This window comes from Xanthomonas sp. BRIP62411 (assembly GCF_003993525.1).
Classification (GTDB): domain Bacteria; phylum Pseudomonadota; class Gammaproteobacteria; order Xanthomonadales; family Xanthomonadaceae; genus Xanthomonas; species Xanthomonas euroxanthea.
This window is the reverse complement of the sequence record NZ_QEZI01000013.1, coordinates 1-57,671: the sequence shown is the minus strand read 5'-3', so window position 1 is coordinate 57,671 and position 57,671 is coordinate 1. Positions and strand designations below refer to the sequence as shown.

The 57,671-nt window shown below is 68.2% G+C and carries 42 protein-coding genes (1 of these 42 running past the window's edge); 16 read left to right on the top strand and 26 right to left on the bottom strand.

Going from position 1 to position 57,671, the window contains the following annotated elements:
• From EO139_RS11510 to EO139_RS11495, 3 genes are all read right to left on the bottom strand, one after another.
• Window positions 1-613, bottom strand: partial view of a ribonucleoside-diphosphate reductase subunit alpha gene (locus EO139_RS11510; protein WP_119129836.1) — the 5' end (the start) only. It extends 1,886 nt beyond the left edge of the window; 613 of the gene's 2,499 nt are visible here — the first part of the coding sequence; the start codon lies at window positions 611-613; its stop codon lies beyond the left edge, outside the window.
• Window positions 614-1,964: 1,351 nt separating this feature from the next.
• Window positions 1,965-3,005: a DUF475 domain-containing protein gene (locus tag EO139_RS11500; RefSeq protein WP_126970708.1), complete on the bottom strand. Its 1,041-nt coding sequence runs from the start codon at window positions 3,003-3,005 to the stop codon at window positions 1,965-1,967.
• A gap of 106 nt (window positions 3,006-3,111) precedes the next feature.
• Window positions 3,112-5,820, bottom strand: a complete 2,709-nt coding sequence (locus EO139_RS11495) for a bifunctional acetate--CoA ligase family protein/GNAT family N-acetyltransferase (protein WP_104584156.1) — start codon at window positions 5,818-5,820, stop codon at window positions 3,112-3,114.
• 198 nt (window positions 5,821-6,018) lie between these two features.
• Between EO139_RS11495 and EO139_RS11490 the strand changes: the two genes are divergently transcribed.
• From EO139_RS11490 to EO139_RS11480, 3 genes are all read left to right on the top strand, one after another.
• Window positions 6,019-6,804 (top strand): DUF4198 domain-containing protein, encoded by a 786-nt coding sequence (locus EO139_RS11490; protein WP_126970706.1) that lies wholly within the window; start codon window positions 6,019-6,021, stop codon window positions 6,802-6,804.
• A gap of 140 nt (window positions 6,805-6,944) precedes the next feature.
• Complete coding sequence (locus tag EO139_RS11485) at window positions 6,945-7,844, top strand: EF-hand domain-containing protein (RefSeq protein ID WP_126970704.1); 900 nt, start codon at window positions 6,945-6,947, stop codon at window positions 7,842-7,844.
• Between the two features lie 142 nt (window positions 7,845-7,986).
• Complete coding sequence (locus EO139_RS11480; RefSeq protein ID WP_126970702.1) at window positions 7,987-10,320, top strand: TonB-dependent hemoglobin/transferrin/lactoferrin family receptor; 2,334 nt, start codon at window positions 7,987-7,989, stop codon at window positions 10,318-10,320.
• Between the two features lie 234 nt (window positions 10,321-10,554).
• Here the strand turns inward: EO139_RS11480 and mgtE are convergent, their stop codons facing one another.
• Complete coding sequence (gene mgtE, locus EO139_RS11475) at window positions 10,555-11,922, bottom strand: magnesium transporter (RefSeq protein ID WP_119129840.1); 1,368 nt, start codon at window positions 11,920-11,922, stop codon at window positions 10,555-10,557.
• Between the two features lie 499 nt (window positions 11,923-12,421).
• Between mgtE and EO139_RS11465 the strand changes: the two genes are divergently transcribed.
• Entirely contained in the window at window positions 12,422-14,233 is a 1,812-nt protein-coding gene (locus EO139_RS11465; RefSeq protein ID WP_126970698.1) for a monovalent cation:proton antiporter-2 (CPA2) family protein, read from the top strand.
• Between the two features lie 322 nt (window positions 14,234-14,555).
• Here the strand turns inward: EO139_RS11465 and zwf are convergent, their stop codons facing one another.
• From zwf to EO139_RS11440, 5 genes are all read right to left on the bottom strand, one after another.
• On the bottom strand, window positions 14,556-16,418 hold the full coding sequence (gene zwf / locus EO139_RS11460) for a glucose-6-phosphate dehydrogenase (RefSeq protein ID WP_164739819.1): 1,863 nt from the start codon (window positions 16,416-16,418) through the stop codon (window positions 14,556-14,558).
• Window positions 16,415-18,214 (bottom strand): glycoside hydrolase family 15 protein, encoded by a 1,800-nt coding sequence (locus EO139_RS11455; RefSeq protein ID WP_126970694.1) that lies wholly within the window; start codon window positions 18,212-18,214, stop codon window positions 16,415-16,417. The genes zwf and EO139_RS11455 overlap by 4 nt, the downstream gene beginning before the upstream one ends.
• Before the next feature lie 63 nt (window positions 18,215-18,277).
• Window positions 18,278-18,607 carry a phosphotyrosine protein phosphatase gene (locus EO139_RS11450; RefSeq protein ID WP_119131577.1) on the bottom strand — a complete coding sequence of 110 codons (330 nt, stop codon included), beginning with the start codon at window positions 18,605-18,607 and terminating at the stop codon, window positions 18,278-18,280.
• Between the two features lie 26 nt (window positions 18,608-18,633).
• Window positions 18,634-21,954, bottom strand: a complete 3,321-nt coding sequence (locus EO139_RS11445) for an ankyrin repeat domain-containing protein (protein WP_126970692.1) — start codon at window positions 21,952-21,954, stop codon at window positions 18,634-18,636.
• Entirely contained in the window at window positions 21,947-22,207 is a 261-nt protein-coding gene (locus EO139_RS11440; protein WP_104585241.1) for a YcgL domain-containing protein, read from the bottom strand. The genes EO139_RS11445 and EO139_RS11440 overlap by 8 nt, the downstream gene beginning before the upstream one ends.
• Window positions 22,208-22,424: 217 nt before the next feature.
• Here EO139_RS11440 and EO139_RS11435 point away from each other — a divergent pair, with 217 nt between their 5' ends.
• The 4 genes from EO139_RS11435 to EO139_RS11420 are packed head-to-tail and all read left to right on the top strand — an operon-like array spanning window position 22,425 to window position 26,831.
• Window positions 22,425-23,621: a beta-ketoacyl-[acyl-carrier-protein] synthase family protein gene (locus EO139_RS11435; RefSeq protein WP_126970808.1), complete on the top strand. Its 1,197-nt coding sequence runs from the start codon at window positions 22,425-22,427 to the stop codon at window positions 23,619-23,621.
• The gene (locus EO139_RS11430; protein ID WP_119129846.1) at window positions 23,621-24,394 is read left to right on the top strand and encodes a beta-ketoacyl synthase chain length factor; all 774 of its coding nucleotides are present in this window, start codon (window positions 23,621-23,623) and stop codon (window positions 24,392-24,394) included. Before EO139_RS11435 ends, EO139_RS11430 begins: the two co-directional genes overlap by 1 nt.
• Window positions 24,391-25,212 carry a glycosyltransferase family 2 protein gene (locus EO139_RS11425; protein ID WP_104585211.1) on the top strand — a complete coding sequence of 274 codons (822 nt, stop codon included), beginning with the start codon at window positions 24,391-24,393 and terminating at the stop codon, window positions 25,210-25,212. The genes EO139_RS11430 and EO139_RS11425 overlap by 4 nt, the downstream gene beginning before the upstream one ends.
• Window positions 25,209-26,831 carry an NAD(P)/FAD-dependent oxidoreductase gene (locus EO139_RS11420; RefSeq protein ID WP_126970690.1) on the top strand — a complete coding sequence of 541 codons (1,623 nt, stop codon included), beginning with the start codon at window positions 25,209-25,211 and terminating at the stop codon, window positions 26,829-26,831. Before EO139_RS11425 ends, EO139_RS11420 begins: the two co-directional genes overlap by 4 nt.
• Window positions 26,832-27,205: 374 nt before the next feature.
• Here EO139_RS11420 and fabG read toward each other — a convergent pair whose 3' ends face one another.
• The 9 genes from fabG to xanC all read right to left on the bottom strand — a co-directional run bounded on the left by fabG (window position 27,206) and on the right by xanC (window position 34,632).
• Complete coding sequence (gene fabG, locus EO139_RS11410; protein ID WP_126970686.1) at window positions 27,206-27,943, bottom strand: 3-oxoacyl-ACP reductase FabG; 738 nt, start codon at window positions 27,941-27,943, stop codon at window positions 27,206-27,208.
• 168 nt (window positions 27,944-28,111) lie between these two features.
• The gene (locus EO139_RS11405; RefSeq protein WP_104585239.1) at window positions 28,112-28,552 is read right to left on the bottom strand and encodes a phosphotransferase; all 441 of its coding nucleotides are present in this window, start codon (window positions 28,550-28,552) and stop codon (window positions 28,112-28,114) included.
• On the bottom strand, window positions 28,539-30,905 hold the full coding sequence (locus tag EO139_RS11400; RefSeq protein WP_126970684.1) for an MMPL family transporter: 2,367 nt from the start codon (window positions 30,903-30,905) through the stop codon (window positions 28,539-28,541). The genes EO139_RS11405 and EO139_RS11400 overlap by 14 nt, the downstream gene beginning before the upstream one ends.
• A 93-nt stretch (window positions 30,906-30,998) precedes the next feature.
• Entirely contained in the window at window positions 30,999-31,646 is a 648-nt protein-coding gene (locus EO139_RS11395) for a LolA-related protein (protein WP_104585237.1), read from the bottom strand.
• On the bottom strand, window positions 31,570-32,544 hold the full coding sequence (locus tag EO139_RS11390) for an acyltransferase (protein ID WP_104585201.1): 975 nt from the start codon (window positions 32,542-32,544) through the stop codon (window positions 31,570-31,572). Before EO139_RS11390 ends, EO139_RS11395 begins: the two co-directional genes overlap by 77 nt.
• Window positions 32,541-32,768, bottom strand: a complete 228-nt coding sequence (locus EO139_RS11385; RefSeq protein WP_241235951.1) for a hypothetical protein — start codon at window positions 32,766-32,768, stop codon at window positions 32,541-32,543. The genes EO139_RS11390 and EO139_RS11385 overlap by 4 nt, the downstream gene beginning before the upstream one ends.
• Window positions 32,769-32,839: 71 nt before the next feature.
• Entirely contained in the window at window positions 32,840-33,589 is a 750-nt protein-coding gene (locus tag EO139_RS11380) for a lysophospholipid acyltransferase family protein (protein WP_104585197.1), read from the bottom strand.
• A gap of 52 nt (window positions 33,590-33,641) precedes the next feature.
• A complete protein-coding gene (locus tag EO139_RS11375) occupies window positions 33,642-34,325 on the bottom strand; it encodes a ketosynthase (RefSeq protein WP_164739828.1) in 684 nt (227 codons plus the stop codon).
• Window positions 34,326-34,362: 37 nt separating this feature from the next.
• Window positions 34,363-34,632, bottom strand: coding sequence for a xanthomonadin biosynthesis acyl carrier protein XanC (xanC, locus tag EO139_RS11370; RefSeq protein WP_005914783.1), 270 nt, complete (start codon window positions 34,630-34,632; stop codon window positions 34,363-34,365).
• A 323-nt stretch (window positions 34,633-34,955) separates the two neighbouring features.
• On the opposite strand from xanC, the gene EO139_RS11365 reads away from it, so the two are divergent.
• Window positions 34,956-36,302, top strand: coding sequence for an NAD(P)/FAD-dependent oxidoreductase (locus EO139_RS11365; protein ID WP_119129851.1), 1,347 nt, complete (start codon window positions 34,956-34,958; stop codon window positions 36,300-36,302).
• The gene (locus EO139_RS11360) at window positions 36,299-37,306 is read left to right on the top strand and encodes a pteridine-dependent deoxygenase (RefSeq protein ID WP_164739818.1); all 1,008 of its coding nucleotides are present in this window, start codon (window positions 36,299-36,301) and stop codon (window positions 37,304-37,306) included. Before EO139_RS11365 ends, EO139_RS11360 begins: the two co-directional genes overlap by 4 nt.
• A gap of 1 nt (window position 37,307) precedes the next feature.
• On the opposite strand, the gene EO139_RS11355 is transcribed toward EO139_RS11360, so the two are convergent.
• Complete coding sequence (locus tag EO139_RS11355; protein WP_126970680.1) at window positions 37,308-38,315, bottom strand: hypothetical protein; 1,008 nt, start codon at window positions 38,313-38,315, stop codon at window positions 37,308-37,310.
• Window positions 38,316-38,350: 35 nt separating this feature from the next.
• Complete coding sequence (locus EO139_RS11350; RefSeq protein ID WP_206515143.1) at window positions 38,351-39,694, bottom strand: AMP-binding protein; 1,344 nt, start codon at window positions 39,692-39,694, stop codon at window positions 38,351-38,353.
• A 357-nt stretch (window positions 39,695-40,051) separates the two neighbouring features.
• Between EO139_RS11350 and EO139_RS11340 the strand changes: the two genes are divergently transcribed.
• The 4 genes from EO139_RS11340 (at window position 40,052) to hemF (ending at window position 45,485) form a co-directional block, all read left to right on the top strand.
• Window positions 40,052-42,412: a S9 family peptidase gene (locus tag EO139_RS11340; protein ID WP_164739827.1), complete on the top strand. Its 2,361-nt coding sequence runs from the start codon at window positions 40,052-40,054 to the stop codon at window positions 42,410-42,412.
• Between the two features lie 307 nt (window positions 42,413-42,719).
• Window positions 42,720-43,436, top strand: a complete 717-nt coding sequence (locus EO139_RS11335; RefSeq protein ID WP_126970802.1) for a hypothetical protein — start codon at window positions 42,720-42,722, stop codon at window positions 43,434-43,436.
• Window positions 43,433-44,005 (top strand): hypothetical protein, encoded by a 573-nt coding sequence (locus EO139_RS11330; RefSeq protein ID WP_126942930.1) that lies wholly within the window; start codon window positions 43,433-43,435, stop codon window positions 44,003-44,005. The genes EO139_RS11335 and EO139_RS11330 overlap by 4 nt, the downstream gene beginning before the upstream one ends.
• A 580-nt stretch (window positions 44,006-44,585) precedes the next feature.
• Window positions 44,586-45,485: an oxygen-dependent coproporphyrinogen oxidase gene (hemF, locus tag EO139_RS11320; protein ID WP_126970672.1), complete on the top strand. Its 900-nt coding sequence runs from the start codon at window positions 44,586-44,588 to the stop codon at window positions 45,483-45,485.
• Between the two features lie 424 nt (window positions 45,486-45,909).
• Here the strand turns inward: hemF and polA are convergent, their stop codons facing one another.
• Window positions 45,910-48,711, bottom strand: a complete 2,802-nt coding sequence (gene polA / locus EO139_RS11315; RefSeq protein WP_126970670.1) for a DNA polymerase I — start codon at window positions 48,709-48,711, stop codon at window positions 45,910-45,912.
• Window positions 48,712-48,788: 77 nt separating this feature from the next.
• On the opposite strand from polA, the gene EO139_RS11310 reads away from it, so the two are divergent.
• Window positions 48,789-49,070, top strand: coding sequence for a DUF2782 domain-containing protein (locus EO139_RS11310; RefSeq protein ID WP_104585172.1), 282 nt, complete (start codon window positions 48,789-48,791; stop codon window positions 49,068-49,070).
• Window positions 49,071-49,689: 619 nt separating this feature from the next.
• Here the strand turns inward: EO139_RS11310 and EO139_RS11305 are convergent.
• Both EO139_RS11305 and ecfK read right to left on the bottom strand, forming a co-directional pair.
• Window positions 49,690-52,218 (bottom strand): serine/threonine-protein kinase, encoded by a 2,529-nt coding sequence (locus tag EO139_RS11305; protein WP_126970668.1) that lies wholly within the window; start codon window positions 52,216-52,218, stop codon window positions 49,690-49,692.
• Window positions 52,197-52,736: an ECF-type sigma factor EcfK gene (ecfK, locus tag EO139_RS11300; RefSeq protein ID WP_104650338.1), complete on the bottom strand. Its 540-nt coding sequence runs from the start codon at window positions 52,734-52,736 to the stop codon at window positions 52,197-52,199. The genes EO139_RS11305 and ecfK overlap by 22 nt, the downstream gene beginning before the upstream one ends.
• A 352-nt stretch (window positions 52,737-53,088) precedes the next feature.
• Here ecfK and tagK point away from each other — a divergent pair, with 352 nt between their 5' ends.
• Window positions 53,089-53,763, top strand: a complete 675-nt coding sequence (gene tagK / locus EO139_RS11295; protein ID WP_126970666.1) for a transcriptional regulator TagK — start codon at window positions 53,089-53,091, stop codon at window positions 53,761-53,763.
• Between the two features lie 161 nt (window positions 53,764-53,924).
• On the opposite strand, the gene EO139_RS11290 is transcribed toward tagK, so the two are convergent.
• From EO139_RS11290 to uvrD, 3 genes are all read right to left on the bottom strand, one after another.
• Window positions 53,925-54,371 (bottom strand): universal stress protein, encoded by a 447-nt coding sequence (locus EO139_RS11290; protein ID WP_104585166.1) that lies wholly within the window; start codon window positions 54,369-54,371, stop codon window positions 53,925-53,927.
• A gap of 109 nt (window positions 54,372-54,480) precedes the next feature.
• On the bottom strand, window positions 54,481-55,062 hold the full coding sequence (locus EO139_RS11285) for a sugar O-acetyltransferase (protein ID WP_126970664.1): 582 nt from the start codon (window positions 55,060-55,062) through the stop codon (window positions 54,481-54,483).
• A 177-nt stretch (window positions 55,063-55,239) separates the two neighbouring features.
• A complete protein-coding gene (gene uvrD / locus EO139_RS11280; protein ID WP_126970662.1) occupies window positions 55,240-57,426 on the bottom strand; it encodes a DNA helicase II in 2,187 nt (728 codons plus the stop codon).
• Window positions 57,427-57,671 lie beyond the last annotated feature (245 nt).

Sequence of the window (57,671 nt, the reverse complement as noted above, 5' to 3'; positions counted from 1 at the left end):
GCTCGGGCTCGATCATCTTGCCGGCTTCGATCAGTTCGTCCTTGGAGTAGCGGCGCAGGATGTCGTTGGAATAGACATTGCGGTCGGCCAGGCTCTCCTGCAGGCCGACGAACGAGCCGTACTTCTGGCTGGCATCGTAGAAGCGGTTGCGGCTGGCGCGCTTGTATAGGCGGCGCAGGTACAGACGCGCGGCAAAGTGCTCCCACTCCGGGGTGGTCAGATCGACGCGGGCCTCGGCCTCGCGGATCAGATGGTCGACCAGGTCGTCGGCGTTGACGCTGTCCTTGCGATCGACGAAGCCGAACACCGAGCGCTTGTAGTCGGACACGTCCAGCTGCGGGAATTCGGCATGGATCTGGTCGATGGCGCGCTCCAGGCGCTCCGGCTCGAACGGGATCCGGCGGTTGCCGGCTTCCTTGGTGATCCAGGTGGCGACGGCTTGTTCTTCGATGGTCTGTGCGTGCATTGCAATGGCTTGGCGGGGAGGCGGCACGATGTCCGACGGGTCGGTCAATTCCGGCGCGCCGCAACCGGGCGCGCTGACACCGGCGGGAACGCTGGTGGGTGTTGCGGTACCGGCGGCGATCGCGGCAAGGGTGTCGTTGGTGGTCATGCGTCCTCCATGCGTAGGCACACGAACCCGGCTGGGGGACGGGCTGCGGCCGGATCCGGACTCCCTGGACAGCGATGGCGGTGCGCAACGACCAGCACGCAGGACACGGGGTCCGCGGCGGCATCGCCTCACCAGCCATCTCCTTACCGGAGATTCCACGGCCGCCACCGCGCGGTGTGCTGTCGCGCAGTGGTCGGTGGCGAAACAACAGCGGCGCAACGAGACCACGCCGCCTGCTCCAGGCGAGGCCCGGATGGCTGTGATCGTTCATCGCTGCCGCCGCGGAGAGGCGTTTGATTGGCAACCTGCTGCAAATCATGCTCTCACTGGTCCGGACGCCTTGGGGCGACCAACCACCGACTCCCCCAAGATAGTGGGGTCACCCGGAGGGGTCAACACCAAATGTAGGAAATTCCCGAAAACCCTTACAGCACAAAGCACTGTCTGACGAACGGTCGGCAAGAGGCTGGGAACCCGTCCAATTGGACTGCGCAGTCAAGGCCTAAACCGGCATTTCCATCGACCAGTTGGGTCCGGTTGGGTTGGCTGCGACACACATCGATGCTGAAGCCGGTCAGTTGGCCGTGACCGCCTCAAGCGGCACCGCGCGCCTGGCGGGCCGCTCCGCCGGCACGCCCAAGCTGGGGAAGCAAACTCGCCACTGCCGAATCCAGGTGTGCGCTGCCGCTCTCTCTATTGGGCGTTGCGGTCGAGGGCCCTGCAGCAAGGACGCGCAGCGTCGAGGGCGCGGTGCCCTCACCGCTTGCGGGACACGCCGTGAACCCGTCCTTGGGGGCTCAGTGGCGGCATCCATGCCGCCACACGGTCCCGCAACCGGCAAGGACACCGCACCAGACAGTTGGCCGGCTGCTTTATTAAAAACCCTGCACACCGACCGTCTCGACTGGCTCTTGCCCGCCCACCGTCGCGGGACCTTGAGCGGCATGGATGCCGCGCCAGAGCCTACAGGGACGTACTTGCGGCGTGTCCTGCGATGGTGGGCGGGCAAGGGCCCTGCAGCAAACTCACAGCGTCAAGAGCGCGGTGCCCTCACCGCACCAGACAGTTGGTCGGCTGCTTTATTGAAAACCATGCACACCGCCCATCTCGACTGGCTCTTGCCCGATCACCGTCGCGGGACCTTGAGCGGCATGGATCCCGCGCCAGAGCCTACAGGGACGTACTTGCGGCGTGTCCCGCGAGGGTGGGCGGGCAAGGGCCCTGCAGCCAAGCCACAGACCTAACGGCGCCCGTCCGTCCGTCAGCAGCGTCCACCGGATGACCGCGAAGACGCTTTGCGAGCGCTCTCAAGTGAACCGCCTGACGCCTTTAGCGCGGCCAATGCGCGGGATCAGATCTCGGTTGGGCCGATATGGTGCCGCTTGCGGTAGCGGATCGAGGACCACACCGAGGCGGCGATGAAGGCCACGCCGATCAGGCCGGTCAGCACCTCCGGCACGTGGTACACGGTGCCGACCAGCATGATGATCGCCAGCACGCCGATGGCGTAATGGGCGCCGTGCTCCAGGAACACGAACTCGTCCAGGGTGCCCTTGTGCACAAGGTAGACCGTCATCGAGCGCACGAACATCGCGCCGATCGCCAGGCCCAGCATGATGATGACCACATCGCGGGTGATCGCGAACGCGCCGATCACCCCGTCGAACGAGAACGAGGCGTCCAGCACTTCCAGGTACAGGAAGGCGGCAATGCCAGAGCGCTTGGCCGGGCCCATGCCGTCCTCGCCCTCTTCGGCCTCGAACAGCGCGTCCACGCTGCCGACCAGCAGGTACAGCAGGATGCCGCCCAGGCCGGCGAACAGCACGCTCTGGAAGATGGCGTCGGGCAGGAACAGCTTGGTGCCCAGCAGCACCGTCACCGCCACGATCACCGACATCGCATCGGCCTTGCCCAGCTTGCCGACCAGCCGTTCCACCGGGCCGAGCCAGTGCAGCTTGCGCTCCTGGTCGAACAGGAAGTTCAGGAACACCAGCAGCAGGAACATGCCGCCGAAGGCGGCGATGGACGGGTAGTTGTCGGTCAGCACCTGGCTGTAGCGGTCCGGCTCCTTCAGCGCCATCTGCATCACCGGCACCAGGCCCATGCCGGTGGCCACCGACACGATCACGATCGGGAACACCAGGCGCATGCCGAACACCGCGATCAGGATGCCGACGGTGAGGAACAGCTTCTGCCAGAACGCATTCATGTGCTTGAGCACGCCGGCGTTGACCACCGCGTTGTCGAATGACAACGACACCTCCAGCACGCTCAGCACCAGGCATAGCCACAGGGCCTGCCAGATGCCCATGGCGGAGGTATGACCCCACCAGGCAGCCAGGCCCAGGCAGATCGCTGTGACCAAGAACGACATTCTGAAATCGCGAAACATTGACACTCCCAGGCGGGCCAAGACGACAGCCGGAGCAACGGGCCGGGGCGAGGCCCGGCAGATCCGGCATGCGGTGAGGAGGGGGGGACCGCGGCGTGACCCAAGGTCAGGCCGGGCGTGGCTCGCCCATTATAGGGAGTGTCACCGCCATCAGGGTTGCATCGTCCGGATCCGGGCGTACCCCGAAGCCCAGGCTCTGGCACATCGCCAGCATGGTGCGGTTCTCGCGCAGCACCTGGCCTTCGATCTGCTTCAGGCCCAGCCAGCGCGCGTACTCGATCATGATGCGCATCAGCTGCCAGCCGATGCCGTGGCCCTTGAGGTCGGAGCGGATCAGGATGCCGTACTCGCCACGCTCGTAGTCGGCGTCGGCATGCAGCCGCACCGCGCCGAGCATGTCGCCGGTCTTGGGGTCGATGGCCACCAGCGCGATCGAGCGCGCGTAATCGAGCTGGGTCAGCCGCGCGATGAATTCGTGGCTGAAATGCTTGACCGACTGGAAGAAGCGCAGCCGCAGGTCTTCGTCGGTGACCCGCGCGAAGAACGCGCGGAACAAGGCGTCGTCCTCCGGGCGCACCGGACGCACCAGCGCATGCGTGCCATCGCCCAGCCCGATCTGGCGCTCCCACTCCTTCGGATACGGGAAGATCGCAAAGCGCGGATGGCCGCGGCCCTTGTGCAGCTTGCGCGCCGGCGCCACCGCCACGCGCGCGTCCAGCGCGATCACGCCATCGCGGTCGGCCAGCAACGGGTTGATGTCCAGCTCGGTGATTTCCGGGATGTCGGCGGCCAGCTGCGCCAGCTTGACCAGCACCAGCGCCACCGCGCGCTCGTCGGCCGCCGGCACGTCGCGGTAGGCCTTGAGGATGCGCGAGACCCGCGTGCGCCCGATCAGCTCGTGGGCCAGGCGCAGGTCCAGCGGCGGCAACGCCAGCTCGCGGTCGTTGATCACTTCCACCGCGGTGCCGCCACGGCCGAACACGATGGCCGGGCCGAACACCGGGTCGTCGGCGATGCCGGCGATCAGTTCACGCGCCTTCGGCCGCAGCACGGTGGGTTGCACGATCACCCCCTCGATCACTGCATCCGGCAGCGCAGCGCGCGCCCGCGCCAGGATGCCGGCCGCCGCCTCGCGCACCGCCGCCACGCTGGACAGGTTCAGGCGCACGCCATCCACATCGGACTTGTGCGCGATGTCGCTGGACAGCACCTTCAAGGTCACCGTGCGGCCGACGGCCAACAGCGGGTCGGCCAGCAAGGCGGCCTCGTTGGCGGTGGCGGCCACCTGCAGCGGCACGATCGGGATGCCGTAGGCGGCCAGCAGGCGGTTGGTGGCGACCGGGTCCAGCCAGCGCCGGCCGGCCGCCAGGGCGTCGTCGACCACGGTGCGGGCAATGGCCGCATCCACCACGAAATCTTCCGGCAGGCTGGGCGGGGTCTCCATCAACGCCGCCTGCGCCTCGCGATAGCGCACCAGGTGGGTGAAGCCGCGCACCGCGTCCGATTCGGTCGCATAGGTGGGCACGCGCGCGGCGTTGAGCGCGGCAATCGCCGCATCGTCCTGGCCCAGCCATACCGCGAACACCGGCTTTTCGCGCTGGTAGCGGTTGCGTTGGTCCAGCGCGCGGGTCAGCGCCTTGGCCGCATCGGCCGAGGAGGTGAACGCGGTCGGCACGTTGACCACCAGCAGCGCGTCGTTCTCCGGGTCGTCCAGCAAGGCTTCGATCGCCGCGGCATACCGCGGCCCGTCGGCATCGACGATGATGTCCACCGGATTGCTGCGCGACCAGCCTTGCGGCAACGACTGATCCAGCCGCTCCAGCGTCTTGGCCGACAGCTCGGCCAGGGTGCCGCCGCGCAGCACCAGCTGGTCCACCGCCAGCTGCCCCACCCCGCCGCCATTGCTGAGGATGGCCAGCCGCCGGCCGGGAAAACTGCCGAGCCGGCCCAGCGTCTCGGCGGCGGCAAACAATTCGTCCAGCGCGCCCACCCGCAACAGGCCGGCACGCGCGAATGCGGCGCCATACACCGCATCCGAGCCGGCCAGCGCCTGCGCATGCGTATCGGCATTGGGATTGATGCGGAACTGGCGGCCCGACTTGACCACCACCACCGGCTTGGCGCGCGCGGCGGCGCGGGCGGCCGACATGAACTTGCGCGCATCGCCGATGCGTTCGACGTACAGCAGGATCGCGCGGGTGCGGTAGTCGGTGGCGAAGTAGTCGAGCAGGTCGCCGAAATCCACATCCAGCGTGTCGCCCAGCGACACCACCGCCGAGAACCCCACCGAGCGCGCCACGCCCCATTCCACCAGCGCGGCGGCAATCGCGCTGGATTCGGAGATCAATGCCAGGTCGCCGGCCTGCGGGCAATGCGCGGCGATGCTGGCATTGAGCCGCGCATGCGGGGCGATCACGCCCAGGCAGTGCGGGCCGAGGATGCGCATGCCCTTGGCGCGCGCGGCCGCTTCCATCCGCGCGGCCGGCGAGCCGGGGCCGCTGCCCAGCCCGGCGGTGAGGATGATCGCCGCAGCCACCCCGCGCCGCGCGGCGATGGAGACGATGCGCGGCACGATGCGCGCCGGCGCGGTGATCACCACCAGGTCCGGCACCCACGGCAAATCGGTCAGCCGCGCCACCGTGCGCACGCCGTCGATCTCGGTATAGCGCGGGCTCACCCAGCCGATCTGCCCGGGAAACCCGGCCGCGCGCAGATTGCGCACCACCGCCCGCCCGGCCGAGCGATCGCGCGGACTGCCGCCGACCACCGCCACGGTGGTGGGACGAAAGACCTGCTGCAGGTGGTAGGTACTCATGGCGAAGAGACGGCGGGGAAAGCGGACACGGTACACGTCGGCCCGAGCGCACGTCATTGATCCCGCGCTGGAGAAGCGCGACGCAGCGCCTGTTATTGTTGTGAACGATTCGCATTTTCGTTAATATCGTGTGGTCAGCCAGCTTCCTGCGCCGCCCCGCGCCCTGCCGCCAGCGACCCACTCGGAACAGGGCCCCCCATGAAACTGCTGACCTTGTCGGCGCTGCTGCTCGCTGCCTCCGCCTCTGCGCACACCCCTTACCTTGCACCCAACACCTTCACGCCCCAGCCGGGCCAGACGGTGACCCTGGACGCGGCCTTCGCCGAGACCTTCTTCGTCCCGGAGGCGGCCTTCGACCAGAGCCACTTCCGCATCACCGGGCCCGACGGCCGTGATGTCGCGCCGGCCCGGGTGCAGGCGCTCGACACCCGCACCGTGGTCGAACACACCCTGGGCAAGCAGCCCGGCACCTACCGGGTCAGCACCGGCCTGCGCGTGGGCGCGCAATTCCGCACCTGGGAGCTGGATGGCAAACGGCAGACCGTGCGCGATCCGAACGTGCCCATGCCCAAGGGCGCCACGCTGCTCGCCAGCTTCCAGTCGCGCACCCTGGCCGACACCTATCTGAGCGTCGGCAAGCCCGATCGCACCGCGCTGGCGCCGCGCAACCGTGGCCTGGAACTGGTGCCGGTCTCCCATCCCAACGACCTGTATGTCGGCGAGCGCTTCGTCTTTACGGTGCAGTACGACGGCGTGCCGCTGCCCAGGCAGACCGTGGACATCAGCGAGGCGGTCTGGACTTCCGACCGCACCCCGACGCTGGTCAGCCTGACCACCGACGCGGCCGGCCGCGCCACGATGAAGCTTGACCGCGCCGGCACCTGGCTGGCGCTGTCCCGCCACCGCACCCCGGCCCCGGCCGACGCCCCGGTGCGCGAGTACAGCAACAGCACCACGCTCACCTTCCAGGTGCTGGAGCCGTAGCGCCGCGCAACCGCTGCGGCGGTTGCATGCCCCACTGGCCCGACTTCACCGGCGCGGTGTCTCCGCCCGGCGTACCGACACGCCTGCAGGCCCAGCCAGCGCCACGGCCCGCCACCGTTTCCCCCCTCAAGAGGCAATCCATGAACACTGGCTCCCTGGCCGGCGCGTGCCTGTGCGCGCTGCTGCTTCCCGCAACCGCACTCGCCCAGTCCGGGCCGCGCCCGCTGCTCGGCGGTCACGGCAACAACGTGCAGGCCTTCATCACCCAGCATGACGACGACCGCGACGGCCGCATCACCGCCGCCGACTTCGCCGCCTTTCGCCGCGCCCGCTTCGACGCCACCGACCGCAACCACGACGGCAGCGTCGACGAGGACGAATACGTGGCCGAATTCCGCCAGCGTCGCCAGCAGGCGCTGGAGCAGGAACGCAGCGCGCAGGCCGCGCACGGCAGGCAGCGCTTTGCCGCACTCGATGCTGATGGCGACGGGCAGGTGGCGCGCGCCGAATTCGACGCCGCCGGTGCGCAGGACTGGGCGCGCGGCCAGGCGGCGCTGACGGCGGCGGCCAAGGCGCCCCCTGGCGACAGGACACAGGCCTTCGATCGCGACGGCGGCCGCCCCGGCATGCCCGACAGCCAGTCGGCCGAGGGCTTCCTGGCGCTGTACGACGAGAACGGCGATGGCAAGGTGGGCCGCAAGGAATACGCCGGCCTGCGCGCGGCGCAGTTCGCCAGCGCCGACGGCGACCGCAACGGGGCGCTGGCGCCGGACGAGTACCGGGTGGAGTTCGAAGACCGCCTCAACCGTCGCCTCACCGCGCTCGAGCAGGCCGACGACCGCCAGGTGCATGTGCGTTTCAAGGTGCTCGACACCGACAAGGACCAGCGCATGACCTTCGCCGAATATCAGGCGTCGGGGTTGCGCACCTTCGCCCGCGTCGACCGCAACCACGATGGCGTGGTCGATGCCAGCGATGCCGCGCTGCCGCCGCCGGCGCCGGCGACCGCGCCGGCCACCACGCCGGCCCGGGCCGACTGACCTGCCGCGCGGGCCCTGGCGCCCGTGCCCCCTGGCCCGCCGCTGGCGGGCCCACCCAGCTACGCGACTGCGGTGTTCTGCCGCTTGCAGCCAGGTCCGCGCCGTCCGGCGCTCCTTCCTCTTCCTGACTGTGGACTCCACGATGACCTCGACACCGACCCTGCTGGCCCTGGCGATCGCCACCGGCCTGGCCTTCCCGCTGCATGCCGAACAGGCACCGTCCGACGCCACCACCTTCGACCCGGTCGAGGTGAAGGCCGCGCGCGACAAGCGCGCCTCCGGCAACCAGAACGTCACCACCCTCGACACTGCGCAGCTGCAGCAGGAACAGGCCGAGAGCATGGAGGACCTGGTGCGCTACATCCCCGGCGTGAGCATCGCCGACATGGGCCGCTTCGGCGAGAACGGCTTCAACATCCGCGGCCTGGAAGGCGACCGGGTGGCGATGACCATCGACGGCCTGTCGATGGCCGAGGGCGTGGAGACCGCGCGCGACTACGAGTTCTTCCGCGCCGGCCGCGGCGGCGTGGACGTCGATTCGCTCAAGCGGGTGGACATCGTCAAGGGCGCCGATTCCATCAGTGCCGGCAGCGGCGCGCTCGGTGGTGCGGTGGTATTCACCACCAAGGATCCCTACGACTACCTCAAGGCCCAGGGCAACGACAGCCATGTCGGCCTCAAGACCGGCTACACCGGCCACAACGACCAATGGCTGGGCAACCTTACCGTCGCCAACCGCAGCGGCATCGTCGAATCGATGCTGAGCTACACCCGCCGCGAGGGCCATGAGTCCGAGGGCTGGTATTCCAGTACCGACACCGGCAGCGCGCGGCGCACGCCCGACCCGATCGACAACGAAAGCGACAACGTGCTGGCCAAACTCGACGTGGTGCCGAACGCACAGCACCGCTTCGGCGTGGTGTACGAGCGCAACCGCGCGCAGAACCGGGTCGACAATCTCAGCCGCGTCAGCGCGCCCAGCTACGCCGAACGCGTTGGCGACGACAGCAACGACCGTGACCGCTACGGCCTGCGCTACCTCTGGAATGCCGACAACGCCCTGTTCGACACCCTGCAGGCGCAGCTGGACCGCCAGCAGACCGACAGCCGTGGCACCACCCGCATCCTGACCCAGAGCGGCAGCTCGAGCACGCCGGCCACCGCCGCCACCACGCGCTGCACGGTGGCGCTGCCGTGCCGCCGGGCCGAAGATCGCGACACCGAGCAGACCCTGGACCGCATCGCGGTCGACTTCGACAAGCAGCTGCATGGCAACGGCTGGTCGCAGGCGCTGCTGTACGGGGCGGCCTGGCAGCGCCGCAGCATCGACTACAGCGCGATCGACTACCGCTGGAACAATGCCGGCACGCTGGACACCGCCACCATCGATCCGGCGCAGGTGCCCAAGACCGATGCCGACAGCTGGAACGTGTACCTGCGCGATCGCATCGGCCTGCTCGACGACCGCCTGCAGCTGACCCTGGGTGCGCGCTACGACCACTACCGCTACGCGCCGACGCTGTCGCCCACCTTCGTCGACAGCACCGGCACGGTGGGCGAGGTGACGTTCTCCTCGCCCACCTGGCAGGCCGGCATCAGCTATGCCTTCACCCCGCAGCAGACGCTGTGGTTCCAGGCCGGGCGCGGCTTCCGTGCCCCGACCACGGCCGAGATGTATGCCCCGACCAGCATCACCGCGCTGACCCGGGTGGACACCGGCGCCACCGTCAACGTGCCCACCGTGGCCGCCAATCCCGCACTGGAGGCCGAGCGCAGCCTCAACCTGGAACTGGGCTGGCGCTGGGAGAGCGACTGGGCGCGCGTGGGCCTGTCGGTGTTCCGCGACCGCTACGACGACTTCATCCAGAGCGAGACCGTCACCACCGATGCCGGCACGCTCTACCAGACCTGTACCCGCGGCGTGTGCACCACGCGCAACGGCTACGCCTACACCACGCTGCGCAATGTCGGCCAGGTCGAGGTCAAGGGCGTGGAACTGGATGCGCAATTCAGGCTCGGCGATGCGTGGCTGCTGCGCGCGGCATGGACCCACAACCAGGGCGAGCTGGAAGACGGCCGCCCGCTGGACAGCATCAATCCGGATCGCGGCGTGCTCGGCCTGAGCTGGCAGGGTCTGGACGAGCGCCTGCGTGTCACCGCCAACATCACCCATGCGCTGGCCAAGAAAGCCAAGGACGTCAACGTCGAGAACGACATCTTCGGCGCTGCGGCCGAGCCATTCCTCAGCGATGCCTACAGCGTGGTCGACCTGTTCGGCAGCTACCGCGTCAACGCGCACGTACGCGTCAATCTCGGCGTCTACAACCTGTTCGACGAGCGTTACTACCAGTGGGCGCGCATCCGCAATGTCACCCGCGGCGATTTCTATCTGTACGGCTATGCCACCGATGACGGCATCGGCCGCTACAGCGAACCGGGCCGCAACCTGCGCGCCACGCTGTATGTGACCTTCTGAGGCGCGATCGCCGCTGCGCATCGCTGCACGGTGGGCCGTGCAGCGATGCAGGCTGGACCGCCGGTACGGCCTGGCCCGGCACCGGCACCGGCGCGGAGTGCCGAGTGCCGAGTGCCGAGTGCCGAGTGCCGAGACGCAGCGTCAACGACCGGACGATGTGCCGCAATGCGTGCGGCTTCTCGACCGGAGCATGGCGGGGCGCAATTGTTCGCGCCCCGCGCACTGCCCGCGGCGCTACAACAAGGTGCCGCTGAGGATCGCGGCGGCAATGCTGAAATAGATCACCAGGCCGGTGACGTCCACCAGGGTCGCCACGAACGGCGCCGAGGCGCTGGCCGGGTCGAAGCCGAGCCGTTGCAGCACGAACGGCAGCATCGAGCCGGACAGCGAGCCGAAGGTGACGATACCGATCAGCGCCGCACCGATGGTCAGCGCCACCATCTGCCAGTGCGGGCCGTAGTCGTACAGGCCGGCGGTCTGCCAGAGGGTGATGCGCACGATCGCCAGGATGCCCAGGATGGCGCCCAGGGTGAGCCCGGTGGGCAGTTCGCGCAGGGCCACCTTCCACCAGTCGCCCAAGCGCAGTTCGCGCAGTGCCAGCGAGCGGATCAGCAGCGAGGTGGCCTGCGAGCCGGAGTTGCCGCCCGAGCTCATGATCAACGGAATGAACAGGGTCAGCACCACCGCCTTGGACAGCTCGTCCTCGAAGTGCTGCATCGCGCTGGCGGTGAGCATTTCGCCCAGGAACAGCACGCTCAGCCAACCGGCGCGCTTCTTGATCATCTGGCCGAAGCCGATCTGCATGTAGGGCTTGTCCAGCGCCTCCATGCCGCCGAACTTGTGCACGTCCTCGGTGGATTCGGCGATCAGCGCGTCCAGCACATCGTCCACGGTGACGATGCCCAGCACATGGCCGTGCGCATCCACCACCGGGATCGCCAGCAGGTCGTGGCGGCGGATCAGCCGGGCGACTTCTTCCTGGTCCAGCGCCGGGTCCACCGTGACCGGCGGGTTGACCTGTGCCACCTCCAGGATCGGCGCATCCGGCGCGCCGGTGATCAGCCGGCGCATGGTGACCACCTGGGTCAGCACGCGGGTGTGCGGGTCGAGCAGGTAGATCGCATAGACCGTCTCGCGGCTGCGCTCCACCTCGCGGATGTGCTGCAGGGTGCGGCCCACGGTCCAGTCGGCCGGCACCGCCACGAACTCGGTGGTCATCAGCGCGCCGGCGGTATTGGGCGGGTAGCGCATCAAGGCCTGGATCGACAGCCGCGCCTCGGCACTGAGCAGCCACAGCAACCCCTGGCGCTGCTCGGCATCCAGGCCATGGAAGATGTCGGTGGCGCGGTCGTCGGCCATCTGCCCGAGCAGGGAGGCGGCCTGCTCGGCCGGCAGTTGTGCGACCAGGGCGCTGGCGTCGTGCAGCTCGGGTTGTTCGAGCACCTTCACCGCACGCGGCGGCGGCAGCGCGGCCAGCACATGGGCGGCATCGTCGCGGTCGAGGGTGTTGAGGTATTCCACCGCATCGGCCGTATTGAAGTCGGCCATGGGTGCGATCAAGGCATCGACGCCTTGGGCAAGGCGCAGGGTTTCGTTGTACATGGGGTTCGCCTGGTGACGACCGTCGTCGATGACAGCCGGCGAACCTGAAGCCTCAGGCGCGCGCCAACTGGGTCATCGACCCGGGTCTAGGGTGACTGTCGCTGGACATGAGAGAGGGCTCCGAGAGTGCGTACCGACCGGTGATCCGGGCGGCGGCGCGGCGCAGTCTGCGCGCCTGGGCTGGCGGGGTCAATGCCCTGCGTGGGCGGCGCTCAGCGCGCGTCCAGCCGCCGGTGCACGGCATGGCTTGAAAGGCGCGATCGGGCCGCCGGGCAGCGGACGCCGCACGCATGCCCTGCGGCAGATCCACAGTGGCAAGCAGCCAGCGGGCCGCCGCCGGAACAGGGCGCGTGCGTTGCGCCCTAGGCTGCCCCGGCGTTCGATGGCGATGCCGGCGCCCGCTGGCGGCGATCGCCTGCCGTGTTGCAGGCAGGACACGCTGATCCGGGCCGACAGGCCGCCGCGGGCGGCATAATGCACCTCTCAACGGAGAGTGCGCATGCATAGCGGTGGTCTGGAACTGGCTCTGGTGCTGATGCTGGCCGCCATCGTGGCGGTGCCGGTGTTCAAGCGCTTCGGCCTGGGCGCGGTGCTGGCCTACCTGGTCGCCGGTGTGGTGCTCGGCCCCGACGGCGTGGGCGTGGTGCAGGATGCCGAGCGCATCAGCGGCGCGGCCGAGATCGGCGTGGTGATGCTGTTGTTCGTGATCGGCCTGGAACTGTCGCCGGCACGTTTGAAGGTGATGCGGCATTCGGTGTTCGGTGCCGGCGCCACCCAGGTGGTGGTGACCACGCTGATCCTGGGCGGCCTGCTGATGCTCGGCAACCTGGGCTGGAAAAGCGCGTTGATCGTCGGCGTGGCGCTGGCGTTGTCGTCCACCGCGGTGGGGCTGCAGCTGCTGGCCGAACGCAAGGCGCTCAATAGCGACTACGGGCGCCTGGCATTTGCCATCCTGCTGTTCCAGGACCTGATCGCCATTCCGCTGCTGGCGGCGATTCCGCTGCTGGGCGGCAGCAAGAACGCCACCCTGGAATGGCAGGACGTGGCCAAGGCGGTGGCGGCGCTGGCGCTGGTGATCCTGTGCGGGCGCTTCGTGCTGCGCTATCTGTTCAACATGGTGGCACGCACGCGCATGCCGGAAGTGTTCACCGCCAGCGCCTTGCTGGTGGTGCTGGGCACCGCCTGGATCATGCAGGAAGCCGGATTGAGCGCCAGCCTGGGCGCGTTTCTGGCAGGCGTGCTGCTGGCCGATTCGGAATTCCGCCACGAGCTCGAATCGCAGATCGAGCCGTTCGAAGGTTTGCTGCTGGGGCTGTTCTTCATCTCGGTCGGCATGGGCATCGACCTGAACCGGGTGGTCGCCGAGCCGTGGCTGATCGCCAGTGGCGTGGCGATCCTGCTGGTGGTGAAGTTCTCGCTGCTGGTCGGGATCGGCAGCGTGGCCAGACTGCCGCTGCGCAGCAGCCTGATGCTGGGCAGCGTGTTGTGGCTGGGCGGCGAATTCGCCTTTGTGGTGTTCAACGAGGCCGATCGCGTCGGCTTGCTGGAGCGCGCCAACCACGACCGGCTGGTGGCCATTGTCGGTGTCTCGATGGCGCTGACGCCGCTGTTGCTGCTCGGCATGCAGCGCATCCTCAACGGGCCGCTGCGGCTGCACGCGCCCACGTCCGATCGCCCGTTCGACGCCATCGATGCGCAGACGCCCAAGGTGCTGGTCGCCGGCATGGGCCGCTTCGGCCAGGTCGTCGCGCGCCTGCTCACCGCGCGGCATGTGCCGTTCGTGGCGCTGGAACACAATCCGGACACCGTGGAGGACTTGCGCCGCTTCGGCAGCCAGTTGTACTACGGCGACCCCACCCGCCCGGAACTGCTGCGCGCCGCCGGTGCCGAGCGCATCAAGGTGTTCGTGATCGCGGTGGACGACCCGGAAACCAACATCAAGGCGGTGCGGCTGATCCGCCGCCTGTACCCGCAGGCCACGGTGCTGGCACGTGCACGCAATCGCCAGCATGCCTGGAAGCTGATGGACCTGGGCGCCGAACCGTTCCGCGAGGTATTCGCCTCCAGCCTGGAACTGAGCGAACGCGTGCTGACCTCGCTCGGGCTGGGCGAGGCGGTGGCCAAGGAGCACGTCAAACGGTTCCGCCAGCACGACGAAGAGTTGTTGCATCGCCAGCACCTGGTCTATGACGACGAAGCCAAGGTGATCCAGACCTCGCGCGATGCACGCGCGGACCTGATGCATCTGTTCGAAGCCGACGTCAAGGCCGATGTGGACGGCGAGCCTGCACCCACCACGCTCGATCGCTGAGCCCTTCGTAGGAGCGTGCCCGCGCGCGACGGGGCTTTACCGATAACGCCTCGTCGCGCGCAGGCACGCTCCTACGCGGATGTGGTGCATCTTTCGTCAGCGTTAGCTGCGCAGTCGATGCTTGAAGACGACCTGCACGCGAGCATTCGATCGCGTCCAAGTCCTAAGCCGATGCGGATGGCGAACCTGCACCAACCACCCACAATCGCTGCCGTGTTCGTAGGAGCGTGCCTGCGCGCGACCCGGGCGTTACCGATAAAGCCCGTCGCGCGCGGGCACGCTCCTACGTGGAGCTGCGGCGGCCGTATGCCGCTCGCATCCCTCAGCGGCGTGGCGTGCGCGCCGCAGTCTTGCTGGTCGACTTCTTCGCTGCGCGCTTGCCTGCCGCGGTCTTGCCGGCGGTCTTTGCGACCTTGCCGGTTGCGCGTTTGCTCACGGCTTTCTTTGCCGCGCTGCCCGGCGACGTAGCCGCATCCTGCGATGGTCTTGATGCGGCCGCAGATGCGCGATTGGCTGGCGCCTTGGTGACCTTTTCGGCTGCCGCCTTGGTGATCTTCCTGGCCGGTGCCTTGGCAACCTTCTTGACCGTCTTCCCGGTGGCTTTCTTGACCGGCGTGGTGGCGCTGCCACGTGCGTCCGGTGCGCGGCGCGGCGGTGGCTTGCGGCCCGGGGTGAGCGCGCGCCAGGCGTGTCCACCATTCATGGCCAGCAAGGCATCGGCGGCCGAGGGGCCGGCGCTGCCGGCGGCGTAATTGGGGAAGTCGCTGGGCGGTTGTTTCCAGGCATCCAGGATCGGCTGCACGATGCGCCAGGCACCTTCCACCATGGCCGCGTCCTGGAACAGGCCGGCCTCGCCGTTCATGCAGTCCTGCAGCAGGCGCTCGTAGCCCACCGTGTATTCCTTGGGGAACCAGTCGCGGTAGCGGAAGTCCATGCGCACCGGTGCCAGGCTGACCTGCGCGCCGGGGCGCTTGACGTCGAACTGCAGCGAGATGCCTTCGTCGGGCTGGATGTGCAGCACCAGCCAGTCGGGGCCGTAGCCGCCCACTTCGGTGCTGCGGAACGGCGCCAGCGGCGCCGGCTTGAAGCGGATCGCGATCTCGGTGGTACGCTCACGCAGGCGCTTGCCGGTGCGCAGGTAGAACGGCACGCCGGCCCAGCGCCAGGTGTCGACCTGCAGCTTCATCGCCACATAGGTTTCGGTTTCCGAATCGTCCGGCACCGTGTCTTCTTCGCGATACCCCGGCACGGCGCTGCGGTTGACCGCGCCGGAGGCATACTGGCCGCGCACCACGTCTTCGGGCTTGATCGGGCGCACTGCTTCGATCACTTCGGCGCGGCGGCGATGCATCGCCTCGGTGGTGAACGCGGCCGGCGGCTCCATCGCAATCATCGCCAGCAACTGGAACAGGTGATTGGGCACCATGTCGCGCAGGCAGCCGGTGGGATCATAGAAGCGTCCGCGCCCCTCCACCCCGATGGTTTCGGCGGCGGTGATCTGCACATGATCGATGCGGTCGCGGTTCCACACCGGCTCGAACAGGCCGTTGGCGAAACGGAACGCCAGGATGTTCTGCACGGTTTCCTTGCCGAGGAAGTGGTCGATGCGGAACACCTGATCCTCGTGCAGCACCTTGGCGACGGTGGCATTGAGCGCGACGGCGCTGGGCAGATCGTGTCCGAAGGGCTTTTCCACGATCACCCGACGCCAGCCCTCGCCCTCGCGTTGCCTGACCAGCCCGGCTTCGCCCAGGTTGAGCAGTACCGGCTCGAAGAAGCGCGCGGCGGTGGCCAGGTAAAACAGCACATTGCCCTGGGTGCCATAGCGTTTGTGCAGTTTCTCCAGCGCGCCACCCAGGGTTTGATAGGCGCCCAGGTCAGTGAAATCGCCGCGCAGATAATGCATGCGCTCGCGCAGCCACTCCCAGGTGTCGGTATCGAACTCGTCGGTCTGGAATTCGGCATCGCGGCTGCTGAGCAGCTCGGTCATCGACTGGCCCATCATCGTGCGCCACGAGCGCTCGCTGATATCACCATGATCCATGCCGACGATGGCGAACTGCTCGCCCAGCGCGCCGGAGCGCCGCAGGTTGTACAGCGCCGGCATCACCAGGCGCTTGGTCAGGTCACCGCGTGCACCAAACACCACGATGATGCACGGCGGGGTTGTGGCTTGTTCGTTCATGGATGTGTTTCCTTTTCGCCCATGCGTCCGTGCAGGCGCAATGCCGCATTGACCAGAGCCACGTGGGAATACCCTTGCGGGAAGTTGCCAAGCATGCGTTTGCTGCGCGGGTCGTACTCTTCGGCAAGCAGGCCCACGTCGTTGCACAGCCCGAGCAGACGTTCGAGCAGCATGCGTGCCTGCTCGGTGCGCCCGAGCAATGCATAGTTTTCCACCAGCCAGAAGCTGCAGGCAAGAAAGGTGCCCTCGCCGGCCGGCAGCCCGTCGGCGCTGTCGTCGGCGCGATAGCGTTCGACCAATCCATCGATGGTCAGGTCGCGTGCGATGGCATCGGCGGTGGCCGCGATGCGCGGATCCTCGGCCGGCAGGAACCCGACGATCGGAATCAGCAACAGCGACGCGTCCAGACGGTCGGAACCATAGCTCTGCACGAAATGCCCGTCCGGGTGCACGCCCTTCTCCAGCACTTCTGCGCGGATTTGCTCGGCGATGCGGCCCCAGTGCGCGCGCTTGGCCGCATCGGCATTGGTGATGCCATCGCGCGCGCCGCAATCGAAGGCCAGCCAGGCCATCACCTTGGAATGCACGAAATGACGGCGCTCGTCGCGGATCTCCCAGATGCCTTCGTCGGGCAGCCGCCACAGCGTTTCCAGCGTCTCCAGCACTTTTTCCAGCAACGATGCCGACGAGCCATCGGCGTCGGACAGCGGTGCCACGCCCTTTTCGCGCGCGTAGTGGAACGCGCCGATCAACTCGCCGTAGACGTCGAGCTGGAACTGATCCACCGCCCCGTTGCCGATACGCACCGGGCTGGAGTTTTCATGGCCGGGCAGCCAGTGCGCTTCCCATTCCTGCAGCCGGCGCTCGCCGGCGATGCCGTAGAGCGCCTGCAACTGGTCCGGCGACCCGGCGATGGCGCGCTGTACCCAATCGCGGAACGCCTCTGCCTCGTCGCGATACCCGGCCTGCAGCAGGGCGATCAGCGTGAACACCGAATCGCGCAGCCAGCAGTAGCGGTAATCCCAGTTGCGGGTGCCGCCCAGATGCTCGGGCAGCGAGGCCGTCGGCGCAGCGACGATGCCGCCGGTGGGCAGATAGCTGAGCCCTTTCAACACCACCAGCGAGCGACGCACCTGCTCGGTCCAGGGGCCGACATCGGTACAGCGACGCGCCCAACCGTGCCAGAACGCGGCCGTGCGCTGCAGCGCCTGTTCCGGATCGATCGCCGTCGGCGTGGGCTGATGCGACAGGCCATGGCTCAGCAGGAACCAGGTGCTCTGGCCCTGGCGCAGCGTGAAGTCGGCTTCGGTGCCCATGTCCTCGCCATGCAGCGCCTGTGGCGAGCGCAGGGCGAGCTGGTCGGGCCCGGCGATGGCACGGATGCCGCCATCGATACGCGTCACCCAGGGCACGGTGCGGCCGTAGTTGAAGCGGAAGGTCAGGCGCATGTGCATCGGCACCTCGCCCTGCACGCAACGCACGATCCGCACCAGGTGCTGGTGGCCGTCGCCTTCCTCGCTGGCGACCATGAAGTCGACCAGTTCCACCGTGCCGGTGTCGGTGTGCATGCGCGTGCACAACACCAGGCTGTCGTCTTCATAGGTACGTTCACTGCGAAAGTCGCCGGCCGGCGACAACGCCCATTGCCCGTGCTGCTCATCGCCCAGCAGGGATGCGAAAAACGCGTCGGAATCGAAACGTGGCAGACACAGCCAGTCGATGGTGCCACGGTGGTCGACCAGGGCCGCGCTGTGGCAATTACCCAGCATGGCATGGTCCTCGATACGCACGCTCATCGTAGAGGCGCTTCCTTCGTGCGAGTGAAGGCCCAGTCTTGCACGCGCAGTGTCGGGATCAGGTTACGAGAACGCCGGCAGACGCAGCAATGTTGGCACCGTGTGTTCCAGGCGACGGATCAGTGCCGGGTCCATGTAGGCGTAGTCGTCGGGAATCTGCAGACAGGCCACCCGGCAATGGCGCAGATGCGCGGCAAAGCGTTTGCGCAACAGCTGCAGATGGCGACGCTCCATCACCAGCACCAGCTGCGCCTCGTGCAACAGCTCCGGGGTGAGCTGCACGTCCGCATCGGCGGCCAGCCCGGCCGATTGCGTCTGCACGCCCGGCCAGTCGGCGAACACGCGCTCGGCGGTGGGGCTGCGCAGCCGGTTGCGGCTGCACACGAACAGCACCCGCAGCGGTGCCCCGCCGCGCTGGCTCAGCGGCCTTCGCGCAGGAAGCGCGCCATCGAGGACACACCCGGCAAGGCGGGCTCGAACTGGCCGGCCACATCGATGAAGCCGCGCATGATCGCGATCTCGCGCGGGGTGCGGTTGAGCGCGTCGCGGCGGTCGGCATCGGCGCCGGCCCGCAGCAGGCGCTGCACCAGCAGCGGCAGGCCGTGCAGTGCGGCCAGGTGCAGCGGGCCGAAACCGCGCTGATCGGCCACGTCCAGCGAGACGTCTTCGTCGAGCAGGCGTTCCACGCCAGCCAGCACCACCTGCTCGTCGCAGGCGGTGCCCGGTTCGGCGCGCGCGCCCAGCAACAGCAGCAGGGGGCTGACCCGGCCACCGGCCAGATACTCCGGGTCGGCGCCGGCCAGCAGCAAGGTATCCAGCAGGGCCAGCAGGCGGCTCTTGTCGCGCGCGGTGAAGCCGTACAGCGCGGCGCAATGCAGCGGCGCCAGGCCCTGGTCGTCGTTGGCGTGCACGTCGGCCGCCGCGGTGAGCAGGCGCGCCACGATATCCGGCAGGCCCAGCGCGCAGGCCAGCATCAGCACGGTGACGCCGCCGGGCAGGCGGTGCTCGATCTGCGCGCCGGCCTGCAGCAACGCGGCCACGATCTCGGTCTGGCGCATGCTCACCGCCGCCGACAACGGCGTGGCGCCGCTATTGGCTGCGCGTTGCGGATCGGCGCCGCGACCGAGCAGATGCGCCACCACGCCGAGATGGCCGCCACCGGCCGCACGCAACAGCGCGGTACAGCCCTGCGCATCGACGGCGTCGACCGGCAGGCCGAGATCGATCAGGCGACGCACCGCATCGGTGTCGCCGACCATCGCGGCCGCCGGTACATCCGCCTCGCGCAGGCTGCGTTGCGGCAGCGACCAGATGCGCCAGTCCAGCCAGTCGGCCAGGTCGCGGCGGCCGATCGACAGCGCCACGCCCAATGGGGTCTGCCCGTCGGCAGCGCGCGCTTCCGGCGAGGCGCCCTGCTTGACCAGCAATTTCAGCGATGCCTCGCGGCCCAGCGCGGTGGCCAGGTGCAGCGCAGTCATGCCGTGGCTGTCGCGCGCCTCGCGGTCCACGCCGTGTTCCAGCAACCACTGCTGCAGGCGCAGCCAGCCCAGCCGCACCGCCAGCGACAACGGCGGATCGCCGGCCGCCGATGCGGCGAACGGGTCGGCGCCGCGTTCGAGCAATTCCAGCGCGAACTGTTCCAGCCCGCGCGATGCCGCATCGTGCTGCACGCAGGCACTGAGCAGCCGCGTCAGCCCGCCCGCACCGGCGGGCGAGACGCCATGGCGCAGCAGCGCCTGCAGTGCCGGCACCGCCTCCACGCCCCGCGAGAGCAGTGCAAACATCGGCACGTCGCCGCAGGCATCGCGCACTTCGGCATCGGCCCCATGGCGCAGCAGCCAGTCCACCGCATCGGCGTTCAAGGCCAGATGCGCGTCGTGCAGCAGGCTGCCAAGTTCTTCCGGGCCGCACAGGCGGGCCAGCGCGACCAGGCCGTCGCGTTGACCGAACTGCAGGCCTTCGCGCAACAACACCAGGGGCGGGCGGTCGGGCAGCAGCGCCACGCCGGGGGTCTCGCCGTGCGCATCGCTGACCGCCGCCGGCAACGGATAGGCGGGGTCGAGCAATTGCACGATCGCCCAGCGCCCGGCTTCGGCGGCCACATCCACCGCGCGCCGGCCGTGCGCATCAGCGCTGTCGGCCGGCACCTGCAGGTCGAGCAGGCGCCGGATCAGGGCCGGCGACACGTTGTCGGCGGCGCAGGCCAGCATCACCGCGTTGCGGCCCTCGCCATCGACGGCCAGCACATCGGCCTTGCGTGCGACCAAGCGTTCGAGCACGCCGCTCCGTGCCTGCCGCGCCGCATCCAGCCACGGCGTGCGGCCGAGCAGATCGCGCGCTTCCAGATTGGCGCCGGCCGCCAGCAGCGCCTCGACGATGTCGCCGTGCCCGGCCAGTGCGGCTTCGTGCAGGGCACTGCGGCGTTGGCGGTCGCGCGCATCCACGCGCGCCTTGTGCTTGAGCAGCAGTTGCACGCCGGCCGGGTCGTCTTCCTCGGTGCCGGCCGCCGCCAGCAGCACCGGCGCGCCGCCGTCCGGTTCGGAGTGGGCGCCGCGTTCCAGCAGGAACTTGGCCAGCCGCCAGTTGCCGACCTGGCAGGCCATCGCCAGCGGCGAGTGACCTTCGTGGTTGAGCGCGTCGAGTTCGGCGGCGGCATCGCGCAGCAGCGCGGCCACGCCCGGGTCGGAACTGCGCACCGCGTGATGCAGCGGCGTATTGCCGTCGTTGTCGCTGGCGCGCGGGTCCGCGCCGTTGGCCAGCAGCGTCATCACCGCGTCCGGGCGACCGTGCCAGCTGTCGCGCGTGGCGGCCAGCAACGGCGTCATGCCGCGATGCGGCTGGTTGACGTCGACACGGCGCACGATCAGCTCGCGCAGCAGGCGCAGGTCCGGCAGCACCGCGGCCAGCGCGGGCAGGCTGCGTTGGTCGCGCCACTCCGGCAGCGGCATCGCCTGCGGGTCGGCGCCGGCATCGAGCAACTGCAGCGCGCGGTCCACGCGTCCGCTGCGCGCGGCCTCGAACAGCTCGGGCACCAGTTGATGCTGGGCCACCGGCTCCAGCGGACGCGGCTCGGCCGCCGCTTCGGAAAAGAAATCGGCCGCCTGCAGCGCCGCCGGGGCGTCGCTGCGTCCCGGCGCGGCGGTGCGTTGCAACAGCAGATGGGCGGCCGGCAGCAGCACGCTGGCGGCGATCGCCAGACTCCAGCGCAAGCTGCTCGACAGCCAGCCCGGCCAGGCCAGCGCCACCACCAGCGTGCACATCGCCAGCACCAGGGCAGCGGCGAGCAGGCCGCGCCAGGCGTGCAACTCCTGCGTCGCCAGCGCATGCCAGCGCGGGGCCAGGGCGCCGCCATCGCGCTCGACCTCGCCCCACAGCGGCCAGGTCCGCCACAGCCCGAGCAGCGCAGCGCTGACCGCCACACTCAGGGCCAACGCGGCAGCCAGGCTGCCGCTGTCGCGCAGGGCGGCCAGCGGCCAGCTGATCAGGGCGGCCAGCGCCAGCAGGCCCACGCCCCAGACCGTCAGCAGCGGCGGCAGGGCCTGCGCAACCGCGCGCGGCGGGCTGGGCAATGCGCGGGTACCGCGCGCCCACGACACCGCCAGCGCGAACGCCGGCTGTGCCAGCCACAGCGCCACCGCGGCAACGCCGCCGCCGATGCCGCCCAGCAACGACAACGCCACGCCGGCCGCCCCGGCCAGCGCTGCGGCCCGCACGCGTGCGGCCCGTGCGGCCTCAGTCATAGTCGCACTCGCCCGCCAGCACCACCGTCTTGGGCAGCTGCAGATAGAAGCCATGCTTGCCGAGTGCGTCGCGCACCGTGGCCACGTCGGCCTGCGCCAGGCGGCGCTCGGGCGTCAACGCCACCTCCAGCACGAACGCGAACGGCGCCAGCTGCGCGTGCACGGCGGCGGGAAGACCGGAGAAGTCGTCGCGCGTGGCGAGATAGACGAAGGTGTCCTGCTTGCGTTGGCTTTTATAGACGTAGGCGTGCATGCGCGCGTGGTCGCGCTCGATCGGCAAGTATGTCGCAGGATTGTGTCCCAATTGCGCCGATGGCGAAAGCGCGGCAGCACGCGAAAAGTCCTGCCCCGTCAGCGACATGACCGGCACGTTCAGTTGCGCCATCGACGGGAGGCAGACCCGCCATCGATATACTGAGCCCACTTTTTGCCAGCAGACCACCGTGAGCCAAGCGCAGCATCCGTCCCAGATGGCCCCGGTCGCCGTCACCGCCTTTACCTCCACCACCGCGCTCGGCGCCGGGCTCGATGCCCAGGCTGCCGCCCTGACCGCTCGCCGCAGCGGCATGCGTCGCAACGATTTCGGCCCGCAGCCGCTGCCCTGCTGGATCGGCCGCGTGGAGGGCGTGGAAGACGTCGTCCTGCCGCCCCCCCTGCAAGGCTGGGACTGCCGCAACAACCGCCTGGCCTGGCTGGCCCTGCAGCAGGACGGCATGGCCGAGGCCGTGCAGGCTGCCGCGCAGCGCTACGGCGCCGAGCGCGTGGCGGTGATCATCGGCACCTCCACCTCCAGCATCGGTGCCAGCGAGGAGGCCTATACGCGCCTGGTCGAAGACGCCGACGGCGCGCGCTTCCCCGACGATCTGGATCGTCCGATCGTGCACACCCCGCACTCGCTGGGCGACTTCGTGCAGCACGCCACCGGCCTGCGCGGCCCCAGCGTGACCGTGGCCACCGCCTGTTCGTCCAGCGCCAAGGTGTTCGCCCAGGCTGCGCGCCTGATCGATGCCGGGGTGGTGGATGCCGCCCTGGTCGGTGGCGTGGATACCTTGTGCGGCAGCGTGCTGTTCGGCTTCAACTCGCTGCAGGTGGTGGCGCCGGAGCTGTGCCAGCCGTTCGATGCGCGCCGGGTCGGCCTGAGCCTGGGCGAGGCCGGCGGCTTTGCCCTGCTTGAACGCACCGCTGCCGCACCGCACGCCACCCTTTGGCTGTACGGCTATGGCGAATCCAGCGATGCGCACCATATGTCCGCCCCGCATCCGCAGGGCCTGGGCGCGCAGCTGGCGATGCGCGATGCGCTCGATCGCGCCGGCCTGGACGCCGATGCGGTGGGCTATCTGAACCTGCACGGCACCGCCACCCCGGCCAACGACAGCGTGGAGGCGGCCGCGGTGGCGGCGATCTTCCCCACCACCCTGCACGCCAGTTCGACCAAGGCCTGGACCGGCCACACCCTGGGCGCGGCCGGCATCGTCGAATCGGTGATCGCGCTGCTGGCGCTGCGCGACGGGGTGCTGCCGGGCACGCTCAACAGCGCCGTGCCCGACCCGGCCTGCGGCCCGCAGATCCGTTTCGACAATGCCCATTCCAAGATCGATTACGCCATGAACAACTCCTTCGGCTTTGGCGGCAACAACTGTTCGCTGCTGTTCGGGCGGGCCCGCTGATGCTGGCTGCCACCATCGAGGGAATCGGCTTCTGGACCCAGGGCCTGCCGAGCTGGGACGCCGCGGCGGCCTTCGTCCGTGACGGCACGCTGCAGGACACCGGGGCACGCCCGGCGCCGCAGCTGCTGGCCGCCAATGAGCGCCGCCGCGCACCGGACACGGTGGCGGTCTCGCTGGAAGCGGCGCTGGCCGCCTGTCACGCCGCCGGCCGCGCGCCGGCCAGCCTGCCGTCGATCTTTACCTCCACCTATGGCGATCTGGCCATCTCCGACTACATGTGCACCACGCTGGCCAGCGACCCGTTGGCGATCTCGCCGACCAAGTTCCACAACTCGGTGCACAACGCCGCGGCCGGCTACTGGACCATCGGCGCCGGGGCGATGACCCCGGCCACGGCGATCAGCGCCAGCCTGGGCAGCTTCGCGCAGGGCCTGCTGGAGGCGTTGGTCCAACGCGCCGCCGGCATGGACGCGGTGCTGCTGGCCGGCTACGACGCCCGCTCGGTCGGGCCGCTGGGCCGGGTCGCACCCAGCCAGGGACTGCTCGGCGGCGCGCTGGTGCTGGGCGCCCCCGGCCAGGCCGGCAAGCCGCAGCTGCGGGCGTGGCTGGACGACGGCACGCCGACATCGGGCGAGGGCCCGTTGTCGCGGCAGGTCGCCGGCAATGCGATGGCGCCGATGCTGCCGTTGTTCGACCTGCTCGCCGCTGGCGGCGAGCGCGTGGCGCTGTACGCCGGCCCGGGCCGGGTGTTGCAGCTGGAGGTCCAGCAGTGAGCCGGCAGCCGCTGACCCGCGAGGACACCGCGATCCTGGTGCCGGCCCTGAACGAGTCGCTGCGCATCCGCGAAGTGGTCAACGATGCGCTGACCTATTGCTCGAACGTGATCGTGATCGACGACGGCTCCGATGACGGCACCGCCGACTGCATCGCCGACCTGCCGATCACCCTGATCCGGCATCCGCAGCGCAAGGGCAAGGGCGCCGCGTTGCGCAGCGGGTTTGCGCAGGCGCAGCGGATGGGCATGCGCGCCGTGATGACCATGGACGGCGACGGCCAGCACAAGGCGGCCGATTTCCCGCGCCTGTTGGCCGCGGCCAACCGCCACCCCGGCTGTGTCATCGTCGGCGCACGCATGCGCAAGCGCGCCACCCAGCCCACCATCCGCCGCATCGGCAACGATTTCGGCGACTGGGGCATCGCCTGGGCCTGCGGCTTCCAGCTGGTCGACAGCCAGAGCGGCCAGCGCCTGTATCCGGCCTCGGTATTCACCCTGCCCGACGTGCCCGGCGAAGGCTTCGTGTTCGAAGCGCAGCTGCTGATTTCCGCCGCGCGCCAGGCCGGCGCGCGCGTGGTCGCGGTGCCGATCGAAACCCGCTACGCCGGCACCTCGCCGGGCACCTTCCGCAAGAGCCATTTCCGGCTGGTGCGCGACCTGTGGGAAATCACCTCGCACGTGGTCGTGCAGGCCTGGAGCTACGGGCATATCTGGCGCGAATACCGCCGCGTGCGTGCCAACCCGGTGCTGATCGACGACGCCGACGGCGAATTTGCTACTGTGCCTGCGGTCACCACCAACAAGCCATCCCCATGAATGCACAGCGTGCCGATGTCGTTATCACCGGTGGTGGCCTGGCCGGCCTGAGCCTGGCGCTGCAGCTGCGCCAGCGCGACCCCGAACTGGCGATCACCGTGCTGGAGCGCCGTGCGCATCCGGTGCGCGAGGCCGCGTTCAAGGTCGGCGAATCCACGGTGGAAATCGGCGCGCATTATTTCGCCGACGTGCTGGGCCTGCGCGAGCACCTGGAGACCGAGCAGATCCGCAAGTTCGGTTTCCGCTTCTTCTTTTCCGACAGGCGCCAGGACATCGACCGCTGCACCGAGCTGGGCGTCAGCCAGATCCTGCCGACGCCGTCGTGGCAGATCGATCGCGGCCGCTTCGAGAATTTCCTCGGCGAGCGCGCCCGCGCGCAGGGCATCACGTTTGTCGACGGCTGCAGCGTCAAGGGCGTGGACCTGGCCGATGACGATGCCGACCACGCCGTGCGCTACGAGCGCGCAGGCGAGGCCGGCACGCTGCGCGCACGCTGGGTGGTGGATGCCAGCGGCCGCGCCGGCCTGCTCAAGCGCAAGCTCGGCCTGGCGCAGGACAACGCGCACGACGCCAATGCAGTGTGGTGGCGCGTGGAAGGCCTGATCGACCCCAATGGCTGGTCGCAGGACAGCAGCTGGCTGCAGCGCTGCACGCCGCCGGATCGCTGGCGCTCGACCAACCACATGTGCGGGCCGGGCTACTGGTTCTGGTTGATTCCGCTCTCCTCCGGCGCGCATTCGCTGGGCATCGTCTGCGATGCGGCCATGCATCCGCTGGAGACGATGAACACCCACGACAAGGCGATGACCTGGCTGCGCACGCATCAGCCGCAGGTCGCCGCCACGCTCGACAAGGCCGACTACCGGCTGCAGGACTTCCTGTTCCTGCGCAACTTCTCCTATGGCTGCACGCAGGTGTTCTCGCCGCAGCGCTGGGCGCTGACCGGCGAAGCGGGGTTGTTCCTGGACCCGTTCTATTCGCCCGGCAGCGACTTCATCGCAATTTCCAATACCTACATCTGCGAACTGATCGGCCGCGACCGCGCCGGCAGATCGCTCAGCCCGTATGTCGAGCTGTATCAGCAGCTGTATTTCTCGTTCTACGAAAACACCCTGACCCTGTATCAGGATCAGTACGCCCTGTTCGGCGATGCGCAGGTGATGCCGGTCAAGGTGATCTGGGATTACACCTACTATTGGTCGCTGCTGGCGCCGCTGTTCTGCAGCGGACGGATCGCCGACCTCAGCCTGCTCTCGCGCATGAAGGCGGATTTTTTCTACGCGCGCGACATGAATCTGGCGATGCAGCGCGTGCTGCACGACTGGGGCCAGCACAACACTGCACAAGGCCTGGCCAGCGACGATGGGCGCCTGCTCGATCAATACCTGATCGGCTGGTTCAACGAACTCAACGGCGCCTTGCACGACACCCTCGACGACGATGCCTTTGCCGCGCGCATCCACCGCAATGTCGCGCAGATGGCGGTGCTGGCGCACGAGATCCTGCACAAGGCGCGTCAACGCCATGCCGGACTGCCGGACCATGGACTGGACGCCTTGACCGCCAACGCCGTCGGCGAACCCATCCTCACCGCCGCCTGGTACGCCGACGCAGCGTGAGCTTGAAGACCGCGCCGGCGACGGCGCGTTTTTTCTGGATCCGCGCCAGCTTGATCCAAATGCCGGATCGGAAGACGCCGATCAAACCGCAACGCATCGAACGGCCGCGCGAGGTGCATTGCTTGCACAGGCACACCACCCATCTCGCCCGGTCCTTGCCCGCCCACCATCGCGGGACCTTACGCGGCAGGGATGCCGCGTAAGAGCCTCCATGGACGGATGCACGGCGTGTCCCGCGATGGTGGGCGGGCAAGGGCCCTGCAGCAAACTCACAGCGGCGAGGACACCGCAACTGCCAACCTGGTCGTGCGCTGATGGGAACCAAACTAGCCGCGCCCACCTGGGGGGAGGCATCGTCGTTCTATCAGCGGCTCTCAGCCCATGCCGCCATTGATGCCGATGACCTGGCCGTTGATATAGCCAGCTGACTCCGAACACAGGAACGCAACCAATGCGGCCACTTCGTCGGGCTTGCCGACGCGGCCGGCCGGCACCAGTTGCTTGATCACCTCCGGCGCGAAGCTTTCGCCGACCATCTCGCTTTCGATCACGCCCGGCGCGACCACGTTGACGGCAATGCCGCGGCTGGCCATCTCGCGTGACAGCGATTTGCTGGCGCCGTGCAAGGCGGCCTTGGCCGCGGCGTAGTTGGTCTGCCCGCGATTTCCCAGCACTGCCGCCACCGACGACACGCTGACGATGCGGCCCCAGCGCGTACGCGCCATCGGCAGCAGCAACGGCTGGGTGACGTTGAAGAACCCGTGCAACGACACGTCGATGACCCGATGCCACTGTTCGGCGTTCATGCCGGCCATCGGCGCATCGTCGTGGATGCCGGCATTGTTGACCACGATCTGGATCGGGCCGACCTCCAGCAGTCTTGCCAGCGCCGCTGCACTGGCCTGCGCATCGGCCACATCGAACGCCACCGCCTGGGCACTGCCGCCGTCGGCCACGATCGCTGCGACCACGGCGTCGGCGCGGGCAAGATTGCGATTGGCGTGCACGATCACATGGCGACCCTGCGCCGCCAGGTGACGGCTGATCGCACCACCGAGATCGCCGCTGCCGCCGGTGACCAGCGCGCGGCGCTGTGGAATGGATGTGCTCATGGACGCCTCGATGGAAGCCGCAGAAATGACGGCGGAAAGAGCCTCATCCTAACGACTGGCAGCAAGTGCAGGAATAGACCGCCCGCATCGATCGCCCACATTCGGCAGGAGCGCGCTTGCGCGCGATGAGGCTTCAACGGTAACGCTTCATCGCGCGCAAGCGCGCTCCTACAGGGCCCGCCCGGCGACCAGCATCACCGTGGCGCGGCCTTCGGCGAGCAACTGCCCCTGGTGGGTCAGGCGAAAACTGTATTGCTGGCTGTCGTCGGCCTGCATCAATACCACTGCTTCGCATTCGATCGCAGCAGGAAGGTCGTCCAGATAGGCCAGATGCAACTCCACGCCTCGCAGGGCGACCAGCATGCCCAGGCGCGCTGGCTGGCTGGGATCATGCCCCAGCAAACCGCCATGCACCGCCATCGCCTGCGCGCCGTATTCGCACAGGTGCAGCGCACGCAAGCGGCCATCGGCGCGCAACGGATGCGTGTCGCTGCGATGCGCGTGACTGCGCAACACGATGCGTTGCGCATCCCAGTCGACCACCTCTTCCCACAGGCACATGCTGCCCTGGTGGGGAATCAAGGCGGCAATCGCGTCACGTCCCTGCATGTGCACCTCCGTTTCTTGCGCGCTCCAGCGCCGGCTCGCGCGATACCAGCAAGGCCAGGATGAAATTGAACAACACCCCCAACGCCACCGTGCTGCCGATCGCCCGCAACACCGGGATGCTGGACGCGGCCAACAACGCGAACACCAGCAGTGTCATCAGGCTGCACACGATCAAGGCATGCAAGGTGCGCAGCTGGTCGGCGTGATCGTCGCCGGCATGGTCGAAGAACAGCGCGTAATCCAGGCCCAGGCCTGCCGCCAGGATCAGCGCAATCAGATGGAACAGGTTGAGCTCCACCCCCATGCCGCGCAGGATCGCAAGGATCAGCACCGTGGTCAGCGCCATCGGCAGCAACACGCGCACGATCCGGCGCGGGCTGCGCAACGCGATTGCCACCGTCACCGCCAGCAGCAGCGCAGCCAGCCCCAGCGCGCCGAGCACACGTCCACGATAGGCGGCAACCAGGGATTCGGAGGCATCCTTGAGATCCAGCAATTGCGCGCCGCTGCCTTGCACGGCGGCAGCCACCACCGACGGATCGCGCAGGCCGGTCAACGACACCAGCGCGGTGCTGCGATCGCCGCGCCCCAGCAGCAGCCCGCCGACCGAGGTCGCCAGCGGCGAGCCGGCCAGGTCCTTCGGCAACAGCGGCGCGGCGCGCTTGGCAGCGTCCAGGTCCTGCAGGAACGGCGCAAACGCATCGCTGCGAAACGGCGTGGCGGCCACCGCACTGTCGGTCAATGCGCGCGCTTGCGCAGCATCCGGCAACGCGGCCTGACGCGCACGCTGGGTCTTGATGCTGGGCAGATAACGCGCGGCCATGTCGTAACCGGTCAGCGCGCCGTCGCGCACCAGCGCATCCAGGCGCGGGCGCAACTGCTCGCTGGCCTGCAGCGCTGCCTCGTCGCTGGCGGCAGGCAATGCGAGCACGTAGCGCACGTCGGGGGCGCCCAGTTCCTGTCGCAGCTGCGTGTCCTGCGCCAACGCCTTGGGCGGCACCGGGGTCAGCTTCGACAGATCGTTCTGCCAGAATTGCCCCGGTGCAAACGCGATCACCGCGATGCCGATCAGCGCAATCACCGCCAGACTGATGCGCGGCCGTGGCAGCCGCGCGATGCCACGCCACAGCGCGGCGAGGATGCGCGAATCGGCGTAGTCGCGCGGCGCCGGGTCGATCAACGCCGGCAACAGCCAACGGGTGGTGATCGCAGCGGTCGCCAGCCCGGCGATGGTGAACACCGCCAGCTGCCTTAAGCCGTCCACACCGGAAAACAGGAAGGTCACATAGGCAATGCAGGTCGACACCACGCCGGTGGCCAGCGTCGGCCACAGATGGCGCGCGTTGTCGCGCGGATCCAGACCGGGACGCTGATGGCTGAACAGGTGGATCGGGTAATCCTGCACCACGCCGATCAGGGTGAAGCCGAATGCCACGGTGATGCCGTGCACGCCCTCGAACAACACGGCCACCGCGCCCAGACCGGCCAGGCCGGCACTGGCCAACGGCAGCACGCCAAGCACCGGGATCTTCCAGCTGCGGTAGGCGACCAGCAGCAACAGCACCAGCCCCACCGTATCCAGCGTACCGATCCATTGCGCCTCGCCCTGGGTGCGCGCGGTGATTTCCACCGCAAAGGCGCCGGGGCCGGTCAGGACGAGCTGCGTGGAGGTGCCCTGGCTGACCTTGGCAAACGCCGCCTGCACCGCGTCGTAGGCCAGTTGCTGACCGGTGGGATCGAAGCCGGCTGCGCGTGTCTGCACGATCAGCAGGGCCGAGGTGCCGGCACGGTCGAACCACACCGCGTTGCGCGTCTGCGGCGCCGCGGCCGGCTGCAGGGTCTCGGCCAGATGCAGCACTTCCAGCGTGGGGTCGCGCGGCAACAACGGCTCCACCATCGCAGCGGCGGGTGAGCCCAGATCTTGCACGCGCGACTGCAATGCCGCCTGCAGGGTGTGCGCGTCCAGCGGCGCGGTGTCGAAGCTGTCGCTGAGCAGATAGCGATACGGCAGCAGGCGCTCGGGGATCGCATCCAGGCCCGCAGTGCCGCCATTGCCAACCAGCTCGAACAGCTGCGGCTGTGCGGCCAGGACCTGCTGCAATGCCTGCGACTGCGCGGCCAGCGTGGCCGGGTCGCTATGGGACAGTGCCATCAGCAACAGACGCGAGCCAGGGCCTTCGCCCAGTTCTTCGATCAGCAATTTCTGCGCCGGCGTGCGCGGGGCGGGCATGAACTTGCGCAGGTCGCCGGTGACCTTGAGCGTCTCGCTCAACCAGAACCCGGCCACCGCCAGCAAGGCCAGCCACAGCAGCGCCAGGCCGATGCGGCGGTTGGCATTCAACTCAAATGCCATGTATCAGCTCCAGCTGCGTGGCCGAACGTGCACCGGCCGCGCGCGCGGCATCGGGCTGTGCGGGCGCCTTGCTGGCGCCGCAGGCGCGCTGCGTCACGCGCCCGACCCGTGGCACAGCGTGGTCAGCGCCGCCGCATCGGTCACGCGTGCAGCCTCGCGCGCGGCACCGGCCAGCAGCGTGCGCTGCACCTCGCCCTTGGCCGGCAGGCTTTCGATGCAGCGCAACTCGTCATTGCGCCCGTACAGCCGCAACTCGCGTACCTGCCTGGCGACAGCGGCGTCCTTGGGCTGCAGGGTCAATGCCCAGGATTGCAGCTGGCCCTGCCCGCTGATGCGGTAGTGCTGCTCCAGCAGCGCGCGGTCGCCGGCCAGCAATGCGCCGAAGCCGGACTTCAATCCGGCCAGCTCGGGCACGCGGCTGAGCGCAAAACGCCGCGGCGCCTTGCCTTCGCGTTCCAGCACGCCTTGGTCGCCTTGCAACGTGGTGGTCTCGCGATACGGTGCGCTGACCTCGCGCACCAGCGTCTGCGCGTCCGGACGCCGGTAGTGGCCCTGCACGCGCAGCGGCGTCTTCAGCAGCGCCGAGCCACGCAGTTCGACGAACTCGGTGCTGACCGGTGCGGGGCGTGCCAGGCGCTGCAGCACCTGGCCCACGTCCAGCGTCTCAGGCGGTGCGGCGCATAGCGGTGCGGCGCTGAACAGCAGTATCAGCATCCACGGCAGGGTGCGGCACATCGGCATGGTGGGTGTTCCAGAAATCGTAGAAGTTGAACCAGTTGTACGGCGCGTAGCGTGTGTAATGTTCCAGCCTGGCCGCGTAATCGCGCATGAGTACCGCCAGCACCGGCGCACGCTGGCGGCGCGGCACGTCCAGGCCTTCGCTGAAGGTCTCGAACGCCAGCTCGTAATGATTGCCGCCGCGGTACAGGCCGAACGCCAGCACCACCGGCACCTTGAGCGCTGCGGCGATCAGCCACGGCGAGGTCGGGAACATCGCGTTGCGGCCGAGGAACATCGCCGGCAATGCCGGGTCGCCCTCGCGCGGGCGGTCGATCAGCAGCGCGACCAGCGCGCCGGCATCGGTGGCGTCCTTGATCGCCATGACGATCGAGGTCGCGTCCATGCCGGCATCGATGATGTTGGCCGCCAGCTGCGGATTCAGCGCGCCCAGCAGCTCGGTCATGGCGCGGTTGTGCGCCTTGTCCAGCACCACCTTGACCTGCACGTCCGGCCGCTCGGTGGCCAGCACGCGCAGCGCATCGAAGCTGCCCAGGTGCGAGCCGAAGATCAGCACGCCGCGGCCGCGGTCCATCTGCGTATGCAGCTGATCCAGCCCGGTGATGTCGACCCGGAAGCGCTGCATCTGCCCGCACAGCATGTACACGCGGTCCAGAATCGTCGAGGCGAAGGTGTGGATATGCCGCGCCACGTCGCGCAGCGTGGCCGGGCGGTCCAGCACGTGGGTCAGATAGGCACGCGAGGCGCTGCGCTCGGGCGCACGCACCAGCAGGAAGTACAGCGTAATCGGATACAGCAGCGCGCGTCCCACCGCGCGCCCGGCATGCTGGGCGATGCCGCGGATCAGCCACAGCGCGAAACGTCCGCCGCCTTCGGGACGTTGCTTCCACTGGCTGCTCATTGCGCCGCCTCCGCCACCAGTTCGCCGCTGACCAGCAGCTCGTCGGCGCGCTGCACGCGAAAGCGCCAGCGCGGGCCAACGCCTTCCAGCGTGATCGATGCCACCTGCCCCGGCAGCAACGGCCGCACGAACTTCACCTGCGGCAGGCGCGCCGCCGCGCGTGGGCCATGGGCGGCTTCCACCGCCTGCAGCACATGGTCGAGCACGACCACGCCAGGCACCACGGGACGCCCCGGAAAGTGCCCGGGCAGGCAGGGATGATCATGCGGCACGACAAAATCCATAAGCGGGCAACTCAAATCCTGGGTTGAAGCATCGCAGCCACGGCGTCATGTGCCTGCTCGGTCAATTGCTGGCGATCCGGCGCATCCGGCCCGGTCACCGGGATCGGATCGCCGATACGCACACGGATGATGCCCGGGCGCACCCTGAACACACCCTCCACCGGCAGCACCTTGCCGCAGCCATCCAGCGCCACCGGCACCACCGGCACGCCAGCATCGATAGCGGCCTGCAACAGCCCGGCCTTGAACGGCAACAATGCGCCGCTGCGGCTGCGGGTACCTTCGGGAAACAGACACAACTGTTTGCCCTCGCGCAGCAGCGCCGCTGCCTGCCGGCGCACCATCGCCCCGGCACGCCGGCTGTCGCGGTCCAGGAACAGCATGCCGGTGGCCCGCGCATACCAGTTCACGAACGGCACCTTGAGCATCTCGTCCTTGAGCAGGAACCGCAGCGGCACCGGCAAGGCGTAGAACAACGCGCAGATATCGATGACCGACTGGTGGTTGCTGACGAACAGATAATTCCTGGACCAGTCCACGCGCTCGCGGCCTTCCACGATCACCTTGGCGCCGGCGCCGCGAAACAGCACCGGCGACCACATCCAGGCGCCCATGCGCAGCAGGCGGTCGGCATCGCGCGTGATCGCCAGCAGCACCAGGGCATAGACGATTCCGCCAGCGGTAAACGTCAGCGTGAAGGCCAGTTGCAGCAGATTGAACACGGCCCACGCCAGGCGCGACGGCATCCTTGCCAGCGGCATTTTTGTCTTGTCCCCGAAAATGTGCACGTACGTCGCTGCCCTGGCCACGCACTCAGCGCAGCAGATCGCGCCAGAATTCCGGCCCGAGCCGCGCCATCTGGCGCAAGAAGTCTGGCAGATTACGATAGGGGCGCTGTGGAAACCAGCGGCCGCGCAAGAGATATTCGCCCACGAAGAACCCGCCAACCACCCCGTACGCCAGCAGATTGGCGAACAACGACGCGCGCGCGTCGCTGATCGGCAGCGGCGAGGCGTAGCCCAGTTGCGCCAGCACGCCACTGGGCTCGGCGCACAGGCCCAGCACCAGGTTGACCAGGGTCAGCGCGCACAGCAGCAACGCCCAGGCCAGGGTGAGACGGCGCGTGTAGCGGTATTGCTCCGGGCTGATCGGCATGCCGGCCTGGCGATACAGCCCTTCGACAATGCGGCTGATCAGCGGCGTGCGCCCGCGGCGCAGGCTGCGCCCGAAGAACCAGGCGATCCAGCCGGTGAACACCACCGGCGGCGCGGCCAGCACCAGCATCGCGTACGGCGAGTGCCACAACGCGCTCAGGCCCAGCAAGGTCAGCACGGCCAGCGCCCAGGCCCAGGCGCGGCGCGCGACCATCGGTTCGATCAGCACCATCAGCACCAGCAAGGCCCCGGCGATGACCGCCAGGTCCGGGCGATGGCTGGCGTTGGCCCAATGCGCCAGCGGCGAATACGCCACCGCCAGCAGCACGCCCAGCCCCAGCACCCACGGGGGCGCATCGGCAGGCGCTGCAGTGGGCAGGTCAGACGGTCTTGTTGGCTTGGACATGCGCCGACAATGCGCGCAGCGACGCGAAGATGCGACGGTTCTCGTCATTGTCCGAGCGCAGCTGGAAGCCGTAGCGCTTGCTGATCGCCAGCGCCAGTTCCAGCGCGTCGATCGAATCCAGCCCCAGCCCGGTATTGAACAACGGCGCCTCCGGATCGATGTCGGCGGGCTGGACGTCTTCCAGGTTCAGGCTTTCGACCAGGAGTTCGGCCAGTTCACGTTCGGCAGCGGTTTGCGAGGACATCCAGAGAGCTTCCAGGTGAGGGTCGGGCGACAGGATCAGAGCGAGGGACTTCAGCACAACCACCACAGCGTCACAGACAACCGTCAGGTCGGCGTGGGCGATTGCGCAACACAGTGTACGTTGCCGTGCCGGCCGATTCCGAGCACTCGCCGCGGCTGCCTTGCGGCCGCATTGTCGATGGCGTCGATCGTTCTGCAACAGCGATTCGGCGGCCGGCATACCTGTCCGGGCCGCCGGTCAGGCTATCATGACTGCATGACGCTCGCCCGCTGCAGGTTCGTTCCAGGATGACTTCCACTGCTGTTCGCCCCACCCCGACCGCCATGCCGGCAGCCGGGCCGGCTCCCGGGCCCGAGTGCCCGGATGTCCTGATCATCGGCGGCGGGCCGGCGGGCTGTACGGCGGCGATCGTGCTGGCCCAGCAGGGCTGGCAGGTGACCTTGCTGGAGAAGGCGCAGCATCCGCGCTTCCATATCGGCGAGTCGCTGCTGCCGATGAACGTGCCGATTCTCGAACGCCTGGGCGTGCTGGAGGACGTGCGCGACATCGGCGTGCTCAAGCGCGGGGCGGACTTTCCCAACGACAGCGGCGGCTACAACACCTTCCGTTTTTCGCATGCGCTCGATGCCAAGGCCGATTTCGCCTTCCAGGTGCCACGTGCGCAGTTCGACCAGGTGCTGTTCGAGCGCGCGCGGGCAGTGGGCGTGGATGCGCGCGATCAGGTCAAGGTCGAAGCGGTGGAGTTCGACGGGCAGCAGCCGGTGCTGCAGGCGCAAGGCGTGGCCGGGGTGCAGCGGTTCCGCCCGCGCTATCTGCTCGATGCCAGCGGCCGCGACACCTTCCTGGGCACCCGCTTCAAGCTCAAACGCGCCAATGCCAAACATCAGTCGGCCGCGTTGTTCAGCCACTTCCGCGGCGTGGCGCGCCGGCCGGGCGAGGATGCCGGCAACATCAGCATCTACCGCCACGCACATGGCTGGATGTGGCTGATTCCGTTGCCGGACGACATCATGAGCGTGGGCGCGGTCTGCTACCCGGAATACATGAAGACCCGCAAGGGCGACAGCGAGGGCTTTTTCATGCGCACGCTCGCGCTCAATGCCGAGCTCAACGCGCGCATGCTCGGCGCCGAACGCGTGGCCCCGGTGCATGCCACCGGCAACTACGCTTACGAATGCACGCGCATGTCCGGCCCGCGCTGGTTGATGCTGGGCGATGCCTACACCTTCGTCGACCCGATGTTTTCGTCGGGCGTGTTTCTGGCCATGCACAGCGCCGAACGCGGTGCGGCGATGGTGGACCAGGCCCTGCGCATGCCGCAGCACGAGGCGAAACTGCAGCGCGCCTTGCAGCGCGAACTCAGGCGCGGCGTGGACGAGTTCAAGTGGTTCATCTACCGCTTCACCTCGCCGACCATGCGCGCCCTGTTCGCGCAACCGCAGAACACCTGGCGGATCGAGGAAGCGGTGGTGGCGATGCTGGCCGGCGACGTGTTCGACAGCCCCAGGGTGCGCCTGCGCCTGCGTGCGTTCCGCGCCATCTATGCCTTGACCACCTTGTCGATGATGCCGCGCGCCTGGCAGTCCTGGCGCCAACGCCGACGTCAGGCCACGCTCGGCTTCGACGGCGAGACCTTGCAACGCGACACGCAACGACGGGACACCCGATGACCGCTTCCCAGGCCCAGACCACGCACAGCGTGCGCCATCCCCGTCTGCAGGTCGACTATGTCGAGCAGACCGACCCGTCCGCACTGCTGGCCGACCCGCAGGTGCTGGCCGTGTTCGGCTTCGGCACCGCGGCGCCACGCCTGGACGACCCGCGCTACCTGCGCGTGCCGCTGCAGCCGTATCAGGCCGAGATGCTGGAGGTGTGGCGCAGCGATGCAGCCGTGCACAGCGGCCGCGATGGCAACATCGCCTGGGCCAGCGACGGCCGCCTGCAGTTCGGCGTGATCGAGATCGACGAGCAGGATGTCGATATCGAAACCGCCGCCGCCAAGGCCTATGCGGAAATCACCGCCTTCGTCACCGGCAGCCAGACGCCGCGCCTGCTGCGTATCTGGAACTATCTGGACGCCATCACCCTGGGCAGGGGCGACCGCGAACGCTACCGGCAGTTCTGCGTGGGCCGTGCGCGCGGCCTGGGTGCCTTCGACAATGCGCAGCTGCCGGCCGCCACCGCGGTGGGACGCTGCGATGCCGAGCGCATCATCCAGATCTACTGGCTGGCCGCCAGCGACGCCGGCACCCCGCTGGAAAATCCGCGCCAGGTCAGCGCCTACAACTACCCGCGCCAGTACGGCCCGCAGCCACCGAGTTTCGCGCGCGCCATGCTGCCGCCGGCCGGCAGCGACATGCCGCTGCTGCTGTCAGGCACCGCCGCCGTGGTCGGGCATGCCTCGATGCACACCGGCCAGTTGCTGGCGCAGCTGGAAGAGACCTTCGCCAACTTCGACTCACTGCTCGGCGCCGCCCGCCAGCACGCCCCCGCCCTGCCCGCGCAGTTCGGCGCCGGCACCCGCCTGAAGGTCTACGTGCGCGAACAGGACGACCTGCCCAAGGTCGCCCAGGCACTGGACGCCCGCTTCGGCGATGCGGTGCCGCGCCTGCTGCTGCACGCGGTGATCTGCCGCGACGAGCTGGCGGTGGAGATCGACGGGGTGCATGGGTGAGTCATTGAGCGCATTGCGCTGGTTCGATATCGTCCACACCGCCTTCTTCGTTCACCGTCAACGCGGCTGACCCAGCCTTTGGCGTAGCAGACCACTGCCGCGCCCACGCATTGCCCAGCACATCAGCTCTTGCGAGATCGCTGGCTGTCGCGCGCTTCTGCAACCAGGCGATGTTGTCGTCTATCACCTCGCGCGAGCGCGGGCCGGCAGTTGCCGGCAGCTGCTGGCTGCCACGTCGATACAGCGCCAACGATCGGGCCAGATCCGTCTGGACCACCTGCGCCAGGAAAAGGCGCTCACCGGTATCGCGGCGAGGCGAATAAGCCGCCGCCAAGGCCAGGGAGGTTTGCAGGTCTCCGCGCGAGGCCGCCTGCAGCGCCATCGATTCCGCTTCTTTTCGATAGCGCTGCAGTTCCGGCAGAAGCTCCAGCATGTCGCGACGCCGAAACGCGTTGCCGACCGCGTAGTGCGCAAGCGCCCCCGGATTGCCACCAAGCGCACCTTGTCGCCACAACGCGACCCGCTCGGCCACGGAAACCTGCCGTACACCTTCGCAACGATCCGCAGCTTTGAGCAGTCCCGTCGCCATGCCATCCAGTATCTTGTCCCATGCAGCAAAGTCGGCGTTCGCATTGGGGGTGACGACCTTTCGCTCACGCGCACGCTGTGCGCGCCACACCAACTCGTCGTAAGTGGCGAGTTGCTGCTGGATCACATCGCAGCGATCAAGCTCGATAGCCAAGCGGCATGCGGCCGCTGGATCACCTTGCTCCGCGCGACGACTGAGGTCGTCGAAGACTTGGCGCAGCGGCGTGTCAGCTGGCGGTAGAGGCGCAGAAGCGACGACAGGCTTGGATTGTCCGGCCGGCATGACAACAGCAGTGGCCGCATGCACAGGATCCGCCTCAACTGCCTGATCCAGGCGATGCCATCGCAGCCACGCCAGGCACATCGCCACTACGACTGCCGCACTGATGAGTATTAATCTGCTTGCAGATCCCTTGCGCATGCGGCCACGCCTCCTTGGTGTCCGGCCAGTATCGCTCAGCCGTTGAGCAAACCCAGCACCACATCGCGTGGCAGCTTGCCGGTTTCGTTGCGTGGCAGTGCGGCGAGTTTGCGCAGGCGGCGCGGGAGGAACGCCGGGTCGACGCTGACGCGCAGGGCGTCGAGGATCTGCGCCTCGTCCAGAGTCGGGGCGACCACCAGTGCGGCGATGCGCCCGACCGCCTGGCCGGGGTCGGGTGCGAGTTGCACGATGACGCCATCGATCACGCCGGGGATGGCCAGCAGGCGACGGGTGAGATCGGCCAGCGAGGCGCGTTTGCCGGCGATTTCCAGCAGATCGGCCTGCCGGCCGCGCACCTGGAAACGGCCGTCGGCGGCCACGTCCATCATGTCGGCCAGCAGCACCGGCGTGGCTAGATGCGGCGCGTGCACCAAGGTGCCTGCCGCCTGCGTTTCCAGGCGGACGCCGGGCAGCGGTGTCCATGCCGCTTCCAGCGCGGTGCGGCGCACGGCGAACACGCAGGTTTCGGTCGAACCGAACATCTCGCGCACCTCGCCCCCAAAGCGCGCCTCGGCGGCAGCGGCCACGTCCTGCGCCAACGGCGCGGTGGCCGAGACGATGCCGACCAGCGGCGGCAACGCCACGCCCGATTCCACCAGCGCGCGCAGATGCACCGGCGTGGTCACCAGCACGCGCGGGGCGGGAACATCGGCCAGCGCGCGCGCCACATCGTCCGGGAAGAACGGGCGGCCCGCATGCACCGCAAGCGCGGTCACCATCGGCAGCAGGACCGACAATTCCATGCCGTACATGTGCTGCGGCGGCACCGTGGCGACCACGTGCGGCACCGCGTCTGTGTGCGCCCACAGGCTTTCCAGCGCGACCAGGTCCTGGCGCGTGCTGGTCAGGAAGCTGCCCCAGGTCTTGGGGTTGGGTTGCGGGCTGCCGGTGCTGCCGGAGGTAAAGCCGATGGCCACCAGGGCATCGTCGGCCAGTTGCGGGATTGGGCCCGCAGCCTGCGGCAACTCGGCCGGCAACTGCCAGTAGCGCGGCGGCGCCAGCTCCAGCGCCAGATCGCCTAGGCAGTACGCATCAGCATGCCGCGCCTGCACCTCGCCGACCACGGCCGGTGCGCGCGAGGACGGCAGCAGCGACACCTGGCCGCGCAGCGCGCAGGCATAGAACGCGACCATGAAGCGATAGCGGTCTTCGCACAGGTTCACCACGTGGCGACCGTCCGGCAGCTGCTGCGCCAGGCCGTGCACGTGCGCGATGAAGGTGGCCAGGTCGACCGACTGCCCCGCGCGCCAGGCCAGCGGCCGGCCGGGCGCGCCGACGGCCATCGGGTGGGAAACGGCAGGAACAGGCAGGCTGGACATGGGAACCGACAATCGCAAAAGCGCGCTAGCTTGGCCGCCACCTGCGCTGCTGGCAAGTCGGGAGGTTTCCAGCTACGCGGCGGTGGCGGCGGTTCAAAGCTGGCCGAAGGCGTACATGACCCAGACCCCACGTCGCTGCTGGAGCGGCGCGCGGCGTGGAGTGCATCGCGCCGATGCGCTGACGTCGGCCGACATGCGCGCACCGCACCTGGTCGCGTCCGCCAGTGGCGAATGCCTTGCCTCGTCGATGACGCACGCACCGCCCAACGTCCATGACCTGTGGCCCAAGCCTCCGATGGAAGCGAGCTGCTAGGCTTGTCCGCTCCTTGTTGCGTCCAGTCGTTACCGATGCCCAGATTGTTGCCGCTGTCCTTGTTGTCGCTGGCTGTCACCGCGCACGCGCAGTCCGCCACACCGCTCACCATCGAACAGGTGATGGCCGATCCGGACTGGATCGGGCCGTCGGTGGATCAGGCCTGGTGGCAGTGGGACGGCAAGCAGGTGCAATACCTGCTCAAGCGCGATGGCTCGCCGGTGCGCGACACCTACCGCCAGGGCGCCGGCGGCGGCACCGCCGAACGCGTGGCCGACAACGCCCGTGCCGGCCTGGATGCGGATAACCCGAGCTACGATGCGACCCGTCAGCGCATGCTGTTTGCGCGCAATGGCGACATCTTCCTGCGCGACCTGCGCTCCGGCGCGCTGACCCAGCTGACCCGCAGCAACGAGGTCGAATCGCGGCCGCAGTTCGCCAGCGATGGCGGTGCGATCTGGCGGGCGGGCAACAACTGGTACCACTGGCGCGCCGACGCCGGCACCGCGCAGGTTGCGGTAGTCAAGGCCGAGCGCGATCCCAACGCCGCGCCCAAGGCCGACGTGTTGCGCGAGCAGCAGCTGGCCACGCTGGCCACACTGCGTCGCGATCGTGAGCAGCGCGATGCCTTACGCGCGCAGGAAGACGCCTGGCGCCGCGCCGATGCCACCCGTGCGGCGGCACCGGTGTATCTGGGCGATGAGGTGGAGATCGTCGACAGCGCGTTGTCGCCGGACGGCCGCCATCTGCTGGTGGTCACCCAGGCCAAGGGCGCCGAAGAGGGCCAGGCCGGCAAGATGCCCAAGTACGTGACCGAATCCGGTTACGAGGAATTCCAGGAAGTGCGTACCCGCGTCGGTCGCAATGCACCGGTGGCGCATGCGCTGTGGCTGGTGGATGTCAGCGCCGGCACCGCCAGAGCGCTGTCGTTCGACACGCTGCCGGGCATTGCCACCGACCCGCTGGCCGCGCTGCGCAAGGCCGCCAGGAAAGATCCGCTCAAGGGCAACCGCGCCGTGCGTGTGGAAAGCGATGGCGACGGCAGCGGGCCGGCGGTGCATTGGAGCGATGACGGGCGCAATGTGGCGGTGGAGATTCGCGCGGTGGACAACAAGGACCGCTGGATCGCCAGCGTGGACCTGGCCAACGCCACCTTGCAGCCGCGGCATCGCCTGAGCGACAGCGCCTGGATCAACTGGGACTTCAACGATTTCGGCTGGCTGCCCGACAACCGCACGCTGTGGCTGCTGTCGGAAGAATCCGGCTATTCGCAGCTGTACACCGTGGAAGGCAACGGCAAGCCGCGCCAGCGCACGCGCGGCAAGTGGGAAGTGTCGATGCCGGTACCCAGCGCCGACGGCAGCAGCATGTTCTTTCTGTGCAATCAGACATGGCCGGGCGACTACGAGGTGTGCAAGCTGGATCTGCGCAGCGACCAGCTCACCGAAGTCACCGCCTTGAATGGCGTGGAAGGCTTCCGTCTGTCGCCGAACGGGCAGCAATTGCTGGTGCGCTATTCCGGCAGCTACCTGCCACCGCAGCTGGCCGTGGTGCCGGCCGCAGGCGGCCAGGCCACGCTGCTGACCGACACCCGCACCCCCGCCTTCAAGGCGCAGCCGTGGATCGCACCGCAGTACGTGCAGGTGCCGTCCCGGCATGGCGCCGGCACGGTCTGGGGCAAGTACTACGGGCCGCAGAACCCCGAGCCCGGCAAGCAGTATCCGATCGTGATGTTCGTGCATGGCGCCGGCTACCTGCAGAACGTCTCGCAGCGCTACACGCCGTATTTCCGCGAGCAGATGTTCCATAACCTGCTGGTGCAGCAGGGCTACATCGTGCTGGACCTGGACTACCGCGCCTCGGAAGGCTACGGCCGCGACTGGCGCACCGCGATCTACCGCAACATGGGCCATCCGGAGCTGGAAGACTACCTGGACGGGCTGGAGTGGCTGGTGACGCAGAAGCAGGGCGACCGTGCGCGCTCCGGCATCTACGGCGGCTCGTACGGCGGCTTCATGACCTACATGGCGCTGTTCCGCAGCCCCGGCACGTTCAAGGCCGGCGCGGCGCTGCGTCCGGTGGGCGACTGGATGCAGTACAACCACGAGTACACCTCCAACATCCTCAACACGCCCGAGCTCGACCCCGACGCGTACAAGACCTCATCGCCGATCAACTACGCGGACGGGTTGCGCGACCATCTGCTGATCGCGCACGGCATGATCGACGACAACGTGTTCTTCAAGGACTCGGTCGACATGACCCAGAAGTTGATGGAGCTGCACAAGGACAACTGGCAGGTGGCGCCGTATCCGCTGGAACGCCACAGCTTTACCCGCGCCGATTCGTGGCTGGACGAATACAAGCGCATCCTCAAGCTGTTCAATGAGCAGGTGAAGCCGTAAGCCATGGCGCTGCGACCGGGCGATGGGTGGTACATCGTCCGGCCGATGGCATGTCGCAGCGGCAGCATCCGCATCCTGCAGCAAGCTGCAGGCCAGCCACGTCGCACGCGTGATGCGCCACTGCGTTACGCATGCCACGCGACACCATGTCGGTACTCACCTCCACGTACGCAACTAGCTCTAAGCTTGGTGCAGGATCGGCAGATCGCTGGCGCATTGCGCTCCCCTCTGCCGGCCCGCCGCCCGACCGGAGCGCCGCCGGCACCGCAGCGGTCTCCACTTCCGCGGCGTGCAGAAGGTAATCGCGATGGGCCTGTGGGACCGTTTGTTTGGACGCAAGACCCCGGTGGCCACGACGCCCCGAACCGAACCCACCGCAGCGCCGGCGGCTGCAGCCGATGACACCGCGACCGACGTCGAGATCGACCCGGCACTGCAGCCCGCACTGACCCTGTTCCAGCGCGGCGATCAGCTGGGCGCCTACAACGCTGCGCAGGCGCAGCTGCACCTGGGTGCCGACGCGCAACGCCTGTGCGCACTTGCGCTGAGTGCGCTGGACCGCTATCACGAGGCGTATCCGCACTGGCTGGCGCTGTACGAGCTCGAACCCACCGCACACAACGCACTGCAGTTGGCGACCACCTCGGTGATGTGCAACGAGATCGATCGTGGCGAGCAGTGGTTGCTGACCTTCGATGATTTGAACGCGCAGGAGCGTTCCACCTCGCCGGCCACCGCACGCACCAGTTTCCTCACCGCGCTGACCCGCGCCGGTCACGGCGCACACGCTTTGCCGCATCTGGAGTGGTTGCGTGAGGCCTACGCCGGAATGTCGATCACCGACAGCCACTTCCTCTACGTGCGCGGGCTGCCCTTCCTCGACGCCTTCCTGGAGCGCAGCACACCGTTGTTGCGCCAGTGCCTGCCGGCCGACGCGCTGCCGGGCTGGTACGCGCAACTGCAGCCAGCGCTGGATCCTCCGGGCCAGGCTGCCGTGGCCGCCCATATCGCCTCGCTGCAATGAGCACGCCGGCACCAGCCTCCCGACCACGCGGCGGCTTCGTCACGCCGCTGGCGTGGGTGTCCTTGTTGCTGGGCGTCGTCAGTGCGATGTCCAACCTGTTGCAGATCGTGATGATCGCGCTGATGCCCGACGCGGCGACGCTGGGCCTGCCCGAAGGGATCACCCTGCCCGCCTCGTTGCAGTGGCTGATCGATCATGCCGTGTCATTGTCGGTCGTAGGCGTGGTGCTGTCGGTCGCCTTCGCATGGTTGAGCTGGGCCTTGCTGCAGCGACGCGAGTGGGCGCGGGTCGGGTTCGTAGTGGTGTTGCTGGTGACCGGGCTGCTCAATGTCGGCGGCCTGGCATTGATCGGGCCGGTGTTCGAGGGCGTGCAGGCGATGCTGCCGGCCGACGTCCTGCACAGCCCCGAGTGGCCGGAGCTGCAGGCACGCCTGCAGGCAACACGCCAGGCGGCGCTGCTGCTGACGGGCCTGGGCGTGCTGGCGATCGGCTGTCTCCACGCGGCGCTGGCATGGCGGTTGTGCACGCCTGCGGTGCGCGCCGAATTTACGGCCTCGCGCAAGGCATGATCGCTGGTTGAAGTTGGCCTGCGTCCCCAGCCATGCACACCGACCATCCCCGATGGTCCGTGCACGCCGCAGCGGGACCTTGGCCAACCGCCACCCCGCTTCCGTTCTTGCCCATACACACCGACCATCCCGACTGGTCCTTGCCCGCCCGCCGCCGCGGGACCTTGGCCCGACCGCCACCCCCGCTTCTGCTCTTTCCATGTACACCGGCCATCTCGACTGGTCCTTGCCCGCCTACCGTCGCGGGACCTTACGCGGCATGGATGCCGCGTAAGAGCCTACATGGACGTACTTGCGGCGTGTCCTGCGATGGTGGGCGGGCAAGGGCCCTGCAGCAAACCAGCAGATCAACGCCCTGCTTCTGCTTTTGCTTTTGCTTTTGCTTTTGCTCGTGCTTCTGCCTCGCCCACACCGCCCAGTCCGAGCGGGAAACGCCAGGCGTGAAGCCTGGTGTGAGACGAGGCAGCAAAGCCTGGCTGCTCATGCGCCCGATCCCCACACGACGCAGCGCCTCGCCCTGCGACAAACGGGCGCGTTTGCCCGACTGCAAGAAGCGCGACGCAGCGCTTAGAATCGTGACATGAACGAATTCGACCGTGTACGCGATTATTTGACCGGCCTGCAGGATCGTATCTGCGCTGCCGTGGAAGCCATCGATGGCAGCGCGCGTTTTGCCGAAGACCTATGGCAACGCGAGGAAGGCGGTGGCGGACGCACCCGCATCCTGCGCAATGGCGCGGTGTTCGAGCAGGCCGGCATCGGGTTTTCCGATGTGTCCGGCTCGCGCCTGCCGCCGTCAGCCAGTGCGCATCGGCCCGAGCTGGCCGGGGCGACGTGGCGCGCCTGCGGCGTGTCGCTGGTGTTCCATCCGCACAATCCGCATGTTCCCACCACCCACGCCAACGTGCGCTACTTCCGCGCCGAGCGCGATGGCGAAGTGGTGGCGGCCTGGTTCGGTGGCGGCTTCGACCTGACCCCGTTCTATCCGGTCGACGAGGACGTGCTGCACTGGCACCGCACCGCGCAGGCGCTGTGCGCGCCGTTCGGCGAGGAACGCTATGCCGCGCACAAGCGCTGGTGCGACGAGTACTTCTTCCTGCGTCACCGCAACGAGACCCGTGGCGTGGGCGGGCTGTTCTTCGACGACCTGGGTCAGGATTTCGAACGCGACTTCGCCTACCAGCGCGCGGTCGGCGACGGCTTTCTGGATGCCTACCTGCCGATCGTCACGCGCCGCAAGGACACGCCCTACGGCGAACGCGAACGCGAGTTCCAGCTCTACCGCCGTGGCCGCTACGTGGAGTTCAACCTGGTCTACGACCGCGGCACGCTGTTCGGCCTGCAAAGTGGCGGGCGTGCCGAAAGCATCCTGATGAGCCTGCCGCCACAGGTGCGCTGGGAATATGGCTTCACGCCGGAACCGGGTAGCGCCGAGGCGCGGCTGATGGACTATCTGGTACCGCGCGACTGGCTGGGCTGAATCCAGATAAAGAACACGGTACTGATGAAACGCTGTGTTGATTAATTGAATTAATTCAGCCCATTTAAATTTGTGATTACCAACGGTACCGGTGAATGCGCAATGCGCTGAACCGGTTATGTTGCGTAGCAAAATAATTCGACGCCGAAAATAAAAAGCCCCGCAGACCAGGGGGAGGTCGGCGGGGCCAGGGAACGGAAACTTGGGGAGTAGTTTCCGTTCCGAGATCTGCTCCAGGGGATGGGAGAGATCTGACGACAGGCGTTGCGCCCGTCGAGGGATATAACACCATTTTCTACATTGATGGATCGTGAAGATACCTGTTAAAAAAATGTAGAATTTAGCGGTTATTCATTCCATCGGCGCAGGTCCGAGACGCATTATGTCTGGTCTGCGCGTTCAGCATATCTGCGCCACTCCTGCATCAATGCGCCTCATCCCAGTTGTCGCCAACCCCCGAGTCAACCACGAGCGGCACGCGTAATTCAGCAGCAGCCGACATACGCGCGGTCACTTCGCTCAGCAGCGTGTCGACGAAATCGGTCTCGGCTTCGAACACCAGTTCGTCGTGCACCTGCAGGATCATCAGCGCGCGCTGCGCGTGCTCGGCGATCCACCCGTCCACGCTGACCATGGCGCGCTTGATGATGTCGGCGGCGGTGCCCTGCATCGGCGCATTGATGGCGGCGCGCTCGGCGCCGGCACGCTGGCCCTGGCTGCCGGCGTTGATGAAATCCAGATACAGCCGGCGGCCGAACACCGTCTCCACGTAGCCCTTGTCGCGCGCCTGCTGGCGGGTGGTCTCCATGAAGTCGCGTACGCCGGGGTAACGGCTGAAGTACAGCGCGATGTAGTCCTGCGCCTCGCCTCGGCCGATGCCGAGCTGGCGGGCCAGGCCGAAGGCGCTCATGCCGTACATCAGGCCGAAGTTGATCGCCTTGGCGGCGCGGCGCTCATCATTGCTGACGGTGTCGATGGTGCGGCCGAACACCTCGGCGGCGGTGGCGCGGTGCACGTCGGCACCGGACTCGAACGCGCCCACCAGCCCGGGGTCGCCGGACAGGTGGGCCATGATGCGCAGCTCGATCTGCGAGTAGTCGCAGGCGATCAGCTTGCGCCCGGCCGGGGCGACAAAGGCGCGGCGGATGCGGCGGCCGTCCTCGGTGCGGATCGGGATGTTCTGCAGGTTCGGATCGGACGAGGACAGCCGCCCGGTGGCCGCACCGGCCTGGTGGTAGCTGGTGTGCACGCGCCCGGACTGCGGGTGGATCATCTCCGGCAGCTTGTCGGTGTAGGTGCTGCGCAGCTTGGTCAGGCCGCGGTATTCCAGGATCACCCGCGGCAGCTCGTGCTGGTCGGCGATGGCCTCCAGCGCCTCTTCGTTGGTCGAGGGCTGGCCCTTGGGCGTCTTGACCACCGCGGGGAGCTTGAGCTCGTCGAACAGCAGTGCCTGCAGCTGCTTGGGCGAATCCAGGTTGAAGCTGCGCCCGGCCAGCTCGGTGGCTTTCTGCTGGGCGGCGAGCATGCGCTTGGACAGGTCCGCGCTCTGGCGGCGCAGTGCGGCCGCGTCCACGCACACGCCGTTGGCCTCGATGCGTGCAAGAACCTCCACCAGCGGCATCTCGATGTCGCGGTAGACCTGCTCCAGGCCGGGTTCTGCGGCCAGCTTGGGGCCGAGCACCTGGTGCAGGCGCAGGGTGATGTCGGCGTCTTCGGCGGCGTAGCGGGTGGCGTCCTCCAGGCTGATCTGGGCGAACGGGATCTGCTTGGCGCCCTTGCCGCAGACGTCCTCGTACTTGACCGTGTCATAGCCCAGGTAGCGCTTGGCCAGGCTGTCCATGTCGTGGCGGGCGCTGCCGGAATTGAGCACGAAGCTTTCCAGCAGGGTGTCGTCGCTATAGCCGGCCAGGGCGATGCCGTGGCGGCGCATCACGTGCAGGTCGTACTTGCCGTGCTGGCCGAGCTTGCGTACCGCAGGGTCGGTGAGCAGCGGCGCCAGCTGCGCCAGCGCCTGGGCGCGGTCGAGCTGGGCCGGGGCGCCGGGAAAGTTGTGGCCGAACGGCAGATACGCCGCCTGGCCGGGCTCGGCGGCCACGCTCAGGCCGATCAGGTCGGCCTGCAGCGGATCCAGGCTGTCGGTTTCGGTATCGAAGGCGAACTGGCCGGCGGCGCGCAGGCGCGCGATCCAGCCGTCGAGCTGTTCCTGGGTCAGGATGGTCTCGTACTGGCCGGGTGCCGACAGTGCCGGGTCCACCTCCACCGGGGCGCTGACCGGGCCGGACACGAAACCGGTGCCGCGGGCGCGGCCGGGTTCGGTGCGGGCGCTGGCGGCGGCGGCGCCGAGCGCCATCGGCTCGGTCGGCAGGCCGGCCTGGGCAGCGGCGCCGCCGAGTTCGCGCAGCGCCTGGGTGAAGCCGTAGCGGGCGTACAGCACCGCCAGCGTCTCGGCGTTGGGCTCGCGCAGGTCCAGCGCGCGCGGGCCACTGGCCAGCGTCACGTCGGTCTTGATGGTGACCAGCTCACGGTTGAGCGGCAGCCGTGGCAACGCGGCGCGCAGGTTCTCGCCGATCTTGCCCTTGATCCTGTCGGCGTTGGCGATCACGCCATCGAGCGACTCGTATTCGGCCAGCCATTTGGCGGCGGTCTTGGGGCCGCACTTTTCCACGCCGGGCACGTTGTCGACGGTGTCGCCCATCAGCGCCAGCAGGTCGACGATCTGGTCGGGGCGCACGCCGAACTTGGCGATCACCGCCTCCTCCGAATCCATGCGGCTGCCGCTCATGGTGTTGACCAGCTCGATGCCGGGACGCACCAGCTGGGCAAAGTCCTTGTCGCCGGTGGAGATGGTCACGCTCAGGCCATCGGCGGCGGCCTGCAGGGCCAGGGTGCCGATCACATCGTCGGCTTCCACGCCATCGATGCGCAGGATGTCGATGCCCAGCGCATGCACGATGTCGCACATCGGCTGCACCTGCGCGCGCAGGTCGTCGGGCATCGACGGGCGATTGGCCTTGTAGTCGGCATACAAGTCATCACGGAAGGTCTTGCCCGGTGCATCCACCACGAACGCGACATAGGCCGGGCGCTCCTTCAAGGTGGCGCGCAGCATGTTGACCACGCCGAACAAGGCACCGGTGGGCTCGCCCTGGGCATTGGTCAGCGGCGGAAGCGCGTGGAACGCGCGGTACAGGTAACTGGACCCGTCGATCAGGACTAATCTGCTCATGCGCCAATTCTACGCTGCACGCCCACGCTACACCTTGCCAGCGCATACTGGCCGACGACCTAGAACGGATGACGACAATGATCAGAGCGAGTCTTTTGCTGCTGCCGTTACTGCTGCTCGGCGGCTGCGCCACCAGCGGTGCGGTCGGCGATGTGCCGGCCGGCGCGGATGTGACCAGCAAGACCATGGGCAACGGCGACAAGGTCGACGAGTACCGCGTCAACGGCCAGCTGGAAATGGTGCGGGTGACGCCTGCACGCGGGGCGCCCTACTTCCTGTACGACCGCGATCACGACGGGCATACCGATGCCGAGAGGGACAAGGTCAACAAGGTGTATTGGAAGCTGTATAGCTGGTGATTCGGGATTCGGGATCGAATCGGGAATCGGGAATCGGGAATCGGGAATCGTAGGCTGTCGGTCCATTGGCTCTTCAGTCGCTGGTACCGGTGACGGCACCTTGCGGCGTTGCGGCAGCGAATTGGTGCGCGGGTCGGTGCGGGTCAGGCCCGGGGCGGGTGCCACTGGTGGACAGATCTGCAAACCCCACGCTGTGGCCGGCCGGGCGCTGCCCGCCGACGGCAACGGCGGGGGCCGGCACGGTGAGCCGGAGGCGTGGCTGGATCGAGTAGGCCGGCAGCGGCACTGGTGGCGTTGATGGAGGTAGCGGCGCGCCGACTGCGGTGACGATCCGGATGCCGGCTGATGCGATGGGCACGCCGGCCACGCTGCCAGACGGGGGCCGAGGTGCATCGCATCGCCAGGCCGACGATGCGCGTCGTGGGCAGGCCGCCGATCAGCATGGTCAGTGCCTTGGGCCTCAGGCCCGACCCCCGACACGCCGACAGGCGGTGCCTCGCCGGCGATCATCGGGCACGCGTCCAGGCCTGTCAGGCCCACGAGCGGCGGGGCCACGCTTCAACCTTTGCAATGGCAGCCACGCTCGGCCGGTGGCACCCGGCCAACCCGACACGGGCTCTCAGCGCTGCGCAACCGCGGCCGTGTTCGGTGCGCTGGCAGTGGCAGGAGGCGCACTGGCCGGGGTGACCTGCGCCAAGGTCAGGCGTGCGGCACGCAACGGCTCCTCGGCATCACCGTAGATGCCGGTCAGGATCTGCAAGGCCTGCTGTGCGTGAGCGCGTGCGGCAGCCCGCTGGCCGAGCCTGCGCTCGGCCTCGGACATGCCGCGCAGGATCTCGGCGGTCTGTGGATGCCCCCGGCCCAACACACGCAGGGACGAGGCCAGCAATGCGCGTTGTTCGGCCAATGCGGCATCCACCTGCCCGGCATCCAGCAGCCAGAGGGCATGGTTGCTGCGGGAGGTGATGGTGGCTTGCGCATCGTCGCCGAACACGGTGCGCGCACGCTCCATCGCGGCACGGTAATGCGGGCCGGCCTCGGCCAGCTTGCCCTGCTGACGCAATGCATGGGCCAGGTTGCCTTCCACCATCAAGGTATCGGCGGCGTTATCGCCATAGAGCTTGCGGGTGACGCGCAGCAGCGCGGCCAGTTCGGTTTCGGCTGCGGCAAAATCGCGCTGCATCAGCAAGAACATGGCCAGGCTGTTGCGCATCGGCACGACCAGCGGGTGGTCGGGACCATGTGCGGCAACCCGCTCGCGCAGCAGGCTGCGCTGCAATGCAATCGCCGGGGTCAGTTGCCCGACGTCGGCCAGAATGCCGGCATAGACATTGCCCGCGTCGATGCGTTGGTCGGCTGTGGTGGACGTGTTGGCCACGGCAGCGACATAGGCGTGTCGGGCCTCCATCAGTGCATCGCGCATGCGACCCTGGCCGCGCAGCGTCCACGCCAGCCACGCACGCATTTCATTGCCCAGCGCCTGCTGCCTCGCGTTGCCGTGCGCTGCCTGCGCCATGCCTTGGCGTAGCGCCTGTTCGGCCTCGCCCGCCTTGCCGGCGCCAGTCAGCGCCTGGCCGAGCATCGACGCTGCCTGCAATGCCTGCAGGCTGGCAGCGCCCTTGCTGCGCTGCGCCAGTGCATGCGCAGTCCGCAGATGCGCCGCCGCCTGCGGATAGTCGGCAAGCGCGATCAGCGTGCGGCCCAGCGTCAGCTCCACCTGGAGACGCGCGTCCGGCTGGTCGGCCAGCTCGCGCGCGGCACGCTGCGACGCCTGCTGCAACACGCGCAGCATCAGCGTCTTGTCCAGACCCTGCGCAATGCCCGGATCCACGCTGGACAATACCGAACTCATGAAATCGCCGGTGACCTGCGCGCGTTGCGCATCGCGCGCAGCATGTTGCAGCGACCACAACGTTGCGCCCAGGCCGGCAATCAGCGCAGTGGACACCAGGGCGGCAGCCAACACGCCACTGCGGTGGCGCTGGGCAAACTTGCGCACGCGCAACCAATGGCCGGCCTGCAGGGCGCGTGGCGGATACCCGTCGAGCCAGCGATGCAGATCGTCCATCAAGGCCGACACCGATGCATAGCGTGCAACAGGCTCCGGCGCCAACGCGCACAACACGATCGCATCCAGGCCATCGCGTAGTTGCTGCTGCAGTCGCGGATGCGTGGTCGCGCGTGCCGCGCAGATCCGCGCACGCGCGTCGGCCGGTACCGCCGCCACGCGTTGCGATGGTGGCTGCGGCAACCCATCGCGCCCGGCCACCGGCGCCAGCCCGCAGCTCAACTCATAGAACATCGCGCCCAGTGCATAGATGTCGCTACGTGCATCCACGTCCTGCGCGCCGCGCGCCTGTTCCGGACTCATGTAGCCGGGCGTGCCGCGCCCCTGCGCGAAGCGCATGGCCGGGTTGGCCGCATCGATCGCGATGCCGAAGTCGATCACGCCCGGCATCGGCCGCCCGTCGACGTCGCTGACCAAGACGTTGCCGGGCTTGAGGTCGCGATGGATCACGCCTTTCTGGTGCGCATGCTGCACCGCTTCGCTGACCCGCAGCATCAGCAGCACACGCGCCTGCAGTGACAGCAGATGCGCATCGCACCACCAGGTGATCGGCTCGCCGCGCAGGTATTCCATCACCAGGTATGGGCGGCCGTGCGCGTCGGTGCCCACGTCGTGGATCTGCGCGATCGCCGGGTGCACCATCTGCGCCAGCAAGCGACATTCAAACTCGAACAACGCGCGGCCCTGCACATCCAGCGCGTCGGCGGCGACCAGCTTGATCGCCACCTCGCGCTCGTACGCACCGTCGGCGCGATGGCCCAGATATACCTGGCCCATGCCACCGGCACCGATCAGACGGTCGATCGCCCATGCACCGAAGCGGGTACCGGCCGGCAGTTCCGGCAATGGCGCGCGCAATGCCGCCACGGCCTGTTTCAACGGTGCGCGTACGCGTAGCGTGGCCTGCGATTCCACTGCCAGCATCGCCAGCAATGTATCGCGCAGCCCCACGTCCTCGCCGGCCTGCGCGCGCGCAAACGCCTGGCGCGCTTCCACCGGCAGCTGGCAGGCCTGATGGAACAAGGCTTCCAATCGCTGCCAGGAGGTGGCGGCACTGCTCATAGCTGCGCCGCCAGCCACACCCGCGCAAAGCGCAGATCGCGCTCCAGCGTCGGCACCGACACCTCCAGTTGCGCGGCCGCCTCGGCCACGCTGAAACCCACCAGTTCGGTCAGCGCGAATGCCTTGGCCTTGCGCTCATCCACGCGCGCCAGCTTGTCGAAGGCGTCGGCCACCATCAGCAATGCCTCCGGCCGCGGCGCGCCATCGGACAGGCTGATCGTCAACGTTACCGCCTGCCCGAGCCGCTTGGCGCTGGCCTGCCGCCGCGCCAGATCCACCAACAGATGGCGCATCTGCAGCGCGGCGACCGAATAGAAATGCGCGCGCGACTGAAACCCCTGCTGGCCCTGCTCCAGCCGCATCCACGCCTCATGCACCAGCTCGGTCGCCTGCAAGCCCGCGCGTGCATCGCGCCGCAGCGCCCGCAACGCGGTCTCGCGCAGCGCCGTGTACACCTGCCGCGCCAATGCATCGCCCGCGCCGGGTTCGTCGCGCTGCCAGGCCTGCAACAACTCGGTGATCGGCAGCTCGGACATCGGGCCATCTCGCCTGCGTGAGAACCCAGTATCCCGCATTGGCGATCGGGTGGGCGTTTCAAAACCAAACGGTTTAGCTCGCTCGATCAGCCGGGGCTTGGTACCCAAGCATCCCGCGCAACGGTCTGCCTGCCATGCTGCATTTTCTCCAGCCAGCGCCTTCCCAACCCTGACCTCGATGCGATGCCGTTGCGATTGGCTTTGCGTTGGCCGCCACCCAAGGCACAGGCAGCGTCCATGCAGCTTTCCAGCGCCGCGGTGCATCGAGGAAGGGGCCGGCCGGTTGGCCTGGATCGGCGTCGATCACACCGACGCGTGACGCAGCGCCGGGTTCACGAAACGCGGTGATGGCCTGGCGCCGCTTTTCTCGGTTGGTCAGATGACAGGCCCCGGGGAGCGGGCCGCAGGTAGCACCCGCATGAGCAACACCGGCTATGACAGTGCCATCGTCCCGCAGGCCTCCGCATCGGTGGAGGCGCACGCGCCGCTGATGAGCGAGCTGCTGGCCTATATCGAGCAGCATATCGGCGAAGCCGAGCTCGGTACCGAGTCCCTGCAGCAGGCGTTCGCGGTGTCGCGTGCGTCGTTGTACCGGCTGTTCCAGTCGCGTGGCGGGGTGGCCCGCCATATCCGCGAGCGGCGCCTGTGCACCGCGCACCGCTATCTGCAGGCCTACCCGGAGTGCAGCCTGACCTGGTTGCTGTACGAAGTAGGCTTTGCATCGGAGCGCCAGTTCCAACGCTGTTTCCAGCAGCGTTTCGGCATGCCGCCGGTGCAGTGGCGCCGCCAGTGCCGTGCCGCGCGGCCGACGCATGCGCCACGCCGCGGGCACGCCATGCCGCTATGGCGCTTCATGCGCGAGCTGAGCCCGCACCCGCTCCGGGAAGACGCGCCGGTGCGTACCGGCATGCCGCCGGTGCGCTCCGCAGCCTTGCTGGATCGCGACCTGCTGCATCCCGAAGCGCTACGGCGTCTTGCACACGCCACACGCCTTGCTGCAGCTCGGCCGGAGCCGATGGAACGCTGATCCAATCGGCGTAGGAGCGGTGCCTACGCGCGATGGGATGTTGCCGGTAACGCTTCGTCGCGCTCGGGCGCGCTCCTACGAAAAGACGTGCTGCCAAGAGGATGTGCGATTTGAGCGCGCGATGCGCTGCAGGTCGTCCTGCGCAGCAAGACGTCCGGCGATCAGCGGATCACCAGCACCGGAATCGAACTGTGCGTGAGCACTTCCACCGTCTGGCTGCCGAGCAGCACGCGGCGCATGCCGCGGCGGCCGTGCGAGGTCATGATGATCAGATCGCTGTTGCACTCCTTGGCGGTCTGCACGATGCCTTCGGCGGCGAAGCGGTCCAGCACGTGGCGCGAGGTGGCCTTGATATTGGCCGCGGCTGCCAGCTCCAGCGCGGGGCGCAGGATCTTCTCTGCGGCAGCTTCGCGTTCCTTGCGGTACTCCGGACTTGCCTCGTAGCCCACGCTCCAGCCCATCGCGTCGTACATGCCCATCGCCCACGGCTCGGACACGGTGACGATATCCACCTTGGCACCGGTGGCCTTGGCCAACTCCAGGCCTTGGAACAACCCGCGATGCGACAACTCGGACGCATCGATGGCGATCAGGATACGTTTGTACATGGTGACCTCCTTGGATGACCGGCCTGGCTGCCGGTGGAATCAGCCTGACAGTCCGCTGCGGCACACGCCTTGATCCGCATCAATGCCGCCACGCGGGTTGCTGCAATATTCAATCGGTTGGCGCCGCATCGGCAGCGTCGCGACGTGCGCGTACGCGCGCCGGATTGCCCAGCGCGGTCGCGCCGGCCGGCACATCGCGGGTGACCACTGCGCCGGCGCCGATCACCGCATCATCGCCGATGCACACGCCCGGCAGGATGATCGCACCGCCACCGATCCACACGTTGCGCCCGATGCGGATCGGTCGCCCGAACTCCAGCCCGCTGGCGCGTCCTGCCGCGTCGCGCGGATGGTCGGCGGCATAGAACTGCACCGCCGGGCCCACCTGCGTGCCCTCGCCGATGCTGACCTCGCAGACATCCAGGATCACGCAGTTGAAGTTGAGGAACACGCCGGCGCCCAGGCGGATGTTGTAGCCGTAGTCGCAATGAAACGGCGGGCGGATCACCGCGCCTGCACCCACCTCGGCCAAGCGCTCGACCAGCAGCGCGTGCCGGTGGGCAGGCGGCTGCGCGGCGCTGGCGTTGTAGCGCGCCATCCAGTCGGCCGCGGCCGCCTGGTCGGCCTGCAGTTGGTCATCGGCAGCGTTGTAGAGCTCGCCTGCCAGCATCTTGTGTTTTTCGGTGCGCATCGGGCCGTGGGTCTGTCTGCGTTCGATTCGAACGCAAGGGTGTCACGGATGCCGCGGTGAATGCATCGGGCGATGCACCAATGCTGCCGGCAGTGCCGATGACACTGTCCGGCCAGATCAGGACGCGGCTGCCGCCTACCGAACACACCCCGCGATGCAGGCGATTGCTCGCCCCGCCTACACCACCGTCAGATTCGCGTAGGCCATTACCAGCCACTTGGCGCCGACGTCGTCGAACTGCACCTGCACGCGCGCATGCCCACCGGCGCCTTCATAGTCCACGACCACGCCGCCGCCGAACTTGGGGTGTTGGACATTGGCACCGAGCTTGATCGGTGCGGCTTCGACCACGCCGTGTACCGGCCCGCCGCGCGTCGCGCCCAGCGACGCGGTGCGTGAGACCTGCACTTTCGGGCGTACCTCGTGCAGCAACTCGCGCGGGATTTCGCGCAGGAAGCGCGAGGGCACGTTGTAGTTGTCCTGGCCGTGGATGCGCCGCGATTCGGCGTAGCACAACACCAGCTTCTGGCGCGCACGGGTGATGCCCACATAGGCCAGGCGCCGCTCTTCTTCCAGCCGGCCGCTTTCTTCCAGCGAGCGTGCGCTGGGGAACAGGCCATCTTCCAGGCCGACCAGGAACACGATGGGGAATTCCAGGCCCTTGGCCGAATGCAGCGTCATCAGCTGCACGCCTTCTTCGCCGGCCTGCGCCTGGCCTTCACCGGCTTCCAGCGAGGCATAGGCCAGGAAGGCCACCAGCTCGGTCATGCCCTGGCTGTCTTCATCGTCCGGGCGGGTGAAGCGCGAGGCCACCGACACCAGTTCGTCCAGGTTCTCGGTGCGCGATTCCGAATCCAGCCCGCTGCGGCTTTCCTTGGCCCAATGCTCGCGCAGGCCCGAGCGCATCAGCACATGGTCGATACGTTCGGCCAGTTCCATGTCGCCGGTTTCGGCATGCAGCTGGCCGACCAGGCTCAGGAACGTGGCCAGCGCATTGCGGGCGCGCGCGGCCAGGGTGTTTTCCTGCGTGCACAACATCGCCGCTTCCCACAGCGACAACGCATTGGCGCGTGCCAGGCGGCGCACTTCATCCAGCGTGCGATCACCAATGCCGCGCGTGGGCGTGTTGACCGCGCGCTCGAACGCGGCATCGTCGCTGCGGTTGGTAAGCAGGCGCAGGTACGCCAACGCATCCTTGATTTCGGCGCGCTCGAAAAAGCGCATGCCGCCGTACACGCGGTACGGCAGCTGCTCGGAAATCAGCGCTTCTTCCAGCGCGCGCGACTGCGCGTTGCTGCGATACAGCACCGCCACTTCGCCGTAGCTGCCGCCGTCGCGCACCCACTGCCGGGCGCGCTCGACCACATAGCGCGCCTCGTCGACCTCGTTGTAGGCCGCATACAGGTCGATCGGATCGCCGTCGCCGGAGTCGGTCCACAGCTGCTTGCCGATGCGGTCCGGGTTGTGCGCGATCACCGCATTGGCCGCGCCCAGGATATTGGCGCTGGAACGGTAGTTCTGCTCCAGCCGCACGGTCTGCGCGCCGGGAAAATCCTTCAGGAAGCGCTGGACGTTCTCGACCTTGGCGCCGCGCCAGCCGTAGATGGCCTGGTCGTCGTCGCCGACCACGAACACATGCCCGGTCTCGCCGGCCAGCACGCGCACGAAGGCATACTGGATGGCGTTGGTGTCCTGGAACTCGTCGACCAGGATCTCGCGGAAGCGCGCACGGTAATGCGCCAGCAAGACCGGGGTGTCGCGCAGCAGTTCATGCGCGCGCAGCAGCAACTCGGCAAAATCCAGCAGGCCGGAGCGGTCGCAACGCTCCTGGTAGGCGGCGTAGACCTGCCGGCGCACCTCGGTCCAGTCGTCGTTGGGCTCGGGTTGGATATGCTGCGGACGGCGGCCTTCGTCCTTCTGCTCGTTGATCCACCAGCTCATCTGCTTGGGCGGATACTTGCCCTCGTCCAGCTCCAGCGCCTGCACCACGCGCTTGACCAGCCGCAGCTGGTCGTCGCTGTCCATGACCTGGAAGCCTTCCGGCAGCCGCGCATCCTGCCAGTGCAGGCGCAGCAACCGATGCGCCAGCCCGTGGAAGGTGCCGATCCACATCCCGCGGCTGCCGTTGCGCAGCTGCAGGTCGGTGCGGTGGCGCATTTCGCCGGCGGCCTTGTTGGTGAAGGTCACCGCGAAGATGCCGTGGTTGGGCACGCCCTGGACTTCGTTGAGCCAGGCGATGCGATGGATCAGCACGCGCGTCTTGCCGGAGCCGGCGCCGGCCAGCACCAGGTAATGCCCCGGCGGCGCGGAAACGGCCTCGCGCTGGGCGGGGTTTAAATGATCGAGCAAATGAGAGACATCCACCGCCGCATTTTACCGGTTGTGGCGTCGCTGCGGCTGAGATTGCGATGAAGCGGTTGGGAATGCGGCGCTGCGCCCTGCCCTCATCCGCCCTGCGGGGCATCTTCTCCAATGGGAGAAGGACGTAAGGCCCCTCTCCCGGTAGGCGAAGAGGCGCCGCTTGCACGCCATTGGCGCGCGTGTCCTGGATCGCCCGCGTCGCAAGACGTGGGCCGCGCCCGAACCCGGGCCCGGGCGCGGAGCACGTC

Excerpts from the sequence above, each read along its gene's own strand:
- EO139_RS11465 (WP_126970698.1), top strand. The coding sequence starts at position 12,422 with ATGCATAGCGGTGGTCTGGAACTGGCTCTGGTGCTGATGCTGGCCGCC.
- EO139_RS11360 (WP_164739818.1), top strand. The coding sequence starts at position 36,299 with ATGACCGCTTCCCAGGCCCAGACCACGCACAGCGTGCGCCATCCCCGT.
- hemF (WP_126970672.1), top strand. The coding sequence starts at position 44,586 with ATGAACGAATTCGACCGTGTACGCGATTATTTGACCGGCCTGCAGGAT.
- EO139_RS11500 (WP_126970708.1), bottom strand. The coding sequence starts at position 3,005 with ATGTTTCGCGATTTCAGAATGTCGTTCTTGGTCACAGCGATCTGCCTG.
- EO139_RS11355 (WP_126970680.1), bottom strand. The coding sequence starts at position 38,315 with ATGCGCAAGGGATCTGCAAGCAGATTAATACTCATCAGTGCGGCAGTC.
- EO139_RS11495 (WP_104584156.1), bottom strand. The coding sequence starts at position 5,820 with ATGAGTACCTACCACCTGCAGCAGGTCTTTCGTCCCACCACCGTGGCG.
- EO139_RS11335 (WP_126970802.1), top strand. The coding sequence starts at position 42,720 with ATGGGCCTGTGGGACCGTTTGTTTGGACGCAAGACCCCGGTGGCCACG.
- EO139_RS11390 (WP_104585201.1), bottom strand. The coding sequence starts at position 32,544 with ATGAGCAGCCAGTGGAAGCAACGTCCCGAAGGCGGCGGACGTTTCGCG.
- fabG (WP_126970686.1), bottom strand. The coding sequence starts at position 27,943 with ATGAGCACATCCATTCCACAGCGCCGCGCGCTGGTCACCGGCGGCAGC.
- EO139_RS11365 (WP_119129851.1), top strand. The coding sequence starts at position 34,956 with ATGCCGGCAGCCGGGCCGGCTCCCGGGCCCGAGTGCCCGGATGTCCTG.
- EO139_RS11330 (WP_126942930.1), top strand. The coding sequence starts at position 43,433 with ATGAGCACGCCGGCACCAGCCTCCCGACCACGCGGCGGCTTCGTCACG.
- EO139_RS11440 (WP_104585241.1), bottom strand. The coding sequence starts at position 22,207 with ATGCACGCCTACGTCTATAAAAGCCAACGCAAGCAGGACACCTTCGTC.
- EO139_RS11430 (WP_119129846.1), top strand. The coding sequence starts at position 23,621 with ATGCTGGCTGCCACCATCGAGGGAATCGGCTTCTGGACCCAGGGCCTG.
- EO139_RS11400 (WP_126970684.1), bottom strand. The coding sequence starts at position 30,905 with ATGGCATTTGAGTTGAATGCCAACCGCCGCATCGGCCTGGCGCTGCTG.
- EO139_RS11445 (WP_126970692.1), bottom strand. The coding sequence starts at position 21,954 with ATGACTGAGGCCGCACGGGCCGCACGCGTGCGGGCCGCAGCGCTGGCC.
- zwf (WP_164739819.1), bottom strand. The coding sequence starts at position 16,418 with ATGAACGAACAAGCCACAACCCCGCCGTGCATCATCGTGGTGTTTGGT.
- EO139_RS11285 (WP_126970664.1), bottom strand. The coding sequence starts at position 55,062 with ATGCGCACCGAAAAACACAAGATGCTGGCAGGCGAGCTCTACAACGCT.
- ecfK (WP_104650338.1), bottom strand. The coding sequence starts at position 52,736 with ATGTCCGAGCTGCCGATCACCGAGTTGTTGCAGGCCTGGCAGCGCGAC.
- EO139_RS11420 (WP_126970690.1), top strand. The coding sequence starts at position 25,209 with ATGAATGCACAGCGTGCCGATGTCGTTATCACCGGTGGTGGCCTGGCC.
- EO139_RS11490 (WP_126970706.1), top strand. The coding sequence starts at position 6,019 with ATGAAACTGCTGACCTTGTCGGCGCTGCTGCTCGCTGCCTCCGCCTCT.
- EO139_RS11435 (WP_126970808.1), top strand. The coding sequence starts at position 22,425 with ATGGCCCCGGTCGCCGTCACCGCCTTTACCTCCACCACCGCGCTCGGC.
- EO139_RS11290 (WP_104585166.1), bottom strand. The coding sequence starts at position 54,371 with ATGTACAAACGTATCCTGATCGCCATCGATGCGTCCGAGTTGTCGCAT.
- EO139_RS11380 (WP_104585197.1), bottom strand. The coding sequence starts at position 33,589 with ATGCCGCTGGCAAGGATGCCGTCGCGCCTGGCGTGGGCCGTGTTCAAT.
- mgtE (WP_119129840.1), bottom strand. The coding sequence starts at position 11,922 with ATGTACAACGAAACCCTGCGCCTTGCCCAAGGCGTCGATGCCTTGATC.
- EO139_RS11455 (WP_126970694.1), bottom strand. The coding sequence starts at position 18,214 with ATGAGCGTGCGTATCGAGGACCATGCCATGCTGGGTAATTGCCACAGC.
- EO139_RS11350 (WP_206515143.1), bottom strand. The coding sequence starts at position 39,694 with ATGTCCAGCCTGCCTGTTCCTGCCGTTTCCCACCCGATGGCCGTCGGC.
- EO139_RS11310 (WP_104585172.1), top strand. The coding sequence starts at position 48,789 with ATGATCAGAGCGAGTCTTTTGCTGCTGCCGTTACTGCTGCTCGGCGGC.
- EO139_RS11485 (WP_126970704.1), top strand. The coding sequence starts at position 6,945 with ATGAACACTGGCTCCCTGGCCGGCGCGTGCCTGTGCGCGCTGCTGCTT.
- EO139_RS11405 (WP_104585239.1), bottom strand. The coding sequence starts at position 28,552 with ATGCAGGGACGTGACGCGATTGCCGCCTTGATTCCCCACCAGGGCAGC.
- polA (WP_126970670.1), bottom strand. The coding sequence starts at position 48,711 with ATGAGCAGATTAGTCCTGATCGACGGGTCCAGTTACCTGTACCGCGCG.
- EO139_RS11480 (WP_126970702.1), top strand. The coding sequence starts at position 7,987 with ATGACCTCGACACCGACCCTGCTGGCCCTGGCGATCGCCACCGGCCTG.
- xanC (WP_005914783.1), bottom strand. The coding sequence starts at position 34,632 with ATGTCCTCGCAAACCGCTGCCGAACGTGAACTGGCCGAACTCCTGGTC.
- EO139_RS11395 (WP_104585237.1), bottom strand. The coding sequence starts at position 31,646 with ATGCCGATGTGCCGCACCCTGCCGTGGATGCTGATACTGCTGTTCAGC.